Origin of the sequence: Pseudomonas sp. MUP55 (assembly GCF_034043515.1) — a bacterium.
In the GTDB taxonomy this organism is placed as follows: Bacteria; Pseudomonadota; Gammaproteobacteria; order Pseudomonadales; family Pseudomonadaceae; genus Aquipseudomonas.
Genome location: NZ_CP138214.1, coordinates 5,140,515 through 5,197,564 on the forward strand (window position 1 = coordinate 5,140,515; position 57,050 = coordinate 5,197,564).

The following is a 57,050-nucleotide window of genomic DNA, read 5'->3' on the forward strand; positions in this document are numbered from 1 at the left end:
TTCTTGAAGGAAAAGAAAAGGGGTGACCCGTCGGCCACCCCTTGAGAATTTCGTCCTGGCTCAACGCTTTTGACGTTGGCTCACCTCACGCCGTCTTCTGGACAGTGTGCAGCCTGGAGGCCGGCTCAACCCTGCTGGGGTGGCGGCCGCAGCGGGCCGGATTGGGCCCGCTGCAGTGGACTGTTGTCCAGGCGGTGATTCTGTTGATAAAGATACCCGTCTGCGCCCGATGGATGATTGCGAAGATTGCGTCAATAAACAGTGCTTGCGCAATTTTTAACCCTTCATGGATAATTCACCGCAATAGTTACGACAAAGGCTAACCCAATGAGCAAGCTTGACCGATACGACCTGAGTATTTTGGCGGAATTGCAGCGTGACGCACGGATCTCCAACCAGGAGCTGGCCGAGCGTATCGGCCTGTCGCCTTCGCCCTGCTCGCGCCGGGTCAAGCAATTGGAGGACGACGGCTACATCGCCCGCCAGGTCGCGTTGCTCGACCGCAAGATGCTCGGCCTGAGCCTGACCGCCTACGTATTGATCGGCATGGACCGGCACACCCCGGAACGTTTCGAGAATTTCGAAGCGGCCATCCGCACCCTGCCCCAGGTGCTGGAATGCAGCCTGGTGACCGGGATGGATGCCGACTATCAGTTGAAGGTGGTGGTGCCCGACATGGACCACTACCAGAAACTGCTGCTGGGCCACCTGACCCGGATTGAAGGCGTGACCAGCGTGCGTTCAAGCTTCGTGCTCAACCAAGTCTTGAACAGTACCGAACTGCCCCTGACTCACCTGCGCACCTGAGAACACTTAGGCTCAAATGTGGGAGGGGGCTTGCCCCCGATTGCGGTGGGTCAGTTGATAAATGTACCGACTGACACTCCGCTATCGGGGGCAAGCCCCCTCCCACATTTGAAGCACACTTCGATCCAGGTCAATGTAGCGTCTGTGGACACTGCCTTATACTTGCCGCCTGCCCTCGTCGGAAAAGCCCATGAACAACATCGATCCCGCCCTGTTCGAAGAATGGATGATGACCGGCCTGGTCACGATCCTGATTATCTTCATGGGCTTTATCGTCTGGGACCTGGCGAAAAAATCCAAGGCCGGGCGCTTTGGCTCGTTCATTCTGTTTTTCGTGCTGGGCCTGGGCGTGGCCGCGTTCATCATCAAGAGCGTGGTAATCGGCCTGATCGAGTCCGGCGCCTTATAAGCGCGCCGGTACGGCCTTCCACTGGCCCTGGTCGAGGCCTTCGATAGACCAGTCGCCAATGCGCACGCGCACCAGGCGCAATGTCGGCAGGCCCACCGCCGCGGTCATGCGCCGAACCTGACGGTTTCGCCCTTCGCGAATCACCAGTTCCAGCCAATGGGTAGGCACGCTTTTGCGAAAGCGCACGGGCGGGTTGCGTGGCCATAAATCCGGTTCCGCCAACGGCCGGGCCTCGGCGGGCAAGGTCATGCCGTCGTTAAGCTCCACCCCATCGCGCAGGCGTTGCAGCTGTTCTTCGGTGGGTTCGCCTTCGACCTGCACCCAGTAGGTTTTCGCCAGCTTGTGCCGGGGGTCGGCAATGCGTGCCTGCAACTGACCGTCGTTGGTCAGCAGCAACAGGCCTTCGCTGTCACGGTCCAGGCGGCCCGCCGGGTAGATGCCGGGGATGTCGATAAAATCCTTGAGGGTCGCGCGCCCGCCTTCGTCACTGAACTGGGTCAGCACATCGAAAGGCTTGTTGAACAGGATCAGCTTGGGCTCGGCCGGCGGCGCCTTGGCGACACGACGCGGGCCTGCATGCGGGGGTTTCACGCCAGGGCGGCGCGAATCGGGACGGGGTGGACGGGACATGGCGAAAAGAACATCTAACGGTCAGGACCGACAATGCTAGTGGCCTGACCGCTAAATGACCATCCCAACCGCTTAACGGAACGGTGGCTCGTCGAAGCTGCGCAGTTTGCGCGAGTGCAGCGAGTTGAGTTCGGTGCGCAACAGGTCGACGGCTTCGATGCCGATCTTCAAGTGCTGGCTGACCGCACGCTCATAGAACGCGTTGGCTGAACCGGGCAACTTGATCTCGCTGTGCAGCGGTTTATCCGACACACACAACAAGGTCCCGTACGGCACGCGCAAACGGTAGCCCTGGGCGGCGATGGTGCCGCTTTCCATGTCTACCGCCACGGCGCGCGACAGGTTGATCAGCGGCCGTTCCTGGGCCCAGCGCAGCTCCCAGTTGCGGTCGTCGTAGGTCAGCACGGTGCCGGTGCGCAGGCGTTTTTTCAGCTCTTCGCCTTTTTCGCCGGTGACTTTCGCCGCCGCCTGCTGCAGCGCAAGCTGCACCTCGGCCAGGGCCGGGATCGGGATGTTCGGCGGCACCACACGGTCCAGGATCCCATCGCGACGCATGTAGGCGTGAGCCAGCACGTAGTCGCCGATGGTCTGGGATTGGCGCAGGCCGCCGCAGTGCCCGATCATCAGCCAGCAATGCGGGCGCAGCACAGCGAGGTGGTCGGTGATGTTCTTGGCGTTGGACGGGCCCACGCCGATGTTCACCAGGGTCACGCCGTGGCCGTCACTGGCCTGCAGGTGATAGGCCGGCATCTGGTAGCGGTGCCACACCACGCCCGCGGCAATCGCCGACGCTTCGCCGTGGTCCATGCCTTTATCGATCACCACGTTGCCCGGCAGCACCATGCGGATAAACCGTGGGTCGCTGCGCAGTTGCTCCAGGCCATGCAGGATGAACTGGTCAACGTAGCGATGGTAATTGGTCAGCAGGATCCACGGCTGCACGTGGCGCCAGTCGCTGCCGGTGTAGTGCACCAGGCGGCGCAGGGAAAAGTCCACACGGGCCGCGTCGAACAGGGCCAGGGGCAGCGGGTCGGTGTTTTCCCAGTCATACAGGCCGTCGGCGATGCCGTCGGTGGCGGCGGACAAGTCGGTGCTGGGGAACACGCGGGCCAGGGTGGCAGCCGTCACGCCGGAGCCGGCCAGTTCGTCGCCCTGCTCCACCACGTAGGGGTAAGGAATGTTCTGCTGGCTGACGCCCACTTCCACCGTCACGGTGAAGTCGTGCATCAGCGGCACCAGTTGCTCCAGCAGGTATTTACGGAAGGCCGCCGGATGGGTGACGGTGACGCTGTAGGTACCCGGCAGCTGCACCTTGGCATACGCCCGGGTGGTCTGTGGGACTTCGCCGTGGCAGTGGTAAGTCAGGCGCAGTTCCGGGTAGCGAAACAGCGCACGTTGTTCGGCGTCGGGTTCGACGCGATCCTTGAGGTATTGCTTGAGGGCTTGATTGAGCGCGCCAGTCGCACGCTCATGCAGAGCGGCCAGCCGGTCCACGGCCTCTTCAGCGGTTTGAACGACAACAAAAGCTTCGGTCACGGTAAGCATCCTGTGTTCTGGACTTGCAGGCCTTTATCTTGCCTGTATCCAGGCTGCACTGAAACAGTCGGATTGGAATGCTCTTAATAATGTGGGAGGGGGCTTGCTCCCGATAGCGGAGTATCAGCCACCAGATGTATTGGCTGACACACCGCTATCGGGGGCAAGCCCCCTCCCACATGGGTTCGTGTTCAGGCAGGAGTTGAGCGGGCGACAAGGGCTTGTACATCCACGCCACGCGGCAAGGCGCCATACACTCGACCGTGCGACTCGCCCAGGCGACTGGCAATAAACCCATCACTGACCGCCGCATTCCCAGCCTCCAGCAACAGCTTGGCCTGCAGCGCCAGGGCAATATCCTCGGTCAGCTGGCGGGCGCGGTATTGAATATCCTGGGTGTCCATGAACGCCGACTTCAACCGCTCGATGTGCCGCGCCAGTCGCGGGTCGCCCTGCCCGTCGCCGAGTTCGACAAACAACGCCTCCAGCACGCCCGGCTCTTTCGACAAGGCCCGCAGCACATCCAGGCATTGCACGTTGCCGGAGCCTTCCCACGTCGAATTCACCGGCGCCTCACGGTACAGACGCGGCAGGATGCTGTCCTCCACATAACCGGCGCCGCCCATGCATTCGGCGGCTTCGTTGATCATGGCCGGCGCCCGCTTGCAGATCCAGTACTTGCCCACCGCCGTCACCAGCCGGGCGAACTTGGCTTCCTGTTCATTGCCCAGATGATCCAGCGCCCGTCCCATGCGCAGGCTCAAGGCCAGGGCCGCTTCGCTTTCCAGGGCCAGGTCGGCCAGCACGTTCTGCATCAGCGGCTGTTCGCTGAGCACGCGGCCGCCCACCGAGCGATGGGCGCAGTGATGGCTCGCCTGGGTCAACGCCTGGCGCATCAGTGCGCTGGAGCCAACCATGCAATCGAAGCGGGTCATGGCGACCATCTCGATGATGGTCGGCACGCCGCGCCCCTCTTCGCCGACCATCCAGGCCAGGGCGCCACGGAACTCCACTTCGCTGGAGGCGTTGGAGCAGTTGCCCAGCTTGTTCTTCAAACGCTGGATGTAGAACTCGTTGCGCGTGTCATCCGGGCGATGCCGGGGCAGCAGGAAACAGGTCAGGCCCTTGTCGGTCTGGGCCAGGGTGAGGAAGCCGTCGCACATCGGCGCCGAGCAGAACCATTTGTGGCCCACCAGTTCGTAGGCCTGCCCCGGACCGCCCGCGCCCACCGCGTAAGCTCGGGTAGTGTTGGCGCGCACGTCGGTGCCGCCCTGCTTTTCGGTCATGGCCATGCCGATGGTGGCACCGGCCTTGTGGGCGATGCCGACGTTGCGCGGGTCGTATTGGGTATTGAGAATTTTCGGCAGCCAGAGGTCCGCCAGGTCGGGCTGCAGCCGCAGGGCCGGGACGCAGGCGAAGGTCATAGTCAGCGGGCAACCGCTGCCCGCTTCGGCCTGGCTGTGCAGGTAGGTCATCGCGGCCCGCGCCACGTGGGCGCCGGATTGCGGGTGGGTCCACGGCAACGACGGCAGGCCATGCTCGACGGCGGTGCGCATCAGCTCATGGTAGGCCGGATGAAACTCCACCAGATCGATCCGATGGCCGTAACGGTCATGGCTGTTGAACACCGGCTTGTGCTGATTGGCCAGAAACCCGGCCGCCATCAACGGCCCGCCGGCCAGCGCACCATAGGCATCGATACGCGACTCGGCCCAGCCGGCGCCAAAGCGACGCGCCCACTCTTGCAGGGGCAGGTCGATGCGGTACAGGTTGGTACCGTCAAGGGACGGCGGCTGGTTGGTGACGTCGTGGGTTTCGGCAAACCGGTGCAGGTTCATGACGGGCCTCCTGGAAAAAAGGCCACGTGACACCGAGGCCCTGATTTCAGTTAAGCACCCTCAAACGCCTTAAAAAAGTGGCATACGCGCCGAATGCTCGGCGCTTTCGCCTTGCTGCGGACACAGTACGAGACGCTCCAGTGTCGCCTGCAAAGCCTCGAAACGCACCGGCTTGGCCAAGTGCTCGCTCATGCCGATGCCATGGCAGCGCTCACGATCGGTCACATTAAGCGCGGTGCTCAGGCCGATCACCGGCAACTCACCGCAGCCCGGCAAGGCACGAATCTGGCAGCACAACGAGAAGCCGCCCTCAGGCACATCCAGCACCACCGCGTCGAACCTGCTCTCCTGCAAAGCAGCCAGCGCCGCCGGGCCACCGTCCACCGCTTTGACCCGATAACCCAGCTTGAGCAGCATGCCACGCACCGCCAGTTGCGCCACGCTGTTGTCATCCACCAACAACACCGTGCACGCCTGCGGCGATCGTTGTGCAGGCTGCACCTGCGCGGCCGTCTTTGGTTCGGGCGGGATCGTCTTGACGTCCATTTCCAGCTGGAAGCGACTGCCCTTGCGGGGCTCTGAATGATGAGTGAGACGTCCGCCCACCAGCTCGATCAACTGCCGGCAAATCGCCAGGCCAATGCCCAGGCCGCCGTATTCGCGGGTCATCGAGCCATCGAGCTGGAAGAAGCGCTGGTACAGCGTGGCCTCGTCCAGAAAGGCGAAGCCGATACCGGTGTCGGTCACGATAAAGCTCAAGCGCCATTCGCCATCTGCCTGGGGAACCCCCACCACGCGCAAACGCACCGCGCCGTGGTGGGTGAATTTGAAGGCGTTGTCCAACAGGCAATCCAGGCACTGGGTCAGCTTGTCGGCGTCACCGATCACCCGGTCCGGCACGGTATCGGCAACGTCCACGGAAAATTCCAGGCCCTTGGCCTGGGCGCTGGCGGTGAACTGCTGACGCAAGGTATCCAGCACAGCGCGCAAGCCGAACACCTGCGGTCGGGCAGCCAGGCGGCCGGCCTGCAACTCGGTCAGGGTGAGAATGCCGTTGACCATGCGCATCATGTCCCGCGCCGAACCTGCGGCAGTTTGCTGGTACTGCGCCAGCTCATCGTCCAGAGACTCGGTTTGCATCAGTTCAAGGGAGCCGATCACGCCGTTCATCGGCGTGCGCAATTCGTGGGTCAAGGTGGCGAGGAATTCATCCTTGAGCCGATTGCTGCGCGCCAGTTGCTGGTTGAGCACTTCGAGCTTCTGACTGGCGTCGAACAGGATCTGCGCCTGCTGCTCGCGCATGCCGTTGATGCGGTCGGCCAGGGCCAGGGACAGCAGCGCGACTTCGATGGCCGAGCCGATCTGGCTGGCATACATGGTGAGGAATACGTTGGGCAGATAGCCCAGCACCATCAGCGTATTGACCACCCCGCCGAGCAAGAACGCCGACCAGGCGATGATGAAATAGCGCGCCATGCGCTGGCCGCAATACCAGGCCTTGATCGCCGCCACGAAGATGGTCACGGTGAACACCAGCGCCAACGCAGTGGCCAGGCGCAGCGCCACCGCGTAGCTGGTCACCAGCGCCAGCACCATGACCAGCCCGCCACAGGACGCCAGCGCCAGCAGGGTGCGGTTGAGCCAGCGGCTGTGTTGCGCAGTGTGCAGGAAGCTGCGCGCGAACAGGCTGCCAAACAACGCCGCCGAGCCAATCAGGAATGGCACCGCCGCGTTCGCCCACCACGGGTTGTTCGGCCAGAAGTACTCCACGGCCACGCCGTTGACCGACAACTGATACAGGCCGAACGAGGCGATATACAGGATGTAATAGAGGTAGCTGGTGTCGCGCACACTTAAATAGATGAACAGGTTGTAGACCAGCATGCCCAGCAACACGCCGTAGATAGCGCCCAGCACATACAGGCGCAGCGGCTGCTCTTCCATATAGGCAGTGCCTGCCCAGAGGGTCAACGGCGCCTGGATCGAGCCTTGGCTCTGGAGGCGCAGGTAGACCGTCTGCCGCTGGTCGGGTACGAAGTTGAGCTTGAACAGGTAATTGCTCTGGCGCACTTCGCGGCTGGAAAACGGCAACGCGCTGCCGGTGCGGGTGGTCAGCCGATAGTTGCCGGTGCCGTCGTTCTGGTACAGGTCCAGGCGATTGAGCGGCGGGTAAGCCAGTTCCAGAAACCACGTACGCGGGGAGCGGGGGTCAACGGCGGTGTAGTGCAGGTTGACCTTGAGCCAGAACACCGAGCGCGAATAACCGGCATTGAGGGTGGGCTTGTCGTGAGTCTTGAATTGGGTGGCGTAGGCAGGGGAACTGACGTCGGCGATGGTGAGGGTGCCGGTTGGGTCTTCGAGCACTTGCATAACCCGGCCCAGTGGCAGGCTTGGGGTGCTCTGATTGAACTCGACGGCACCGGCCAGCAGCGGCAGCCCGCACAATAATAAAATCAGCAAATAGCGCATAGAGCCCCAGCGTGGCCTGTCCGGTTATGTCAAAAAGCCCCCCATCCTTTTGAGAAGACGTATACCGGCGATACAGTAAGTTGTTTGGATCCACTCTAGCATAGCCGCTAAAGGCCATTGGACACCATTGGAACTATTTTTCGGATGGCTCTGGGACGCGGTTTTCAGGGACATTCATTCGTTTTTCCGTGATTACAAAGGCGCTGCGCAACGCAACATTCCCTTATCGCCGGACAGCCACGCAAAAAGCGTTTGGTGGTAAGCTCGCGCACCATGAATATCTACAGCTCTCGCCCTGTTGTTCTCTGTCTCTCCGGCCACGATCCCAGTGGTGGCGCCGGCTTGCAGGCAGATATCGAAGCCCTGCTCGCCCAGGGTTGCCACGCGGCGCCTGCCGTCACCGCGCTGACCGTGCAGAACACCGTCAACGTCAGCGACTTCCGCGTGCTCGACCGCGAGTGGGTGCTGGCCCAGGCCAATGCCGTGCTCGGCGATTCGCAAGTCGCAGCGGTGAAGCTGGGCATGCTGGGGTCTACCGCGATGGTCGACACGGTGGTCGAACTGCTGCAGGCGCATCCGCACCTGCCGGTGGTCTGCGACCCGGTGCTGCGCGCCGGCGGTGGCGGCAGCCTGGGCAAGGATGAAGTGGGCTATGCGATGCGCGAGCGGCTGTTGCCCCTGGCACTGATCGCCACGCCCAACCTGCCCGAAGCGCGCATCCTTGCCGAATTGCCTGACGGCAGCGCCGATGAATGCGCCGAGAAGCTGCTCCCGTTCATCAAGCACCTGCTGATCACCGGCGGCCACGGCGACGAGCACGAAGTGCACAACCGCCTGTACAGCCGCGACGGCAGCCGCCACACCTACACCTGCCAACGTCTGCCCGGCAGCTATCACGGCTCCGGTTGCACGCTGGCCAGCGCATTGGCGGGGCGACTTGCGCAGGGCGAAGGCCTGGCCAGCGCCGTACAGTCGGCGCTGAACTACACCTGGCGCACCTTGCGTGACGCCGAACAACTCGGCCAGGGCCAGTTCGTACCGCGTCGGTTGCCACTGGATTTCTGCTCGTAGCTCACCGTTCACCACCACTTACCGCTCGTCACAGCAAGGGGCTTGCCCGATGAAACTACGTGGCCTTTACGCCATTACCGACAGCCAACTGTTGGCCGGCAAGTTCCTCGCCTACGTCGAAGCGGCGCTGGAAGGCGGCGTGACACTGTTGCAGTACCGCGACAAAAGCAGCGACGACGCGCGCCGCCTGCGTGAAGCCGAGAAACTGCGTGAGCTGTGCGCGCGCTACAAGACTCAATTGATCATCAACGACGACGCCGAACTGGCCGCACGCCTGGGCGTGGGCGTGCACCTGGGCCAGACCGACGGCCCGCTGACCCCGGCCCGTTCGCTGCTCGGCTCCAGGGCGATCATCGGTGCCACGTGCCACAGCCAGATCGAACTGGCCGAACAGGCTGCCAGGGAGGGCGCCAGCTATGTCGCCTTTGGCCGTTTCTTCAATTCCACCACCAAGCCCGGCGCCCCTGCCGCCAGCCTTGAAATGCTGGCCGAGGCGCGCAAGCGCCTGAACCTGCCGATCTGCGTGATCGGCGGCGTCACCCTGGAAAACGCCGAACCGCTGGTGGCCCACGGGGCCGACCTGCTCGCCGTGGTGCACGGCCTGTTCGGCGCCGACAGCACCCAGGAAGTCACGCGCCGCGCCCGTGCATTCAACGACCTTCTTAAATCTTCAGTTTAGAGAGCCCGATCATGTCCCGTTCCGAAACCCTGTTTGCCAACGCCCAGAAACACATCCCCGGTGGTGTGAACTCCCCCGTGCGTGCGTTCAAGAGCGTGGGCGGCACGCCGTTGTTCTTCAAGCACGCAGAAGGCGCCTATGTCACCGACGAAGATGACAAGCGCTACGTCGACTACGTCGGCTCCTGGGGCCCGATGATCCTCGGTCACAGCCATCCGGACGTGCTGGACGCCGTACGCCAGCAGCTGCAGCACGGTTTGTCCTACGGTGCTCCGACCGCGATGGAAACCGAGATGGCCGACCTGGTCTGCTCGATCGTGCCGTCGATGGAAATGGTGCGCATGGTCAGCTCCGGCACCGAAGCCACCATGAGCGCCATCCGCCTGGCCCGTGGTTTCACCGGTCGCGACAGCATCATCAAGTTCGAAGGCTGCTACCACGGCCATTCCGACAGCCTGCTGGTGAAAGCCGGCTCCGGCGCGCTGACCCAGGGCGTTCCGAGTTCGGCCGGCGTGCCGGCCGCGTTTGCCAAACACACCCTGACCCTGCCATTCAACGACATCGCCGCCGTGGAGCAGATGCTCAGTGAAGTCGGCCAGGACGTGGCCTGCATCATCGTCGAGCCGGTCGCCGGCAACATGAACTGCGTACCGCCGGCCCCGGGCTTCCTCGAAGGCTTGCGCGAGCAGTGCGACAAGCACGGCGTGGTGTTGATCTTTGACGAAGTGATGACCGGTTTCCGTGTCGCCCTCGGCGGTGCCCAGGCTCACTATGGCGTCACACCGGACCTGAGCACCTTCGGCAAAATCATCGGCGGCGGCATGCCCGTGGGCTGCTTCGGCGGCAAGCGCGAGATCATGCAGCACATCGCTCCCCTGGGCCCGGTCTACCAGGCCGGCACGCTGTCCGGTAACCCGCTGGCAATGGCCGCCGGCCTGACCACCCTGCGCTTGATCAGCCGCCCGGGCTTTCACGCCGAGCTGACCGACTACACCACCCGCCTGCTGGACGGCCTGCAAGTGCGCGCCGACGCCGCCGGCATCCCGTTTGTGACCACCCAGGCCGGCGGCATGTTTGGCCTGTATTTCAGCGGCGCCGACGACATCGTCACCTTTGATGACGTCATGGGCAGCGACGCTGACTTGTTCAAGCGCTTCTTCCACCTGATGCTCGAAGGCGGTGTGTACCTGGCACCAAGCGCCTTTGAAGCCGGCTTCACCTCGATCGCCCATGGCGATGCCGAGCTCAAGCTGACCCTGGATGCTGCCGAGCGCGCCTTCGCGGCCCTGAAATAAGTGACGGCACTGCGCTGACGTTGCCTGTGGCAGCGTCAGATTTGCTACTTTGCTTACAGAGATTTCCTGGTTTTTTCGAGAATTGCCCTGCAATCCGGCAGATAACTTGCCCAAGCAGCAGAAAAACGAGTAAAGACTTTGTAAGCAGAGGCCTGCTTATTTCATAATGCGCGCTTATTGGACTCCTTGAGGGTCCGCGCGCCCCGTCAGAGGTAAGTCGATTCCCATGAAACGCACCGGCCGCACCCTGGTTCTGGGCTGCCTGTTGCTCCTTCAGCCGCTGCTGGCGCATGCACAAGCAGGCGGCAACTCGTTGTTAATCCCAGCGATGGGTCGCTGCACCCTCAATACCCAGCCCGACACCCAGGCCGAAGCCCTGAGCGCGTGCCAGAAACAGGCCGATGAGGGGGATGCGCAAGCGCAGTACGAGTTGGGCGAGTACTACCACGACAGCAAGAACCCGGCCGTCGACCTCAACAAAGCGTTGAGCTACTTCGAAAAGGCCTCGCTCCAGGGCCACGCCCAGGCGCAATTCCAGTTGGGCAATATGTTCTTTCGCGGCGAAGGCGTACCGGCCAATAACGTCCAGGCCTACATCGTGCTGAAAATGGCTGCGGTCAACGGCGCCGAAGACGCGCTGGACACCGCCGACGAAGTCGCCGAGCACATGCAGCGCGATGAACTGGAAGTGGCAACCCAGGTGCTGGGGCAAATCTTCCGCAATTACCTGCAGGAACTGCAGAGTGCCGACGGGCGTTCGCCCTTCTCACCCCTGCCCTGATCGGCCCTACTTCTCAGGCATCGGCATCGGAAACGGCATGACATTGCTCACGCCGCGCGCTTCGCTGATCTTGGGCGTGCCCAGGCGCTCGACTTCATCGATGCGCACAATCGAATGCATCGGCACAAAACTGCGCACCACGCCTTCAAACTGAGCCTTGAGCTTTTCTTCGCCCGGGTCGACGACCAACTGGGTGCGCTCGCCAAAGACGAACTCTTCCACCTCCAGAAAACCCCACAGATCACTTTGATAGATCTGCTTGGCGTACATTTCGAACACCTGGCCCTGGTTGAGGAAAATCACCTTGTAGATTGGAGCTTCACGTTTGGTCATGGTGGGCGAGCAACACATCGGGGATATAAAAGAGGGCGCGAACTATAGCATGGCACCCGATGCACAGCGCTAGGAACCAATGGGCATGCCCCCTATAATGCGCGGTTCTTTACCACCAGTTGACGATTCCCATGGCCAAGAAGCTTTACATCGAAACCCACGGTTGCCAGATGAACGAGTACGACAGCTCGCGCATGGTCGATCTGCTGGGCGAACACCAGGCCCTGGAAGTCACCGCCCGCGCCGAAGATGCCGACGTAATCCTGCTCAATACCTGCTCGATCCGCGAACGGGCCCAGGACCGTGTGTACTCGCAGCTGGGCCGCTGGCGCGAATTGAAGCTGGCCAACCCGGACATGGTGATCGCCGTCGGCGGTTGCGTGGCCAGCCAGGAAGGCGCCGCGATCCGCGACCGCGCGCCCTATGTCGATGTGGTCTTCGGCCCGCAGACGCTGCACCGTCTGCCGGAAATGATCGACGCCGCGCGCGTCACCAAGTTGCCGCAAGTAGACGTATCGTTCCCCGAAATCGAAAAATTCGACCATTTGCCCGAGCCGCGCATCGATGGGCCAAGCGCCTACGTGTCGGTGATGGAAGGCTGCAGCAAATACTGCACCTTCTGTGTAGTGCCCTACACCCGTGGCGAAGAAGTCAGCCGGCCGTTCGACGATGTGCTGGCGGAAATCATCCACCTGGCCGAAAACGGCGTGCGTGAAGTGACCCTGCTGGGCCAGAACGTCAACGGTTACCGTGGCCTGACCGACGATGGCCGCCTGGCCGACCTGGCGGAGCTGATCCGTGTGGTCGCCGCCGTCGACGGCATCGAGCGCATCCGCTACACCACGTCGCACCCGCTGGAGTTCTCCGACAGCCTGATCCAGGCCCACGCCGAAGTGCCGGAGCTGGTCAAGCACCTGCATCTGCCGGTGCAGTCGGGCTCGGACCGCATCCTGTCGGCGATGAAACGCAACCATACGGCCCTGGAGTACAAATCCAAGCTGCGCAAATTGCGCGCCGCCGTGCCAGGCATCTGCATCAGCTCCGACTTCATCGTTGGCTTTCCTGGCGAGACCGAGAAAGATTTCCAGCAGACCATGAAGCTGATCGAGGACGTGGGTTTCGACTTCTCCTACTCGTTTGTCTACAGCCAACGCCCGGGCACCCCAGCGGCCGACCTGCTGGACGAAACCCCGGAAGCGCTGAAAAAGGAACGTTTGAATGCGCTGCAACATCGCCTGAATCAGCAGGGTTTCGAGATCAGCCGACAAATGGTCGGTTCGATCCAGCGCATCCTGGTGACCGATTATTCGAAAAAGGACCCTGGCGAATTGCAGGGCCGCACCGAGAACAATCGCATCGTCAACTTCCGCTGCGATAACCCGACCCTGATCGGCCAGTTTGCCGACGTGCACATCGACGCGGCCCAGCCGCACTCGTTGCGCGGGTCTCTGGTCCAGTAACACCGATCCAATGTGGGAGGGGGCTTGCCCCCGATGGCGGTGTGTCAGCCAGTACATGCGGTGACTGGCACTGCGCTATCGGGGGCAAGCCCCCTCCCACACTGGGACCGTGCAGCATTCCGATAACGTAAGTGCTTTCGCACACCGACGCCTGGCGTTATTCTCTCTTTCACCTCAACAGCCAAAGGGCGGCTAAAAGCGACCTTGAACGCACCTACAGTAGAACCCCATCGTTTTCTCCTCGAGCCCTTTGAGGCTCGCCGTTTCGCCAACCTGTGCGGACAGTTCGACGAGCACCTGCGCCTGATCGAACAACGCCTGAGCATCGAGATCCGCAACCGCGGCAATCAGTTCGAGCTCATTGGTGAACCCCACCACACCACGTCTGCGGAAAACCTGCTGCGTCGTCTCTACCGCGAAACCAAGGGCAGTGAGCTGTCGCCGGAAACGGTGCACCTGTACCTGCAGGAATCCGCCGTGGAAGACCTGGCCAGCAACCCCGTGGCCGAAGCCAGCGTGGCCCTGCGTACCAAGAAAGGCATGATTCGCCCACGCGGCTTGAATCAGCAGAAGTACGTCAAGGAAATCCTCGGCAACGACATCAACTTCGGCATCGGCCCGGCCGGTACCGGCAAGACGTATCTAGCCGTGGCCTGTGCAGTCGATGCCCTGGAGCGCGAACAGGTGCGTCGCATCCTGCTGGTGCGCCCCGCCGTCGAAGCGGGCGAAAAGCTCGGTTTCCTGCCCGGCGACCTGGCCCAGAAGATCGACCCGTACCTGCGTCCGCTCTACGACGCACTCTACGAGATGCTGGGCTTTGAATACGTCGCCAAGCTGATCGAACGCCAGGTGATCGAAATTGCTCCGCTGGCGTACATGCGTGGTCGTACCTTGAACAACAGCTTCATCATTCTCGACGAAAGCCAGAACACCACCGTCGAACAGATGAAGATGTTCCTCACCCGTATCGGTTTCGGCTCCACGGCCGTAATCACCGGCGACATCACCCAGGTCGACCTGCCCAAGGGCACCAAGTCGGGCCTGGGCCAGGTGATCGAAGTGCTCAAGGACGTGCCAGGCATCAGCTTTACGCATTTCATGCCCAAGGACGTGGTGCGCCACCCGCTGGTGCAACGCATTGTCGAGGCCTATGAGCGTTTCGAACACCGCGACGACGGCCTGTCCAAGGACGTACGCCGCGATGCTTGAGCTTGACCTGCAACTGGCCACCGAAGCGGCCGCGCCCAGCGAAGCCCAGTTCCGTCAGTGGTGCGAACTGGCCTTGCGCCAGCGCACCGCCGATTCGGAGCTGACCATTCGTCTGGTGGACGAGCCCGAAGGCCGTGAGCTGAATCACACCTGGCGTCAGAAAGACTACGCGACCAACGTGCTGTCATTCCCCGCCGACGTGCCCGACGAGTTCCTGGATATCCCGCTGCTGGGCGACCTGGTGATCTGTGTCGCGGTAGTGGAACGTGAGGCGCAGGAGCAAGAAAAGGAACTCGAGGCCCACTGGGCCCATCTAGTCATTCATGGCTGCTTGCATCTCTTGGGTTACGACCATATAGACGATGACGAAGCCGAGGAAATGGAAGCACTGGAACGAACGTTGCTTGCAGAACTGGGCCATCGAGACCCGTATGCAGACGACGAAAACCAATCGACACTCAACTGAAACAATCAAGGATTTAGAGTAATCGCTATGAGCGAAGACCGATCGAGCAACGGGCAAAAGTCATGGCTGGGTAAATTGACCCAGGCTTTTGCCCACGAGCCGAAAAACCGCCAGGAGCTGCTGGAGCTACTGCGCGAGGCCCATCAGAACAAGTTGCTGGACAGCGAAGCGCTGGCCATCGTCGAAGGCGCCATCCAGGTCGCTGACCTGCAAGTACGCGACATCATGGTGCCGCGTTCGCAGATGATCAGCATCAAGGCGACCCAGACCCCGCGGGAATTCCTCCCGGCCGTGATCGACTCGGCGCACTCGCGCTACCCGGTGATCGGCGAAAGCCATGACGACGTCATGGGTGTCCTGTTGGCCAAGGACCTGTTGCCGCTGATCCTCAAGGAGAACGGCGACAGCTTCAACATCAAGGACCTGCTGCGCCCGGCCACCTTCGTGCCCGAGTCCAAGCGCCTGAATGTGCTGCTGCGCGAATTTCGCGCCAACCACAACCACATGGCCATCGTGATCGACGAATACGGTGGCGTGGCGGGGCTGGTGACCATCGAAGACGTGCTGGAACAGATCGTCGGCGACATCGAAGACGAGCACGACGTCGAAGAAGACAGCTACATCAAGCCACTGCCCAGCGGTGACTTCCTGATCAAGGCATTGACGCCTATCGAGAACTTCAACGAGTTCTTCGACAGCGAATTTTCCGACGATGAATTCGACACCGTCGGCGGCCTGGTGATGAGTGCGTTCGGGCATCTGCCCAAGCGTAACGAAACCACCGAGATCGGCGCGTATCGTTTCCGCATCCTGAATGCCGACAGCCGTCGCATCCATCTGATCCGCCTGACTCCGATTGCCCGCTAAGGACTGACATGCGCCGTATGATTGCACCCGGCTGGCCCGGTAACTTGCTGGCCGTGGTGGCCGGCGCCATTACCACCCTGGCGCTGGCGCCGTTCGACATCTGGCCGCTGGCGCTGGTGGCGGTGGGTGTGTTCTATATCGGCCTGCGTGAGCTGACACCGCGCCAGGCCCTGGGCCGCGGCTGGTGTTTCGGCTTCGGCCTGTTTGGCGCGGGCACCAGCTGGATCTACTACAGCATCCACCACTTCGGCGGCGCTTCGGTGCTGCTGGCGGGCTTCTTGATGCTGCTGTTCACCGCCGCCATCGCCTGGTTCTTCGCCCTGCCCGCCTGGCTGTGGGCGCGCTGGCTGCGCCGCAATGAAGCGCCGCTGGCCGATGCGCTGACGTTCGCCGCGTTGTGGGTCGGCCAGGAAGCCTTTCGTGGCTGGTTCCTTACCGGTTTTCCGTGGTTGTACTCCGGCTACAGTCAACTCGACGGCCCGCTCAGCGGTCTGGCGCCCCTGGGCGGGATGTGGCTGATTTCCTTCGCCCTGGCGCTGACGGCTGCTGTGCTGTGTAATCTGCCGCGCCTGCTGGCAAGCAAGCGCAACAGCTTCATCGCCGCAGGCCTGGTGCTGCTCGTTGCGCCGTGGGCCATCGGCCTTGCGCTCAAGCATCATGCCTGGACCTCGCCTTCCGGCCCGCCATTGAGCGTGGCCGCCATTCAAGGCAACGTCGAACAGAGCATGAAGTGGGACCCGGATCAGCTCAATGCGCAGTTGGCGCTGTACCGCGACATGAGCTTGAGCTCCAAGCGCGTCGACCTGCTGGTGTGGCCGGAAACCGCCGTACCGGTGCTCAAGGAGTCGGTCGAAGGTTATCTGGGCATGATGGGCAAGTTCGCCGCCAGCCGTAATACCGCGCTGATCACCGGGGTACCGATTCGCCAGGAGGTGCGCCATGAAAAGCGTTACTTCAATGGCATCACCGTGGTCGGCGAAGGCGACGGCACCTACCTCAAGCAAAAGCTGGTGCCCTTCGGTGAATACGTGCCCCTGCAGGATATGTTGCGCGGCTTGATCGCCTTCTTCGACCTGCCGATGTCGGATTTTGCCCGCGGCCCTTCCGACCAGCCGATGCTGCAGGCCAAGGGTTATCAGATTGCGCCGTTCATCTGCTATGAAGTGGTGTACCCGGAGTTCGCCGCCGGCCTGTCGGCCCAGAGCGACTTGCTGCTGACGATCAGCAACGATACGTGGTTCGGCCGCTCCATCGGCCCGCTGCAACATCTGCAGATGGCGCAGATGCGTGCGCTTGAAGCCGGACGCTGGATGATCCGCGCCACCAACAACGGCGTGACCGGCCTGATCAACCCGTTTGGGCAGATCACCGCGCAGATCCCGCAATTCGAGCGCGGCATTCTCTACGGCGACGTGGTGCCGATGCACAACCTCACGCCCTACCTGCAATGGCGGTCGTGGCCGTTGATCATCGTGTGCGTGCTGTTGTTCGGCTGGGCGCTGCTGGCGGCCCGGATGGCCAAAACGGTCTAACAGATCAACCACAAAACCATTGTGGGAGGGGGCTTGCCCCCGATTGCGGTGTATCAGTAACAAATGTGCTGACTGACACTCCTCTATCGGGCGCAAGCCCCCTCCCACATTTTAATCTGCATTTCAATCAGCAGGGTTAGCGGTAGAACAACCGATACCCCACCTGCCCCACCGCCTCGTTGATCAATTGCCCGCTCTGCCACACCGACTTGACCTCCGGCATCCAGCCGCCCAGCGGACGCGCATTGTCCACGCCCAGGAAGCCCACGGGCGCCGGCACCACGGTAAAGCCGGCCTTCTCGAAGCTCCACACCGAACGCGGCATGTGCCAGGCCTGGGTCACTACCACCACGCGCTTGATGCCCTGCGGCAATAGAATCTCGGCGCTCATCTGTGCATTTTCCCAGGTGGTGCGGCTGCGCTCTTCCTTCCAGCGCACGCTCACGCCGAAATCATCCTGCATCGACACGGCCATCAGCTCTGCTTCGCTGGGCGGCGTGCCATAGTGCAAGCCACCGGTGGTCAATACCGGCAACCCGGACGCCTTGGCCAGACGCGCGGCAAAACGCTGACGCTCCAAGCCGATGCCGGTGGGCTGATCGCTGCCCCACGCCACGTCCCCGCGTTCACGGCCGGAGCCGAGCACCACAATCGCATCGGCGCGCTGGGCCAGCGCCGCCCAGTCATCACGGGCCAGGGGCGGCACGGTCTCCAGGGCATTCGCGCCCCACTGCACCATCACCGGCAGGCTGATCAACCACATCCCGCCCAACCCCAAGGCAAAGCAACACCCCGCCAAGCGCGGACGACTGCGGCGAAACCACCAGGCAAGCGCCAGCAACAGCAAAAAAATACCGGGCGGCAACAACAGTTGTTTAATGAAATAACGAAAAGGCATCGGGCATCTCCAAAGATGCCCGAAGCCTAGATGCAACGGGGTTCAGCAACAATCCTTACCAGCACATTTTGCAAAAGTAGCGGATAACGCGGGGTCACTTGCACCGTGTGGACCGGAACTTGTCCGGGCCGCGACCGGCCGCCAGGTCCTTCAGCCACACGACATTGGCCGTACCAGAACACGCCTGGACTGGCGGGGAGGCCTGCCCATGAGAGGCGCGTGAGCGATGAAACGCCAGGTAGTTCTTGATCAGTTCAAGCTCCGCCTGGCTCAAGCCTCGCAACTCCAGCTCCAGAGGCCGTTCATCACGCAATCGGCCCGCGGTTCTTGCGGCATCCAATGCCCGACCCAAACGGTCGATCAGTCCTTCATATAACTGCGGTTTCGTTAAAGTTCGCTGCGATTCAGCCATCCCCTCACCTCATTGAAGAAATACGTGCTCCCCAATAAACAGCGTAGCCCCCGTGGCTGCGCCTGCCCGATGCCGCGACAGACGGCCCTGCCTGCGCAATCAGGGTTTCCCTCGATAGAGTGGGGTCATGTATGCTACGGCGCTTCCTGTAACTCCACTTCCCGCAGGGTTTGGGCACGCACGCGCCGCTTTCTGGTGTCGAACAACCCGGACAATGCACCGAAGAGGAATAGGCCACCCTTATTCAGTTCAAAAGTAGCCATGCACGAACAATATCAGCCCCGTGAAATAGAAAATGCCGCACAAACCTTCTGGGACGAGCAGAAGTCCTTTGAAGTCAGCGAACAGCCAGGCAAGGAGACTTACTATTGCCTATCGATGTTCCCTTACCCCAGCGGCAAGCTACACATGGGGCACGTGCGTAACTACACCATCGGCGACGTGATCTCTCGCTACCAGCGCATGCTCGGCAAGAACGTTCTGCAACCCATGGGTTGGGACGCTTTCGGCATGCCGGCGGAAAACGCCGCGATGAAAAACAACGTGGCCCCCGCCAAGTGGACCTACGAAAACATCGCCTACATGAAGACCCAGCTGCGCAGCCTGGGTCTGGCGGTGGACTGGTCCCGCGAAGTGACCACCTGCAAGCCGGACTACTACCGCTGGGAACAATGGCTGTTCACTCGCCTGTTCGAAAAAGGCGTGATCTACAAGAAAAGCGGCACCGTGAACTGGGACCCGGTCGACCAGACCGTACTGGCCAACGAACAGGTGATCGACGGTCGCGGCTGGCGCTCCGGCGCGCTGATCGAAAAGCGCGAAATCCCGATGTATTACTTCAAGATCACCGCCTATGCGGATGAACTCTTGTCGAGCCTCGACGACTTGCCGGGCTGGCCTGAGCAGGTCAAGACCATGCAGCGCAACTGGATTGGCAAATCCAAAGGCATGGAAGTGCAGTTCCCCTACAACGTCGACTCGATCGGCGAAGCGGGCGCACTCAAGGTGTTCACCACCCGCCCCGACACCCTGATGGGCGCCACTTACGTCGCCGTGGCCGCCGAACACCCGCTGGCCACCCAGGCCGCACAGAACAACCCCGAGTTGCAGGCGTTCATCGCTGAATGCAAAGGCGGCAGCGTGGCTGAAGCCGACGTCGCGACCCAGGAGAAAAAAGGCCTGCCGACCGGCCTGTTCGTCGAGCACCCGTTGACTGGCGAGAAGCTGCCGGTCTGGGTCGCCAACTACGTGCTCATGCACTACGGCGACGGCGCGGTGATGGCCGTACCGGCCCACGACGAACGCGATTTCGAATTCGCCACTAAATACAGCCTGCCGATCAAGTCCGTGGTGCGCACCAGCTCGGGCGAAACCAACCCGGCCCCATGGCAGGACGCCTACGGCGAACACGGCACCCTGATCAACTCCGGCGAGTTCGACGGCCTGGACTTCCAGGGCGCGTTCGACGCCATCGAAGTCGCGCTGGTCAAGAAAAACCTCGGTGCCTCGCGCACCCAGTTCCGCCTGCGCGACTGGGGCATCAGCCGCCAGCGCTACTGGGGCTGCCCGATCCCGATCATCCACTGCCAAAGCTGTGGCGACGTGCCGGTGCCGGAAGACCAGTTGCCGGTGGTGTTGCCCGAAGACGTGGTGCCGGACGGCGCCGGCTCGCCATTGGCGCGCATGCCCGAGTTCTACGAGTGCAGCTGCCCGAAATGCGGCCAGCCTGCCAAGCGTGAAACCGACACCATGGACACCTTCGTCGAGTCCTCGTGGTATTACGCCCGTTACGCGTCGCCGCACTATGAAGGTGGCCTGGTCGAGAAATCCGCAGCCGACCACTGGTTGCCGGTGGATCAATACATCGGTGGCATCGAGCACGCCATCCTGCACCTGCTGTATGCGCGCTTCTTCCACAAGCTGATGCGTGACGAAGGCCTGGTCAGCTCCGACGAACCGTTCAAGAACCTGCTGACCCAAGGCATGGTGATCGCCGATACCTACTATCGCCGCGAAGCCAATGGCGCCTACACCTGGTTCAACCCGGCGGACGTCGAGCTTGAGCGCGACAGCAAAGCCAAGGTCATCAGCGCCAAGCTCAAATCCGACGGCCTGCCGGTGGAAATCGGCGGCACCGAGAAGATGGCCAAGTCCAAGAACAACGGCGTCGACCCGCAATCGATGATCGATCAGTTCGGCGCCGACACCTGCCGCCTGTTCATGATGTTCGCCTCGCCGCCCGACATGAGCGCCGAATGGTCCGACTCCGGCGTCGAAGGCTCGCACCGCTTCCTCAAGCGCGTCTGGCGCCTGGCCCATGCCCACGTCAGCCAGGGCCTGCCGGGCAAGCTGGACGTGGCAGCCTTGAATGATGAGCAAAAGGCAGTTCGTCGCAGCATCCACCTGGCTATCCGCCAGGCCAGCCAGGACGTAGGGCAGAACCACAAGTTCAACACCGCCATCGCCCAGGTGATGACGCTGATGAACGTGCTGGAGAAAGCCGCGCAGGCCACCGAACAGGATCGCGCATTAATTCAGGAAGGCCTGGAAACGGTTACCCTGCTGCTGGCGCCGATCACGCCGCACATCAGCCACGAATTGTGGGCTCGCCTGGGCCACAGCGGTGCCGTCATCGATGCCCGCTGGCCGGTGCAGGATGACAGCGCGCTGGTACAGGACACGCTGCAACTGGTGATTCAGGTCAATGGCAAGTTGCGCGGTCAGATCGACATGCCGGCCAGCGCCAGCCGTGAAGAAGTCGAAGCGGCCGCACGCTGCAACGAAAACGTGCTGCGCTTTACCGAAGGCCTGACGATCCGCAAAGTGATCGTAGTGCCCGGAAAACTGGTCAATATCGTCGCCAGCTAAATTGGATCGGGCGCAGGGCTTGAGCCCTGCGCCGAACTAAACCTTCAGGGCCTCGATAAGGCCCGCCTGGTTTCAAGGGGAGCAACAACATGATCAAACGCAATCTGCTGGTAATGGGCCTGGCCGTTCTGTTGAGCGCTTGCGGCTTCCAGCTGCGCGGCACCGGCACCAACGAACTGTCGCTCAAGGAACTCGACGTCAGCGCACGCAACGCCTACGGCGAAACCGTCACGCAACTGCGCCAGACCCTGGAAAACAGCGGTGTGCGCGTCTATACCGGCGCCACCTACAAACTGGACCTGGTCGATGAGCGCGAAACCCAGCGCAACATCAGCTACGCCAGTGCCGGCCGTGCCTCGGACGTCGAGTTGACCACCACCGTCAACTTCGAAGTACAGGGCCGCGACCACCTGCCGCTGATGGGCGACAAGATCCAGGTCCAGAAAGTCGTGAGCCACGACGGCAACAACCTGGTGGGTTCAGACTCCGAAACCATTCAGGTGCGCAAGGAAATGCGTCGTGAGCTGGTCCAGCGCATGATGACCCGCCTGCAAACGCTGACCCCGGAAAAACTGGCCGAGCTGCAGCAGGTTGCCGACAACAAGGCCAAGGCTGACGCCGATGCCCTGAAGGCCGCGCAAGAGTACGAAGACAACACGCCGAAACAGTCGCCTGTTGAAGTGCCTGTCGAGTAAGCCATACGGGGCGCCCAAGGCGCCCCGTTCGCCCTGCCTATGAAACTCGCTCCCGCCCAACTCGCCAAACACCTGCAAGGTGGCCTCGCGCCTGTCTACATTGTCAGCGGCGATGACCCGTTGCTGTGCCAGGAAGCCGCCGATGCCATTCGCGCGGCGGCGCGCCAGCAAGGTTTCGACGAGCGCCAGGTATTCAGCGCCGACGCCAGTTTCGACTGGGGAACGTTGCTGCAAGCCGGCGCGAGCATGTCGCTGTTCGCCGAAAAGCGCCTGCTGGAACTGCGCCTGCCCTCGGGCAAGCCGGGCGACAAAGGCGCGGCAGCGTTGATGGAATACTGCTCGCGCCCGGCTGAAGACACGGTGCTGCTGATCAGCCTGCCCAAGCTCGACGGCAGCGCGCAGAAGACCAAATGGGGCAAGGCGCTGGTGGAAGGCCCACAGACCCAGTTCATTCAGATCTGGCCGGTGGACAGCAGCCAATTGCCGCAGTGGATTCGCCAGCGCCTGTCACAGTCTGGATTGTCGGCTACGCAAGATGCCGTCGAGCTGATCGCCGCCAGGGTCGAGGGCAACCTGCTTGCCGCCGCCCAGGAGATCGAAAAGCTCAAGCTGATGGCCGAAGACGGGCAGATCACCGTCGAAACCGTGCAAGGCGCCGTGGCCGACAGTGCGCGTTTTGATGTGTTCGGGTTGGTGGACGCCATCCTCAACGGCGAACCCGCCCATGCCCTGCGCATGCTCGAAGGGCTGCGCGGCGAGGGCGTGGAACCGCCGGTAATTCTCTGGGCCCTGGCCCGGGAACTGCGGGTGCTGGCTAACATTGCGCTGCAATACAGCCAGGGCACGCCGCTGGACAAATGCTTCAGCCAGGCCCGGCCACCGGTGTGGGACAAGCGCAAACCCCTGATGAGCAAGGCCCTGCAACGGCACTCGGCGCAACGCTGGGCGCAGCTGTTGCTGGAAGCGCAGCGCATCGACGCACAGATCAAAGGCCAGGCGGCGGGCTCGCCGTGGATGAGCCTGAGCCGCTTATCCTTGCTGATGGCCGGCCAGCGGCTGACGTTACCTGCCGAATAACCCCTCTTTCAGCAACACTGCGGAACAATGTGGGAGGGGGCTTGCCCCCGATGGCAATGTGTCAGTCACCTGATTTATTGACTGTTACACCGCTATCGGGAGCAAGCCCCCTCCCACATTTTGATTGTGTTTACAATTCTCGGGCTTTACAGCGCCGCTATATAGGCAGATTATTTTCGCCGCTCCACCCACCCAACGAGAGAACCAACCATGAGCAAAAAGCCATCCAAGCATGGCCCGAACAAGGCCAAATCCATCATCGCCCAGCCACTGTTCCGCAGCCGTCAGGAACGCGCCGGCAAGGGCAAAGGCAGCTACCGCCGCGAAGCCTTCCAGTCTAATAGCTGGGAGGCTTCTTACTTTCTGGCTGCCTGAAGGCAAGCGCCCCTCTGGCGTGATAAGGTCTGTACTTGATTTGTAACCCCCTGGACCTGTGCATGCCCTCTCGTCTTTCCCGTCATTGGCACCTTCGCCAATTGATCGCTGCCTCCAGCCTCATTCTGCTTGTCGCCTGCGCGGAAAAACCCACCGCCGCGGACGCTCAACCCCTGCCCACACTCAAGACTGCACCGGCCGTTGCGCCTGCCGTCGTTGCGCCGCTGGCGGTGGACAACCTGAACATCCAGCCAACCCAGACCTTCGCCGAATGGCAGGCGGGTTTCCGTGCGCAAGCCCTGCAAGCCGGGATCACGGCTGACGTCTTCGATAACGCCTTCGCCGGCGTTACCCCGGACATGGCGGTAATTCGCGCCGACCGCAGCCAGCCGGAGTTTTCCCGCCCGGTGTGGGAATACCTCGATGGCGCGCTGTCGCCGCTGCGCGTACGTAATGGTCAGGCGTTGCTGGTCAAGTACGCCGACATCCTGCAGCGTATCGAAGAGCGTTATGGCGTTGATCGCCAGGCACTCGTCTCGGTGTGGGGCATGGAGAGCAACTTCGGCCAGTTCCAGGGCAATAACTCGGTGATCCGCTCCCTCGCGACCCTGGCCTATGAAGGCCGCCGCCCGGCCTTCGCGCAGGCACAGCTGCTGGCGGCGCTGCAGATCATCCAGCATGGCGATATCCAGGCAGACCAGATGAAAGGCTCCTGGGCTGGCGCAATGGGCCAGACCCAGTTCATCCCTACTACCTACAACACCCACGCCGTGGATTTTGACGGCGACGGTCGCCGCGATATCTGGAACAGCCCGGCTGACGCCCTCGCCTCCACCGCCCATTACCTGCAAAGTTCCGGCTGGCAGAAAGGCCAGCCGTGGGGCGTTGAGGTGCAGCAATTGCCTTCAGGCTTCGACTATTCACTGGCCGACGGCGGCATCCGCAAGACCGTCGCCGAATGGCTGAAACTGGGCATCCAGTTGCCGCCTGGCGCCAGCCTGCCTGCCAATGTCGAGCAACTGTCCGCCGCCCTGCTGTTGCCGGCCGGCTACCGCGGCCCGGCGTTCCTGGTTCTGGATAACTTCCGTGCGATCCTGAAGTACAACAACTCGTCGTCCTATGCGCTGGCCGTTGGCCTGCTGTCGGAGCGGTTCGGTGGCGGTGGTGTGATTCGCGGAAGCTGGCCGAAGGACGAGCTGCCGCTGAGCCGCTCGCAACGTATCGACCTGCAGACGGCGCTCAGCGCCAAGGGCTACGACGCCGGCAACGCTGACGGGATCATCGGAGCCAACACGCGCAAGGCGATTCGCGCGGCGCAGCAAGCGCTGGGCTGGCCGGCGGATGGGTATCCGACGGTGAAGTTGTTGGAGTCGTTGCAGAACTGATAGATCGCTGTATGGCGGCTACCGCTATCGGGGGCAAGCCCCCTCCCACAGTTGATTGCATTCCAAATGTGGGAGGGGGCTTGCCCCCGATGCGGTTGAGCAGCCGCTAAAGAATCAGCGGTTGAACACCACATCCTGCTCCAACACCACCTGCTGCTCCCCCGCATCCAGACGCACCAACGCGCCCATCGGCAGCGTCAGGTTCGGATCGCAATGCCCACTGCGCCAACCGGACAGCACCGGAATGCACAGCGGCTCGAAGGTCTGCTTCAACAGCCGTTCGAGCCCCGCCTGATCCACGCCTGCGACATCCCCCACCAATACCCCCGCAACCTGGTCGAGCTTGCCTGCCAGACGCAGGTGCATCAGCAAGCGGTCGATGCGATAGAGCGGCTCGTTGACGTCCTCGATGAACAGAATGATGCCTTCAGCGTCGATTTCGTAAGCAGTTCCCATCACCGCTGCGATCATCGACAGGTTGCCGCCCAGCAGGCGCCCGCAGGCGATGCCTGGCTCAATGGTAGTCAATGGGTAGGCCACCGGATGCGTCAGCAGGCTGCCGGCGCCAAGCTGGCCGCGTAGCAGGCTGAACAGCGAGGATTCGGTAGGTTGTTGCTTGCCACCGAGCAAATCAGCATTGAGCATCGGCCCGTGGAAGGTGATGAAGCCCGCATAGCGGTTGATCGCCAGGTGCAAGGCGGTGATGTCGCTGTAGCCCACAAAGGGCTTGGGGTGCGCGCGCAACAGGTCGAAATCCAGTGCATCGAGCAGACGTGGCGTACCGTAGCCGCCGCGCAGGCAGAAAATCGCGTCGATCTCAGGGTCGGCGAAAGCGGCGTGGAGGTCATCGAGGCGCACTTGATCGCTGCCGGCCAGGTAGCCGTCACTCTCATGCACGCCGGGGAAAATTCGCAGGTCGTAGCCGCGGGCGCGCATCCACTGCCCGGCTTTTTCGACGTCCAACGCGGCAGGGCCGGCGGGGGCGATCAGGCCGATGGTGCCTTCGGGACGTAATGCGGGTACGGAAGCAGTCATGCACAATTCTCCCTGTAGATGACGCTCAACAAAATGTGGGAGGGGGCTTACTCCCGATGGCGGTGTGACAGTCAATACAGGATCGACTGAAAGACCGCGATCGGGGGCAAGCCCCCTCCCACATTGGATCTGTGTTACGAAACCAGGCTTGCCTTGACCAGCTTGGCCTGTTCATCAGCATGGTACGAAGAGCGCACCAACGGGCCGGAAGCCACGTTCTTGAAGCCCATCTTGTAACCTTCCTCGGCGAACCAGGCGAAGGTGTCCGGGTGCACGAAACGCTGCACCGGCAAGTGGCTACGGGACGGTTGCAGGTACTGGCCCAGGGTCAGCATATCGATGTCGTGTTCGCGCATGCGCTTCATGACTTCGATGACTTCTTCGTCGGTTTCGCCCAGGCCCAGCATCAAGCCGGATTTGGTCGGAATGTGCGGCATCATCTGCTTGAACTTCTGCAGCAGGGTCAGCGACCACTGGTAATCGGAACCCGGACGCGCGGCCTTGTACAGGCGCGGCACGGTTTCCAGGTTGTGGTTGAACACATCCGGCGGCTCGGCGGCGGTGATTTCCAGCGCCACATCCATGCGGCCACGGTAGTCGGGCACCAGGGTTTCGAGCATCACGTTCGGCGACAGCTTGCGGATTTCGCGGATGCAGTCGGCAAAGTGCTGGGCACCGCCGTCACGCAAGTCGTCACGGTCCACCGAAGTGATTACCACGTACTTGAGCTTCAGGTCGGCGATGGCGATGGCCAGGCTTTCTGGCTCATTGACGTCCAGCGGCTTCGGACGGCCGTGGCCCACGTCGCAGAACGGGCAGCGACGGGTGCAAATGTCGCCCATGATCATGAAGGTGGCGGTGCCGCCGGAGAAGCACTCGCCCAGGTTCGGGCAGGATGCCTCTTCGCACACGCTGTGCAACTTGTGTTTGCGCAGCAGGGCCTTGATACGGTCGACTTCCGGCGAGACCGGGATGCGCACGCGAATCCAGTCAGGCTTTTTCGGCAGTTCGGTGGTCGGGATGATCTTCACCGGGATGCGTGCAACCTTCTCGGCGCCGCGCAGCTTGACGCCGGCTTCCACCTTGGCACGCGGGGCCGGGGCTGGACGCTCGGTAACGTCCAGCGTCGGGATCATGGTTTGCACAACATCAGTAGTCATATCAATCGATTCCGCCCGTCAGGGTCGTCTGCTCAGCATAGTCGAGGTGTTTGACGAGCTGCGCGCGCAGCCGGGCACTTACCTCGGCAAATTCTATGGGTGTTGCATGATCGCTCAACTGGGTCATCGCAAGCCCCGCATAGCCACACGGGTTGATCCGCCGAAACGGTGCCAGGTCCATGTCCACATTCAGGGCCAGGCCATGAAAGGAACAACCGTGACGAATGCGCAGCCCCAGGGAGGCGATTTTCGCGCCATCCACGTACACACCCGGTGCATCGGGCTTGGCCGCAGCGGTCACGCCGTAGCTGGCCAGCAGCTCGATCAGGCAAGCTTCCATGCGGCTTACCAGGTCACGCACGCCAAACCCCAGCTTGCGCACATCCAGCAACAGGTAAGCCACCAGTTGGCCAGGCCCATGGTAAGTCACTTGACCCCCTCGGTCGACCTGCACCACCGGAATATCACCCGGGAGTAGCAGATGCTCAGCCTTGCCGGCCTGACCTTGGGTGAATACCGGAGGGTGTTCGACTAGCCAGATTTCATCCGGTGCCGAGCTGCCGCGCTCGTTGGTAAAGCGCTGCATGGCGTGCCAGACCGGCTCGTAAGCCATCCGGCCGAGCTCGCGAAAGCCCAGGACCTGTGACATCACAACACCATGTGCACGAAGCCGGTGGCCCGCAGTTCGCTGTTGATGTCGTAGAGCTGATCCTGACCGGTTGCAACGATGTGCAACTGGATCGTGGTGTATTTACCGTTGGTGCTCGAACGCTCGTCCACCCGGTTGTCGTTGATCGTCGCGTGTTTACGCACGATTTCAAGAATTCTGTCTTTGTTGCCTGCGCCGGTATCGCTGATCACCTTGACGGGATAATCCGTCACCGGGAATTCGATCTTTGGCGCCTTCACTTCTACGTCTTTATCGGTCATGGCAGAACAGCCTCGTAAGCGCTAAGCCGTGGCGACGGGCAAAGCCCCGCGTTGGATCAACGCGGGGCTTTGCAGGTGCACACAATCAGTTGAACAAGCCGTAGAAGAATAGACGGATGCTATCCCACACGCGGCGGAAGATACCACCTTCGTCGACGGCGTCCAGTGCGATCAGGTCAGCGCTGTGCACGACTTTGTCGTCCAGCTTCACTTCAACCTTGCCGATCACATCGCCCTTGGCGATTGGCGCAACCAATTGCGGGTTCAGGGTCATGCTGGCAGCGAGCTTTTTCAGCTGGCCTTTAGGCATGGTCAGGGTCAGGTCGTCAGCCAGGCCGGCCTTGACCTGCGAGGTCGCGCCCTTCCAGACCGGCGCGGTCGCCAGCTCCGCACCCTTCTGGTAGAAGGTCTGGGTTTCGAAGAAGCGAAAGCCATAGGTCAGCAGTTTTTGCGTCTCGGCCGCACGGGCCTGCTCGCTGTTGGTGCCGAAGACCACGGCGATCAGGCGCTGGCCGTCACGTACGGCGGACGACACCATGCAATAGCCGGCTTCGTCGGTGTGGCCGGTTTTCAGGCCATCGACGGTCTTGTCGCGCCACAGCAACAGGTTGCGGTTAGGCTGCTTGATGTTGTTCCAGAAGAATTCCTTCTGGGAGTAGATGGCGTAGTGCACCGGGTCGACGCGGATGATTGCGCGGGCCAGGATCGCCATGTCGTGAGCCGACGAGTAGTGCTCCGGGTTCGGCAGGCCGGTCGGGTTCATGAAGTGGCTGTTGGTCATGCCCAGATCGCCAGCCGTCTTGTTCATCATGTCGGCGAACGCGTCTTCGCTGCCGGCGATGTGCTCGGCCAGGGCCACGCTGGCGTCGTTACCGGACTGGATGATGATGCCGTGCAGCAGGTCACTGACGGTGACTTGGGAGCCGACCTTGATGAACATCCGCGAACCGCCGGTACGCCAGGCGTTTTCGCTGACGGTGACCGGATCGTTTTCACCGATCTGGCCGCGACGGATTTCCAGGGTCGCGATGTAGGCAGTCATCAGCTTGGTCAGGCTGGCTGGCGGCAGACGCACGTCACCGCCGTTCTCCACCAGCACGTTGCCACTGGCGGCATCCATGAGGACCCAGGCCTTGGCGGCCAGTTGCGGGGAAGCCGGCACCATCTCAACCGCCCAGGCGGCCGGAGTGATGATCAGCGAGATAAGCAGGCACGTACGTTTGGCTAAGGTGGTGATGTTCATCCGTCTCTCGAAATTGCTTATGGAAACTTGCCCTCGCGGGCAAAACTATTCAGACAGCCCGCTTCCAGACTGTCACGTGTTCGGTTGCCCGCTCACCCCTTGCCCCTGGGTTTTTATTGTTCAACGAGCCAACAACCAGGGCCCCGGCACGCGCACGTGCCTGAACCTTCAATTCTTTATTGCTTATTCCGCAGTGACTACGCTGGGCGACCCCAGGTTGGCCAGGCGCACGCTGTTCTGCACTTGCGCAACTTCGCCCGGCGAACCGATCGGCCCCATGCGCACACGGTGCAGGGTCTGCTGGTTACGCACGATGGAGCTGATAAACACTGGCGCGCTGACCATGCCGCTGAGTTTGGACCTTAACAGTTCTGCCGCATCCGGGTTGGCGAAAGCGCCCACTTGCAGGTACTGCCCGCCCACGGTGGAGGCACCAGGCGCGGCATGGGGCACGACGACCGTGTCCGGCGCATGCTGCGCGGGCGGCGGCGTCCATTGTTCGATCTTGCCGGTCGACGCTGTCACTTGCGGTTGCGGTGTGGCGGGCTCGTTGAGCATCAACGGCGCCGGCTTGCCACGCTGGGCCCAGTACTGCGCCGGGTCGATGCCTTCGACCTTGACCCGTGCGGTACCGATTTCGGCGTAACCGAGTTTCTTGGCGGCGGCATAGGACAAGTCGATGATCCGGTCCGAATAGAACGGCCCACGGTCATTGACCCGCAGGATCACCGTGCGGTTGTTGTCCAGGTTGGTCACGCGAACATAGCTGGGCAGCGGCAGGGTCTTGTGGGCCGCGCTCATGCCGTACAGGTCATACACTTCGCCGTTGGCGGTGTTCTGGCCGTGGAACTTGGTGCCGTACCAGGACGCCGTGCCCGACTGCACGTAGGTCTTGGATTCCTGCAGCGGGAAGTAATTCTTGCCCAGCACGGTATAGGGGTTGGCCTTGTAGGGGCCGGTGTGCAAGGTTGGCGTGGCGTCGGGAATCTTCGACACATCCACATCCCACCACGGCGCGCCGTCTTTGTGCGCACGGTTGATATCCAGGCCCGGCTGGGCGCGAACCACGGCACCGCCGGCTTTCTTGGCCGGCGCACGGTTGGGCGTGGTGGAGCAACTGGCGATCAACAAGGACAACGCGGTGAACGCCACCAACTTGAGCGGTTTTTTGAACGGCGATACCCGCATTACTTGTTGCCCCGTGCTTGAACCAGCTCGTCTGACAGTTGATGCACGGCCATGGCGTACATCACACTGCGGTTATAACGCGTGATTGCGTAGAAATTCTTCAGGCCCATCCAGTATTCAGGGCCATTTTCGCCTTCGAGACGGAACGCCGTCACCGGCATATCATCGCGTGGCGCATTCTGACTCGACCAGCCCAGCGCTCGCAACTCCCCGACGGTCTTCACCGGGTCGATACCCTGGGTCAGGCCTTCGTCGGCGCGCTCGCCCGTCACATCGGCGCGAACCACCACCGGTTCACCGGCAACCCAGCCGTGGCGCTTGAAGTAGCTGGCCACGCTGCCGATGGCGTCGTCCGGGTTACTCCAGATGTTGATATGCCCGTCGCCGTCGAAATCCACGGCGTAGGCGCGAAAGCTGCTCGGCATGAACTGCGGCAAGCCCATCGCACCGGCGTAGGAGCCTTTGAGGGTCAGCGGGTCGACCTGCTCTTCGCGGGCCAGCAACAGGAATTCGCGCAGCTCCTTGCGGAAGAACTCGGCGCGCGGCGGGTAATCGAAGCCCAGGGTCGACAAGGCGTCGATCACCCGGTAGCTGCCGGTGTTGCGCCCGTAGAAGGTTTCGATACCGATGATCGCGACAATCACCTGGGCCGGCACGCCGTATTCCTGTTCGGCGCGGGCCAGGACCGCTTCATGCTGGCGCCAGAAGTCCACGCCCCGGGCCACGCGGGCGTCGGAGAGGAACATCGGGCGATATTCCTTCCACTGCTTCACGCGTTCGGCGGGGCGCGAGATGGCGTCGAGGATGGCCTGCTTTTTCTGGGCTTCGCGAAACACGCCCATCAGTTGCTCACCGGCGAAACCGTAGTCGCGGGTCATCTCACCGACAAATTCGGCAACCTGAGGTGAACCATCGTAGTCACCGGCCTGCACCTCCTGCGTTGCGCCCAGCAGCCCGATCAGGCCCATCCAGGACGCATGCCGAGTTGCCCAGCCGCGCATTACTTGCATTGACATCTTCACCTTATTCAAACCTGTGCGATCCATTTGCGATGCGTATGAATCGACATCAAAACCCCAAACGCTGACAGCAATGTCACCAGCGAAGTTCCGCCGTAGCTAATGAATGGCAACGGCACGCCCACCACCGGCAGCAGGCCACTGACCATACCGATGTTGACGAAAACATAAACAAAAAAAGTCATGGTCAGACTGCCGGCCAGCAGCTTGCCGAACAGCGTCTGCGCCTGCGCGGTAATCACCAGCCCGCGCCCGATCAACAGCAGATAGATCAGCAGCAGCGCGCAAATACCTACCAGGCCGAACTCTTCGCCCATCACCGCAATAATGAAGTCGGTGTGGCTTTCCGGCAAAAAGTCCAGGTGCGATTGGGTGCCCAGCAGCCAGCCCTTGCCGAACACGCCGCCGGAACCGATCGCCGCCTTCGACTGGATGATGTTCCAGCCAGTGCCCAACGGGTCGCTCTCCGGGTCGAGGAACGTCAAGATCCGTTGTTTTTGATAGTCGTGCATAAAGAAGAACCACATGGCCACGGCCACCGGCACGGCAGCGGCCAGCACGCTGAGAATCCAGCGCCAGCGCAAGCCCCCCATGAACAGCACGAACGCGCCGCCCGCCAGGATCAGCAACGACGTGCCGAGGTCGGGCTGGCGCACGATAAGAATGAACGGCACGCCGATCAGCAACAGGCTGATGGCCACGTGCTTGAGCTGGGGCGGCAACGTGCGCTTGGACAGGTACCAGGCGATGGTAGCCGGCATGAGGATCTTCATGAATTCCGACGGCTGGAAGCGAATCACCCCGGGGATGTTGATCCAGCGGGTCGCGCCCATGGCGTTGTGGCCCATCACGTCCACCACCACCAGCAGCAAGACCCCGGCGACATAACCGAGCGGCACCCAGCGTGCCATGAAGCGCGGCTCGAGCTGGGCGATCACCACCATCGACAACAGGCCCAGGCCGAATGACGACGCTTGCTTGATCAGCAGGTCCCAGTTCTTGCCGCTGGCCGAATACAGCACGAACAGACTGCCGGCCGCCAATATCAGCAGCAGCACCAGCAGCGGGCCGTCAATGTGCATGCGTTGCAGCAACGTCGCACGGCGACGCATCACGTCCTCACTGGAGAGGATGCGGTCAAAATTACTCTTCACGGGCCGTAACCTCGGGGCTTGAAGGGGGGCCGCCATACTCGGGCTTGAGCCTGCCATCGGCGGCCAGCAGCCAGGCGTCCATCACTTGGCGCACCACCGGGGCCGCGACGCCGGAGCCGGACTCACCGTTCTCCACCATCACCGCCACCACGATTTTCGGGTCATCGGCGGGGGCAAAACCGACGAACAAGGCGTGGTCGCGGTGGCGCTCCTGAACCTTGGAGCGGTCGTATTTTTCACCCTGCTTGATCGCGACCACCTGGGCGGTACCGCTTTTGCCGGCGATGCGGTACTGCGCACCGATCGCCGCCTTGCGTGCGGTGCCACGGGCGCCGTGCATCACCTGCTGCATACCGTGATTGACCTTGGCCCAGTCGGATGAGTCACGCAGGACGATGTCGGGAATCGGGTTCTCATCCACCGGTTTCTCGCCTTCGATGGTCCTGGCCAGGTGCGGGCGGTTCCACACACCCTTGTTCGCCACCAGCGCAGTGGCCTGGGCCAGTTGCAACGGGGTGGCCTGCATATAACCCTGGCCAATGCCGAGGATCAGGGTTTCGCCGGGGAACCACGCCTGGCGGCGCGTCGCCCGCTTCCACTCCCGTGACGGCATCAGGCCGGGGGATTCTTCGAACATGTCCAGGGAGACTTTCTGGCCGAGGCCGAACTTGCCCATGTAGGCCGACAGGCGATCGATCCCCAGCTTGTGGGCCAGGTCATAAAAATAGGTGTCGTTGGAGCGCATGATTGCGGTGTCCAGGTCGACATAGCCGTCACCGGTGCGGTTCCAGTTACGGTATTTGTGATCGTAGTTGGGCAGCATGTAGTAGCCGGGGTCATAGACCCGGCTCGACGCGGTGACCACACCCGAATCCAGGCCGGCAATCGCCACCGCCGGCTTGATGGTCGAACCCGGCGGATACAGACCGCGCAATACGCGGTTGAACAGCGGCCGGTCGATGGAATCGCGCAACTCGGCGTAGGCCTTGAAGCTGATGCCCGTCACGAACAGGTTGGGGTCGAAACTCGGCTGGCTGACCATGGCCAGCACTTCGCCCGTCTTCGGGTCCAGCGCCACCACCGCACCGCGACGACCGCCCAGGGCCATTTCGGCGGCTTCCTGCAACTTGATGTCCAGGCTCAGCACAATGTCCTTGCCCGGCAAAGGATCGGTACGCTTGAGCACGCGCAATACGCGGCCACGGGCGTTGGTCTCGACCTCTTCGTAACCCACCTGACCATGCAGTTCGGGCTCGTAGAAGCGCTCGATGCCGGTTTTGCCAATGTGGTGAGTGCCGCTGTAATTGACCGGATCGAGGGTTTTGAGCTCTTTCTCGTTGATGCGCCCCATATAGCCGACCGAGTGGGCAAAGTGCGCACCCTGCGGGTAGTGCCGCACCAACTGCGCCACCACCTCCACGCCCGGCAGGCGGAACTGGTTCACCGCGATCCGGGCGATCTGTTCTTCGTTCAGCTCGAACAGGATCGGCACCGGCTCGAAAGGCCGGCGCCCCTGCTTCATGCGCTTCTCGAAAATCACCCGGTCTTCCGGCGTGAGCTGCAGCACCTCGACAATCACATCGAGGACCTGCTGCCAGTCGCCGGAACGCTCGCGGGTCATGCTCAGGCTGAAGCTGGGCCGGTTATCCGCCACCACCACGCCATTACGGTCGAAAATCAGCCCACGGGTCGGCGGGATCGGCTGCACATGCACCCGATTGTTTTCCGACAAGGTGGAGTGATACTCGTACTGGATCACCTGCAAGTAATACAGGCGCGCGATCAGCACCCCGATCAGCGCTACCACCATGATCGCGCCAAACACCACGCGCGCCCGTACAAGACGTGCGTCTTTCTCGTGGTCCTTGATGCGGATCGGCTGGGTCATCGGGAATGGCGCAGATTATTTGTGGTAAGGGTGCCCGGACAGAACTGTCCAGGCGCGATACAGCTGTTCACCGATCAGAATCCTTACCAACGGGTGCGGTAGCGTGAGTGCCGACAGCGACCAGCGCTGATCGGCCCGCGCACAGACTTCCGGCGCCAGCCCCTCGGGGCCGCCGACCATGAAGTTGACGGTGCGCGAATCCAGGCGCCAGCGGTCCAGTTCCACCGCCAACTGCTCGGTGCTCCAGGGCTTGCCGTGCACTTCGAGGGTGACGATGCGCTCGTTGGGGCCGACCTTGGCCAACATGGCTTCGCCTTCCTGACGGATAAAGCGCGCCACGTCGGCATTCTTGCCCCGGGTATTGAGCGGTATTTCCACCAGCTCAAGCGACAGCTCAGCGGGCAGACGCTTGGCATACTCGTGCCAGCCTTCTTCCACCCACTTGGGCATGCGTGAACCGACAGCGATCAGACGCAGGCGCACAGCCGTTCCTTATTCCTGGTCTTTGTTGAGCTTGTCGAAGTGCGCGTGGCCCACTTCCGGGCTGTGGTGCTTGCCATCGGCGGCACGGCTCTGCTCGGCGCCCTTCCACAGGCGTTCCAGGTCATAGAACTGGCGGGCGTTGGAGGTCATCATGTGAACGATCACGTCGTCCATGTCCAGCAACACCCAGTCGCTGTCGCCCTTGCCTTCTTCACCCAGCGGCTTCACGCCCTGGGCTTTGACCGCTTCGCGAACCTTGTCCAGCATCGCGCCGATCTGGCGGTTGGAGGTACCGGTGGCGATGATCATGTAGTCGGTGATGCTCTGCTTGTCGCGCACGTCCAGCACCTGGATGTCCTGGGCTTTCACGTCTTCCAGGGCAGCTACGGCGACTTTTACCAGCTCTTCGCCAGCCAGTTCCGGGCCAACGTGGGCTTCTACCGGCAGCGGCGCGCTTTTGAAGGTGCCTTTGCGCTTAACTTTGCTTACGTCTTTGTTCGTCATATAAAACTCGTTTTGCTCGTATGTTCGGGCGCTCGCTGCACGACGGTGCGTAGCGACAAGCGCGCCTTTTCAGTTCGACGCACGGTAAAGCCCGTGCGCATCGATGTAGGCCAGGACCGCGTCAGGCACCAGGAAACGTACCGACTTACCGCTGGCCAGCAGTTGACGGATCTGGGTGGCGGACACCGCAAGCGGGGTCTGCCAGACGAATGCAATATTCCCGTTTGGCCCGGTCAGGGCCAAGGGGTCACTTACCGACCGCGCGGCCAGCAGGTTGCGCAAGGCATCCGGCGGTTCGCTGTCGGCATCCGGGCGTTGCAAAACCAGGATGTGGCAATGCTGGAGGAGTTCCTCCCAGCGGTGCCAAGAGGGCAGGCCGCAAAAAGCGTCCCAGCCCAAAAGCAGAAACAATTGGTCATCGGCGGCCAACTCGGCGCGCATCAGTTCCAGGGTGTCGACAGTGTAGGACGGTTTATCGCGCTTGAGTTCGCGATCGTCCACCACCAGCGGTGCGATCCCTTCCACGGCAACGCGCACCATTTCCAGGCGCTGCTGCGCTGAAACCTGCGGCGTATCGCGATGGGGCGGCCGGAAATTGGGCATCAGGCGCAACTCGTCCAACGCCAGGGCATCCGCGACTTCCAGGGCGCTGCGCAAATGGCCGATGTGCACGGGGTCGAAAGTACCGCCGAGCAGCCCGATGCGTTTACCCATCAAGTGCGCACATGACCGTCGCCGAACACCACGTACTTCTCGCTGGTCAGGCCTTCCAGGCCAACCGGGCCGCGTGCATGGAGCTTGTCGGTGGAGATGCCGATTTCCGCCCCCAGGCCGTACTCGAAGCCATCGGCAAAGCGTGTCGAGGCGTTGATCATGACCGAAGCGGAATCCACTTCAGTGAGGAAACGCCGGGCATCGCTGAAATGCTCGGAGACAATGGCGTCGGTGTGCTTGGAGCCGTATTTATTGATGTGTTCGATGGCCTGATCCAGGTCGTCGACCATGCGGATCGACAGGATCGGCGCCGTGTACTCGGTGTACCAGTCCTCTTCGGTCGCCTCGATCACGTCCGCGCCCAGCAACGCACGGGTACGCTCGCAGCCGCGCAGCTCCACGCCCTTGTCGCGGTAGATGGCAGCCAGCGGCGGCAGCACGCGCTCGGCGATGCCGGCGTGCACCAACAGGGTTTCCATGGTGTTGCACGGCGCGTAGCGGTGGGTCTTGGCGTTGTCGGCGATGCGGATCGCCTTGTCGAGGTCGGCGGCAATGTCGATGTAGACATGGCACACGCCATCAAGGTGCTTGATCACCGGCACCTTGGCGTCGCGGCTGACACGCTCGATCAGGCTCTTGCCACCGCGCGGTACGATCACGTCGACGAATTCAGGCATGGTAATCAACGCGCCAACGGCCGCACGGTCAGTGGTTTGCACCACTTGCACCACCTCGGCCGGCAACTCGGCCACGGCCAGGCCCTGCTGAATGCAGGCGGCGATGGCACGGTTGGAATTGATCGCCTCGGAACCGCCGCGCAGGATGGTGGCATTGCCCGACTTGATGCACAGGCTCGCGGCGTCGATGGTCACGTTCGGGCGCGACTCATAGATGATGCCGATCACGCCCAGGGGCACGCGCATCTTGCCGACCTGGATGCCGGACGGCAGGTAACGCATATCGCGGATTTCACCGATGGGGTCAGGCAGCTTGGCCACCTGACGCAGGCCTTCGATCATGTCGTCGATACGCGCCGGGGTCAGCGCCAGACGGTCCAGCAAAGCTGGCTCAAGGCCATTGGCAAGGCCGTTGGCCAGGTCCTGTTCGTTGGCGGCGGCAAGCCCTGCGCGCGAAGCATCCAGAGCATCGGCGGCGGCCAACAGCGCGCGATTCTTCTGCGCAGTGCTCGCACGGGCGATCAACCGCGAGGCCTGACGGGCAGCGCGACCCAGGCGGGCCATGTAGTCAAGAACGGACTCAGTCATGATCAGGGAGTCTTGGCAAAGAGGAAAGCGGCAGATTATAGCCGTGACGCCGCCCGACTGACAGCGGTGAGGGGCGGATGGTCGAAATGAACTGTAAAAACCCGGGGTTCAGCGGTAATTAAGGTGGGAGTTGTTATGATTCCGTCACATTTAGCCGTAATAACCTGAACGCTATGTCCAGAATGACCCCTGAACTCCCCGCCAGCGCCCTCCCCGACAGCTTCTTCGACCGCGACGCACAACTGCTTGCGCAAGAACTGCTTGGAAAAGTCATTCGCCATCGTGTCGGCGAAACCTGGCTTTCGGCGCGGATTATTGAAACCGAAGCCTATTACGTGGCCGAAAAAGGCAGCCACGCCTCGCTCGGCTACACAGAAAAGCGTAAGGCTTTGTTTCTGGATGGCGGGCACATCTACATGTACTACGCCCGAGGCGGTGATTCGCTCAACTTCAGCGCCCATGGCCCGGGCAATGCCGTGCTGATCAAATCGGCCTATCCCTGGGTCGATGAAGTGTCCGGGCCGGCGAGCCTGGCGCAGATGCTTTTGAACAACCCGAACCCGGATGGCAGCCCGCGCGCCTCGCAGAAACTCTGCGCGGGCCAGACGTTGCTGTGCAAGGCGCTGGGCCTGAAAGTACCGATGTGGGATGCCAAGCGTTTCGACCAGGAACTGCTCTATGTGGAAGACGTGGGCCAGGTGCCGACGCAGATCATCCAGACCACCCGGCTGGGCATCCCCAGCGGGCGCGATGAGCATTTGATGTACCGCTTCGTCGATGCTGGCTATGCGCCTTATTGCACACGGAACCCGCTGCGCAGAGGCCAGGTCGAAGGCCGCGATTATTTTTTGATTTGAATGACGCCCCCTCAACACAGTGAACCTTATGTGGGAGGGGGCTTGCTCCCGATAGCGGTGGGTCAGCTAAACAGTGACTGCCTGTTATGCCGCCGTCGGGAGCAAGCCCCCTCCCACAGAATATGTATTGCATACATGGAGTGGATTGTATGGGCCAATGGCTCGATAGCATCACCGGCTGGCTGACCCTCAACCCACAATGGCTGGCGGCGGCGGTGTTTATCGTCGCGTGCGTGGAGTGCCTGGCCATCGCCGGGCTGATCGTGCCCGGCACTGTGTTGCTGTTTGCGATTGCCGCGCTGGCCGGCAGCGGCGCGTTGTCGCTGAGTGAAACCCTGCTGCTGGGGTTCCTCGGCGGTCTATTGGGCGACGGGGTTTCCTACTACCTGGGCCGACATTTCCACCAGAACATTCGGCGCCTGCCCGGCCTTCGCCAGCATCCGGAATGGATGAATGGCGCGGAAACCTACTTCCATAAGTACGGCATCGCCAGCCTGCTGGTCGGGCGCTTCATCGGCCCGCTGCGCCCCATGCTGCCGATGGTCGCCGGCATGTGCGACATGCCGTTCCCGCGCTTCGCGGCCGTGAGCGTGATCGCCGCAGCGGGTTGGACCGTGGCTTATCTGCTGCCCGGCTGGGCCGCCGGCGCTGCATTCCGCCTGCCATTGCCCGAAGGTTTCTGGCCGGAAGCGGCGGTTGTCGCGGCCTGCCTGGCGGTACTGCTGGGGCTGAGCCTGAACAGCAGCCTGCGCGGCCATCGTCGTGCCACCCTGTGGGTGGGCTGCGCCAGCCTGGTTCTGCTGCTCGCGCTGTTTATCGGCTACCCGCACCTCAACGATTTTGACCAGGGCCTGAGCGCACTGGTGCAGGAACACCGCAGCCCATGGCTCGATCACGTGATGGTGCAACTCACCCAGCTGGGCGAATTCAAGAAGATGTTCGTAGCCAGTGCGGTGTTCACCGGCCTGTTGTTACTGGCGCGACAGTGGCGTCACGCCGTATTCGTCGGCGCCACGCTGGCCGGCGCCGCCGTGATCAATACCGGCACCAAGCTGTTCTTCGCCCGTGGCCGCCCGGAAATCCTGATCGACCCGCTCACCAGTTTCAGCATGCCCAGCGGCCATGCCTCGGGCTCGTTTGCGTTCTTTCTGGCCCTGGCGGTACTGGCCGGTCGAGGCCAACCCACGCGGTTACGTCTGACCTGGCTGCTGCTGGGCTGCATACCCGCCGCGTTCATTGCCTTGTCACGGGTGTACCTGGGCGCTCACTGGCCCACGGACATCCTGGCCGGCACACTGTTGGCAATGAGCGTGTGTGCGTTCAGCCTCACCGTCATTCAATACCGCAGCCCGTTACCACCGATGACGCAAAAAGCCTGGTGGCTGGTATTGCCTGCCGTGGTGGCCGTGCTCGCGTTCATCGCCTTTACCGGCACTTCGCACGCGTTGCTCAGGTACGCCTATTGAACGTCGGCCGGGATTTCAGGTGAACAACTCACCTTGCAACTCATCCAGCAGCATCTGGATCGCATCCAGCCGCTGCTGCGGATCGTCCAGTTGCAGCAGGTCGATCTTGTCGGCCTCGTCGAACGGCAACAGATACGCCAACTGATTAGCCAGGGCCTGCTGGCCCTCGGCGTGGGCGTCCATGTCCAGCGACGCGACCATCGGGTGCTCCGCCAATGCCTGCAGCAAGGCAAGTAGATCGGCATCCTCTTCTTCCAGCGGCTGGTCCGGCAGCTCTTGCAACCACTGCACCTCGGCGATCAGCAACTGGTCCTTCTGGACACCGGCATCCCGTACGCGGAAACGCCGCCCGCCTTCGACACGAATGCCCAGCAGGCCGTTGTCCTGTTGCTTGAAGTCGCGGATCAGCGCTTCACAGCCGATCAGTGCGTAGCCGTCCGGGGCCAGGCCGACTTCCTTGCCGTCAAGGATGCATACCACGCCGAAACTTTCGCCCTTTTTCATGCAGCGACTGATCATGTCCAGGTAGCGCGCCTCGAACAGTTGCAAATCGAGCGTGCAGCCAGGGAACAGCACGGTGTTGAGCGGAAACAGCGCCAGACTCATAAAGGTTTCCTTAAACCCGGTTTAAACAATCACAGACACGGCCAGCGGCAGGAAGACCGCCGTGGCCACGCCCATCAAACTCATTGCCAGCGCCGCGAAGGCGCCGCACTCATCGCTTTCCTGCAGGGCCACCGAGGTGCCGACGGCGTGAGCCGTCATGCCCAACGCCATGCCGCGTGCTTCGGGGCTGAAGACGCCCAGTCGCGACAGCAGCGCCGGGCCGATCATCGCGCCGACCACGCCGGTGATCAACACGAACACCGCCGCCAATGCCGCCACGCCACCGATCTGTTCGGCCACCAGCATGGCAATCGGCGACGTCACCGACTTGGGCGCCATGGTCATCAGCACGCGGTGTTCGGCACCGAACCACCAGCCCAACAACACGCACAGGCCGGTTGCCAGCACCCCACCTATCACCAGCGTAGTAAAAATCGGCCAGAACAATTGGCGAATCCGCCGCAGGTTCAAATAAAGCGGCACCGCCAGCGCGACCGTCGCAGGCCCCAGCAGAATCCCCATGATCTCGGTGCTCTTGCGGTATTCGGCGTAGCTCAGGCCGCAGCCGAGCAACACACCAATCACCAGCAACATGGAGACCAGCACCGGCTGCAGGAAGATCCAGCGGGTTTTCTCGAACGCCGCCAGCACCAGTTGATAAGCGCCCAGGGTGATGCCGATGCCGAATAACGGGTGATGAATGACGGCCGTCCAGGCGCCCTGCCAGTCGAACATCATTGGTCCTTCTCCTTGCGCTTGACCATCTGCTGCATCAGCACGCCGACAACGCCCATGGCGATGACCAGCGACAGCACCAGCGCGCCGACGATGGCCCAGAAGTCTGCAACGATGTCTTTGGCATACACCATCACGCCCACCGCCGGCGGCACCAGCAGCAACGGCAGATAGCGCAACAGACTGCTGGCGGCCAGGCTCAGCGGCTCGCTGACTTCGCCGCGCCAGATCAAAAAGCCAAGCATCAGCAACAGGCCGATGATCGGCCCCGGCAATACCGGCAACAGCAAATGGTTGATCGCGGTGCCAATCAATTGAAACAGCACCAACCAGGTCAGGCCACGTAACAGCATCCTCTTTGTCCCCTCAAAGCTCATCCGCATTATAAGCACGCCGGCCCTATGCTTCGGCATTCGCCAAAAGCATGTCGTTGACCGAGCCGATTGCCCGTGATGATCTACATTGGTTCTCTGTATCCCATAAAAACCCCTCATCCGCGGGGGATAAGAATGATGAGCCCAGGAGAGACGCAATGCCCTATGTACCCGTAGCGCAGCTCAAAGATTATGTCGGCAAGGAACTCGGACGTTCCGACTGGCTCACCATCGACCAGGCGCGCATCAACCTGTTCGCGGAGGCCACCGGCGATCATCAGTTCATCCACGTCGATCCGGTCAAGGCAGCGCAAACCCCGTTCGGCAGCACCATCGCCCATGGGTTCCTGTCGCTGTCGCTGATGCCCAAGCTGATGGAAGACATTCTGATCATGCCCGAAGGCCTGAAGATGGCGGTCAATTACGGCCTGGACAGCGTACGTTTCATCCAGCCGGTGAAGGTCGGTTCCAAGGTGCGTCTGAACGTCACCCTCACCGACGTCAACGAGAAAAAACCTGGCCAGTGGCTGTTCAAGGCCACCGCCACCCTGGAAATCGAAGGCCAGGAGAAACCGGCCTACATCGCCGAATCGCTGTCACTCTGCTTCGTGTAGGGCGTTGCCTGTGGCGAGGCAATAAACCTTGCCACAGTGTATGTAAATTTATGTATGAAACGCGCAGCTGCGGCATACTCGGCGCTTAATTATCCGGATCCCGCTATGCGCCCACTCGCTCCCCTTGCCCTTGCCCTGTTGCTCACCGCTTGCGGAGACGGCGAATCGCTGTTGCCGCCCGATGCGCGCCTGCCCGACGGCGGCCGCTACCGGGGCGATGTGGTCAATGGCTTGCTGCAAGGCCAGGGCCGCGTCGACTACCCCAACGGCAGCTGGTACGCCGGCGAGTTCGATAAAGGCCAGTGGCACGGCCAGGGCGAATGGCACGGCAGCAACGGCGAGGTCTACAAGGGCGAGTTCAAGCAAGGCCTGTTTGACGGCCAGGGCAGCCTGACCACCGCGGGCAGCAGCTACGTGGGCGGGTTCAAGAACGGTCGACGCAACGGCGAAGGCACCCTCAAAGAGGGGCAGATGACCTATCGCGGCGAATTCAAGGACGACCAGTATTCCGGCCTCGGCCGCCTGGAGCTGGCCGACGGCAGCCAATACCAGGGCCAATTCGCCCACGGCAAACCCAATGGCGAAGGCCAGCGCAACGACGACAGCGGCAATCAGTTCAGCGGCCACTTTGTCGATGGCCAGCTGGAAGGCAACGGCACCTTCAACAGCGCCGACGGCGATATCTACGTCGGCCAGTTCAAACAGAACCAGCTCAACGGCAAGGGGCGCTATGAAAATGCCGACGGCGACGTCTGGATCGGCCAGTTCAAGGAAGGCGCCCTGAGCGGCAAAGGCGAATTGATCGGCGTTGATGGCAGCCACTACGTAGGCCAATTCAGTGACTGGCGCTTCAGCGGCGAAGGTCGCTTGAACCTTACCGACGGCAGCTTCTATGTCGGCGGCTTCGACAGCGACAGCTACCAGGGCCGCGGCACGCTGGTCCTCACCGACGGCACCGTGCAGGCCGGTACCTGGGTCAACGGCATGCGCGTGCGCGATGCCGACGGCAAGCTGCTGCCGGACCCACTGGAAACCGGCGTATTGGCCCAGGGCCGCCTGCTGGCTGACGCCCTCGCCGCCGTGCCGCCCTCCACGCCTGCCGTCGAGCTGTACACCCTGGCCCTGGCCGGCGACGGCAAGCAAAGCGTGTTCCTGCGCGAAGCCGATTACGTCAGCAACATGCTCGCCACCCGCTTCGGTGCGCGTGGGCAGATTCGTCTGGTCAACCACCGCGACCACATCGCCGACCGCCCCATGGCCACCCGCGAAAACCTGCGCCGGGCCGTGCAAACCCTGGCCGAGCGCAGCGGGCCGGAAGACCTGGTGTTCATCTACATGACCAGCCACGGCACCCATGAACACGAACTGGTGCTGGACCAGCCGCGCATGGAACTGGCCGACCTGCCGGCCGATGAGCTGGCCGCCGTGCTCGCGCCGCTGAAAAACCGCGACAAGATCATCGTGATTTCCGCCTGTTACTCCGGCGGCTTCATCCCGGCATTGAAGGACGAGCACACGCTGATCATGACCGCCTCGCGCGCTGATCGCGTGTCGTTCGGCTGCTCGGAAGAGGCAGACTTCACCTACTTCGGCGATGCCCTTTTCGCACAAGCCTTCAGCCAAACGGACGATTTGCAACACGCGTTCAAACTGGCACAACTGCACGTGGCCGAGCGCGAACAGGCGGACAATTTCGAAGCCTCCGAACCGCAGATCTGGGCCCCCAAGGGCGTGATCGCCCATTGGCAACTATTACGTAAACAGCAGGCACGAAAGGCGCTCGAAAGCGTCTCAATGAATAGCAAGGAAGCCAAAGGCAACTAAGCTGTAACGTGTAACAAGGGGGAAACACCATGTACCTGACACCGCAGCATATCCTGCTGGCCGGCGCGTCCGGCCTCACCGGCGAACACTTGCTGGACCGCCTGCTCAACGAACCTACCGTGACCCGCGTGCTGGCACCCAGCCGTAAACCACTGGCTGAACACCCTCGCCTGGAAAACCCGGTGGGCGACCCGGCCGTATTCCTGCCACAACTGAGCGGCCAGGTGGATATTGCCTTCTGCTGCCTGGGCACCACGATCAAGAAGGCCGGCTCCGAAGCGGCGTTCCGTGCCGTTGACCTGGATATGGTGGTGGCCTTTGCCAAGCGCGCACGGGAAATGGGCGCGCGGCACCTGATCGTGATCAGTGCAATTGGCGCCGATCCGAAATCTTCGGTGTTCTACAACCGCGTCAAAGGGGAAATGGAGCAGGCGCTCAGAGCACAGGACTGGCCGCAACTGACCATCGTGCGGCCCTCGTTGCTGCTGGGCGAACGACTGGAACCGCGCCTGGCTGAAAAACTGGCGGGGCCGCTGTCACGCCTGATTCCCGGCAAGTACCACGGCATCGAAGTGTGCGAACTGGCACGCGCCATGTGGCGCCTGGCGCTGGAAGAGCAGGATGGCATACGGGTTGTGGAGTCGGATGAGTTGCGCAAGCTGGGTAAATAAGGCTGGTGCAAACCTAAATGTGGGAGAGGAAAGCTGACGCCAGCACGAAGAATAACGGCAGTGCAATAAGTGCAGTGCGCAGTAACGTACTTTTGCTGGCGGAGCGGCTTTCTCGATCGCGGCTTCAAGCGAGCAGACGCTTTCTCGAGGCAAACCCTCCCATTGCGTTCCACCGATTCAGAACAACCTTGCATTACGCGCTCAACAGGCGAGCAACAACAACGCGCTAAGAGGTTACAGCATCTAAAACTCCGAACTGAGCCGCCTGCACACCAAAGGGCGTCTTGGTAATAACATTATAGGCGTACCACCCTCCTTTCTTGAATATGGCGACAGTCGGGCGCCACACGCCATCCTCTACCGAGCGCATAAAACCTTTGACAATATCACCATCTTTATAAACCTTATTAACACTGTAGGTAGCGTAATTCCCCCTCAATCTGGACAGCAGTTCTTCTGCACCACTGGCCAGCTGTTTGATATCTTTATATCCCGCCCTCGCGCCACTGTTTAAGTTCTTGGTAATATCCACCACGTCGGTATACCCCACAGAGGCTCCAACCCCCGCATAAACCCCACTCTTGATGACATTAATCGGCCCCTTACCCGCCTTATACGCTTTTTTGCCAGCAGAGAACCCCGGCAAGAAAAAACCCAAGAGATCGAACCCAATGTTAAAAGCCGCCCCCCCCACGTCCCCGTTGATTGCATCTTGGATTCCATTGTAAAAAGGGATAAGGCTTAGGAAAAAACCTTTTAACTTTTCATCGTAAGCCTGCCCCTTCTCTAACTCTGTAATCCCCGCAGCGTCGTATTTAACGGCATCATAATCACCCATAAAAAATTCCGAAACCGTGGAAGCAAGCACGGCACTCTTATAGGAAAAAAACGTACCACTTATTCTGACATCCGCATCAGGCGAGTTCAAATCACCCTGCGTTATCCCGTACTGTTTATAGATATTAAATGCGCCTGCCACCCGTCCTTTGGAGCTTCCACCAAAATAGGCACTGTCATCGAAATGCGTCTGTTCGTCCGGGACGCTCTGTTCCCTGATCATTTTCCCCTGAGCCGGAAAATAACTATAGGCCCGGACCTCTCCATCAGGCCCTTGTGCTTTCATGAGCAGACCCTGCCTCCCCTTACGATCCTCAAGCTCTTGGGGAGTCGGCGTTCGAATTCGGCGGCCGGGGTACCAGTATGATCCTGCCGGGTTGAGTTCGGTCTCAAGAAACGGTCGAGACACCTCGAAGAAGCTGATTTTAGAGTGCTTTATATGCTCCCGCTCAGCCTTGGGCAGCAACGAAAGCTGATACCGAAACTGAACCTCCCACGCCGTTTTTTGTGTTTTCGTATACGCTTCGAATTTACTCGAAAACACCTGCCTTATATCGGGTTCCAGACGGGAGAATCGAGACTTCAGGGTATCGTATGGGAGTTTTTCTTCATCCAGCGACATCCATTTATCCGAGTCGATTGGCCCACTCATATAAATATCAAGTAGCGACACGGGCGTATGCTTCACCGTCCTGCTTTGCAGCACCTCCAGTGTCGGATCTATACCTGGAAACACGCGCTTGAGTTCCGCCAGCGCCAAAGATCTTCTCGACTCCGGAGGGGTCAGCAGAGTGTTTCGTGCTTCTGAAAGTTCACGATGCTGCTCATTCAATGCATCTTGTGAGCGTTTAAGTTCGGCATCAGTGTACTCGCCATCAGGGCGCTGTTTTAGTATATCGTTCGCCACCCCCCAACTAATAATCGGAGCGCGCGCAGCCAGATTCAGCTCTTGCTCACCCTCAACGGAAATAGGGGGTGTATCACCGAAGGCCATGACTTGACTAAACGTCATATTGGGTGAAGCACCTGGACTCTGCTGTTCTATACGCGAGACCTCGATGGAAAAATTCGTCCAAGCATGAGAGCCAAACACAAGGTTAGGCGGCATGTCTTTTACCAGAAATTCCGGGGCGGCTACCGACAATAACAAACGCGCCGCAAGAGGCGCTGCCTCAGCGCCGATCGTCTTCTCAAGGTGAGCGATAAAACGCTTTACAATTTCGGCAGCCGGGGCGCCTGCGTTATCTTCGCTATACAGATTATAGCCCGCTAAATTGAATGGTGACTTGCCCAATCCTGGGTCAAGTTCTTGCACAAGTGCGGCGCTCACACTTTCAGTTGCGCTGGTGGCCGTCTGGAGCAACTTGATTTTTTCTTGTATGTCTTCACCCAGCGTCTGCGCCTCGGGCAAGCGGATAAGCTTATCCAGTGCCAACGCAGGGTCCTGCGAAATATCCTTCCTTATTGCCTCAGGAAGCAGGCTGATCAACTGGTGTAATAAACTGGGTGCTGCTGTTCCATTCCCTGCCTGTGGGGCTGAAGCCTGGGGGACTCGCTGCTGTTTCCAGGTATTGACCTGTGTCTGCATCTTGCGCATTGAGGTGGAGCCCAACACTCTCGTCAGAGGCTTTACCCCACCAGAGCGCTCCCCTGGCGCCCGATGCGCAAGGTCAAAGGATAGCGCCGATGCAACGCCGTCAGCTTGCTCGCTATTGCTCGGCACATTGTTTCCATCCTGCCTGAGAAACTGCGCCACACTTATTTCACGGCGCTGCTCGGTGGCAAACCGGCGTGAGCGAGGATCAATACGAACCATGGCTTTTTCCAGATCGATATTGCCATTGGCATCATCTACCTTGGATTTAAGCGCAGTGATAAGTGCCTGACGATTAGCATCATCGCCCAGCGCTTGTTCATAGTCAGCCAGCGCGCCTGTAGAGCGCTGCTGTGCATGAGTTACCGGCGGGAATTCAAACGGCGCGCCTGCAATCAACTTTTTACGGTGCTCGGCAGCTTGTGCGGGCGTAAGGTCTATCGGGACATTGTAAAATCGCCCCACCGTGTACATCGGTACCTCGCCGTCAGGCCAAGGGTAATCAAACGCTTGCCCCGGCGCGGGCGCAATGGCGCTGGCGACCGACAACAGTGTTCGAGAGACATCCGACCAGCCTGAATCGTCCCGCAGCGAAAAGGTGTGGGTCTTACCGTCCACAGTGCCGGTGATCTCGCTTTTATAGGGGTCCAGTTTCAAGCGCCTGACATCAAGCCCCTGCTCTTTCGCCCATGCCACGAATCCAGGACTTTTAAATGCACTGTCCAGCAGAGTGCGCCAACGCCCGAGTGTGGACTGCGCAGGCACCTGAACCGTGGGCTGCGTCGCAGCAATTTGAAAAGAGCGCAACGCCAATGCCTTTGCGAACGCCGGTGCCACAGACGCATCACCGGCTGCACGAGCCTCGGCAGTATCAGGCAATGTGGCACCATCGTTGTGGGGATCTGCAATCTTCGCGGCAGGTGCTGCGTGTGCTCCAGCCTGGCCAGGCAAACCGTAAGAAATAATTGGGTTTGAATTAACGCTGGATACCTTCATCGCTCAATCACTCTTTACGGACGCCGCCGGAATTAGCCGCCTGCGTATTAAGTGGCAACACGAGCACAGAACCGCCCATAGCGCTCTCGAAATATAGTTGTGCAAATATTTCAGTCGCTAATTATTTCCGTGCTCTCATTGAGTTTCGTGTTGCTGATGAGAGGTGCCTTACAGCCCGCCGGTGGCGTTGAAGCCGACGCCCAGCACGGTCAATAACGACAATGGCAGCAGCAAGGTATCGAGCAACGCACTGGCCGGCAGGTCGACATGAGGATAGCTCGGTGCCTCGGCGCCAAAGCGGTCCTTGGCACAACAGCCGCCGTTGATCGCATACAAATCCAGGCGCGTGCCGGCGTACACCACTGGCGCGCCAGGTTGTGCGGCATCCAGCGTGCGAGCGGTGGCGCAGCCGGTCAGTTGCAGCGCCAGCACGAGCAGCAACGCCTTATTCATCGCTGCTCAAATGATGCTCGCCCCAGCGCGGCAGCATGTCTTGCGGGATATTGAGCAGATTGAGGATGCGCGCCACCACAAAATCCACCAGGTCGTCGATGGTCTGCGGCTGGTGATAGAAGCCCGGCGATGCCGGCAGAATGGTCACGCCCATGTTCGACAACTTGAGCATGTGCTCCAGGTGGATGCTCGAATACGGCGCTTCACGGGGCACCAGAATCAACTGACGGCGCTCCTTCAGGGTCACGTCCGCCGCACGCTCGATCAAATTGTTACAGGCGCCCGTGGCAATCGCCGACAGGGTGCCGGTGGAACATGGCACCACCACCATCGCCGCCGGTGCACCGGAGCCGGAAGCGACCGGCGACATCCAGTCTTCTTTGCCATAGACCTTGATCTGCCCCGCCGCCGCACCGGTGTATTCGGTGAGGAAGGCCTGCATCATCTGCACCTTGGCCGGTAATGCCACATCAGTCTCCGTCGCCAGCACCAACTGCGCCGCCTTGGAGATCAGGAAATGCACCTCACGGTCTTCACGCACCAGGCAATCTAGCAAGCGCAGGCCGTACGGCGCGCCGGATGCGCCGGTCATCGCCAGGGTGACGCGTTCCGGGCCGCTCATTTGAGCGCCTCGGCCAGCTTGCCATGCAGGCCGCCGAAGCCGCCATTGCTCATGATCACGACGTGGGTTCCCGGCTTGGCCAGGTGCTTGACGTGCTCGATGATGCCCTCCAGGGAGTCGCACACGGTCGAAGGAACAGTGCACTGCGCGACAATCGCCGGCAGGTCCCAGCCAAGGTTGGCCGGTGCATACCAGACCGCCTGGTCGGCGTCATTGACGCTTTCCGGCAAGCCATCACGGTGTGCACCCAACTTCATGGAATTGGAGCGCGGCTCGACGACCGCAATGATCTGCGCGTCACCGACACGCTTGCGCAGGCCGTCCAGGGTGGTGGCGATAGCCGTGGGATGGTGGGCAAAATCGTCGTAGATGGTAATCCCATTCACGTCGGCCACCTTTTCCATGCGGCGCTTGACGCTTTTAAACGCGCTCAAAGCTGCGATGCCAATGGACGGCACTACGCCCACATGCCGCGCAGCCGCCAGGGTGACCAAGGCATTGGCGACGTTATGCTGGCCGGTCATGTCCCACTCGACGATGCCCTGGGCCTCGCCTTCGAACAGCACTTCAAACCGGGAGCCGTCGTCACGCAGCAACCTGACCTGCCACTGCCCGCCCGCGCCGGTGGTTTGCACCGGGGTCCAGCAGCCCATGTCGATCACCCGCTGCAGCGCAGGTTCGGTGGTCGGGTGGATCACCAGGCCTTCACTCGGGATGGTGCGCACCAAGTGATGGAATTGCCGTTCGATGGCCGGCAGATCCGGGAAGATGTCGGCGTGATCGAACTCAAGGTTATTCAGAATCGCGGTACGCGGACGGTAGTGGACGAACTTGGAGCGCTTGTCGAAGAACGCGCTGTCGTATTCGTCGGCCTCGATCACGAAGAACGGCGTATCGCCCAGGCGCGCCGATACCGAAAAGTTTTGCGGCACGCCGCCGATCAAAAAGCCGGGGCTCATGCCCGCATGCTCCAGCACCCAGGCCAACATGCTGCTGGTGGTGGTTTTGCCGTGGGTGCCGGCAACCGCGAGCACCCAGCGCCCTTGCAGCACGTGGTCGGCCAGCCACTGCGGGCCGGAGACATAGGGCAAGCCTTTATTGAGGACATACTCGACCGCAGGGTTACCTCGGGACATGGCATTGCCAATCACCACCAGGTCCGGCACCGGGTCGAATTGCGCCGGGTCGTAGCCTTGCGTCAGCTCGATGCCCTGAGCTTGAAGCTGGGTACTCATGGGCGGATACACATTGGCATCGGAGCCAGTAACGTGATGGCCCAGCTCTTTGGCAAGCACCGCCATCGAGCCCATGAACGTGCCGCAGATACCAAGAATATGAATGTGCATAGTTGACCTCGTAAAACATCGAGGCAGGTTAGCGCAGGGAAAGGAAAATCGCACCCTTTTAGCGATTATGGCTGGGACATTTGTGCAGTGATCACCGTTAATACAATCAACATTTATTGTAGTTTCCTGAACTTGCGAAGCGACTCATCAAACCCGGCCTCTGCCCTCCTACACGACCGGGTTTGATAAGACGATCCAGCGAAATAGAAAACCGACCACAAAATGACCAAAGTAAATCAGTAAGTTTATTAAACTACCTGTTCTTTTCCTTCAGTCTCCAGCGACCGAATAGCAAGCATCCTCGCAATACCCTCATTGATTTTCGCGTTCCTTTTTTCTATAGCAGACAATCGCTCAGCATCACTGTGCGCGGACGCTGAATCAGGTACATACGCTTTGAAGATAAATTCGTTTTGCTCAGCAAAGGTCGCCAGGTTTTTTTCTGCTGCACCGTACAACTTTTCCAGATTATCCAGGCGCTCTTTAGTCCCGGTGGGCCAGTTCGAATGTTTTGCAAGCCCGTTGGCGTCTCCCCCCTCAACCATTGTCAAAATCGTGTTCGCCGCCAATAAAAACGTCAACTCGGCCTTGTCTAAACGCATCGTGACCGTCGCAGCATGTTGCGCTTCGACACCGCCCGTTGCTGCCGCGCCATTAGCTTGCTGGTTCAGAGCAGGCAGGTGAGCGGCGGGAAGTACTGGGGTATTGGCGCTAAAGTTGCCTTTGATGGTTTCGCCCGTCCAAACCGAGCCAGCGTACGTACCCACACTTAACGGTGTACTGACAAGCCCGTTGACGGACGCATTGACAAACGCATCACGCGCGACGGTTTTCAAGGGCGTATCCGTTTTGAATACACCCGCCTTGACCAAACGATCCGCCACAACCAGGTTCTTCGCCACGTCGCCAAAAGTCTGGGGCCGAGCAACAACAGCCTTGGTCGGCCCACTGAATGATGAATGTGGGTACTGTGCATTGAACACCAAATTCCTGAAGTTCGTTATTCCAGCGGTGTTCGGAGCACCACCGGAGGAACCGCTAACCGGGTTCACTGTGGGCTTATACTTACCTGGCAGCCCGGTAGACGGAAGCCTTGGCGGCTTTGGCTTGGGCCTGAAAAAATTGAAGTGTCTTTTAAAGCGCTCACCGCCTTCATGTGAATGTTCGCCAAGGCTATTGGCGTCGTCGGGCTTTTGGGCAACCACGCTGTCCGCTGGATAACGCTGCACCGAGGTGCTTTGCGTGTTAACTGTCGCCTGCTGTCCAGGCTCAACAGCGATCGGGCTTTTCAATTGCGGAGGAAAAAAAACAGGGGAACCTATAGTACTCATGCCATCACCACTTATAATTAAACATAACAATATCTACCATCCTGTAGAAGAGGCTCCAAACCTCCCCTTATAGGTATTCAAAACTCACAAAGCAGTTCCACCCGACAACAAATTAAAAACAAGCCGTCCTTCGGTTGGCAAAATAACAACTATTTACCGCCACCCTTAAGAAATCAAAAAAACTTGAAACCCCTAGGGTATTTGCGCGCCCCTCAACCCCCTCGCTATACAACGAAGGGCGTCAGGGGAGTTATTGGAGAGATGAAAAAAGTGCGCTAGGCGTTTTGATGCGACTCAGACCGCTGAACGCAACGCGATTCCGTGCTTGCGTAACTTGCGGTAAAGGGTGTTGCGGCTGACACCCAGCTGTTCTGCGGTGAGGGTCATATGCCAACGCTGCTGCTCCAACGTGGCAAGCAATGCCAAACGCTCGGCATCCTCCAAGGGCTGCGTACCCCCTTGCGAGGAAATGGGCGGCTGGCCAGCCTGGCGAATCATCGCGGGTAAATCGATCAATCCTATCCGTCCCCCCTCACACAGAGCCGCCAAGGTGCGCAGCACCGTACGCATTTGTCGGACGTTACCTGGCCAGGAAAAACCCAGCAGCGCCTGGCGCGCATCAAGATCAAGCGTTATCGGCGGCCCTTGTGTTTCCTGTGCCAGCAGAAAATCCAGCAGTTGAGATTTGTCAGTACGCTCACGCAACGCCGGCAGTGCAATCTCTAAGCCGCCTAGGCGATAGTACAAATCCTCGCGAAAAGAGCCGCTGGCAACGCGTGCCGACAAATCACGATGGGTTGCGCTGATGATGCGCACGTTCACGGCCTGCGGTTCGCCACCGATGGGCACCACCATCCGGTCGTCCAGAACCCTTAGCAGGCGAGTCTGCAACGTTAGGGGCATGTCGCCGATTTCATCTAGAAACAAGGTGCCGCCGTCGGCCTGCTGCAGCTTGCCGCGCATGCCTTCCTTGAGGGCCCCGGTGAAACTGCCACCGCGATAACCAAACAGCTCGCTTTCGATCAGGTTTTCCGGAATGGCCGCACAGTTGAGCGCGACGAAGGCCTTGCCGGAACGCTGACTGGCCTGATGCACAGCCTTGGCGAACGCCTCTTTGCCGCAGCCGGTTTCACCGTTGATCAGCAGTGGCACATCGCGCTCGAACACCCGCAGCGCCTTGCGCAGGTCGTCCTGCAGCGCCGGGTCGCCCAGGCAGATACTTGAAAGCTGTGGCTTTTCGGGCTTGGTGATCGGGGTGGGCGCACGCCGCGGCTGGCCTCGCAAGGCGGCAAACAGACTCCGCCCGCTACGGGTACGCAATGGCCAACTGGCGGTCGCATTGGCGCTGGCGCGGCTCAACAGTTGGTCCAGCGAGCAATCGAAAAAGGCTTCCACCGGCTGCCCCAGCAAACCGCTACGCGCCTGCCCAAGCAGGTTCAGCGCGCTCTGATTGGCCGCGCAGATGCGCCCTTCCCCGTCGAACGCCAGCAGGCCTTCGCTGAACAGCCCCACCGACTCGGCCTGCAGGTGAAAGCGCAACAGCCAGTGGTGTTCAAAGTGGCGCAGGAAATAGCAGCTTTCAATCATCTTGGCCGACAGATTGACCAGCGCCATGGTGTGGAACTGGCTCTGGCGCGACACGGCTTCGCGAGCCGACGACACGTCCAGCACCGCCAGCAGTTCGCCATGGGGGTCGAACACCGGGCTCGCCGAACAGGTCAGTCCGGTGTGCCGGCCGCGAAAATGTTCGTCGCGGTGAATCGTCACGGACTGACGCTCCACCAGGCAAGTACCGATGCCGTTGGTGCCTTCGCGGGCCTCGCTCCAATCGGCGCCCAGCCACAACCCGGCGCGCTCGAAAATCTTGCGCTCGGACGGCGCGGTGACGCAGTTGAGGATCACCCCGCGCGCATCGGTGAGCAGCACCGCATGGCCAGCCCCCGAGAGCTGCTGATGCAGGCTGTTCATCTCGCTGCCGGCGATGTGCAGCACGTGCTGCAGGCGTTCGCGGCTTTCCAGCAGGCGACCCTGTTCAAGCACGGTAGGAGCGATGGTCTGCGCGGGGTCGAGGTGGTAGTCCTCCAGGCAGCGCAGCCAGGAGCGGGCAATCGACGGATCGCTGGCGGGGCCTTGAGCAAGGTCATGCCCACGGGTGACGGTCAAGACCTGCTGGGCATGGCGACTGAACTGATCGTTATGCATGTTCTTATTATTCTCCCTGCGTGAGAACGCCCAGCATCCTCCAGGCTCCCAGCCATTGCAATCCTGTCCCGACCCGCCGGTCACGGGCTGTACCGCTTATGGCACAAAGTGTCACCGAGCGTGTACCAAGGGGGTGACAGCAACGCCCAGTAACAAACCCCAACCCATTGAATCACCTGGCCTGCAACGCATTGGCCCAACCTTTGCTCTACGCTTTATCACGCGCTTGCCGCGCTGTACTCCAATAAACATAAAAGCAGGAGATGCCCACCATGCGTTATGCACACCCCGGTACTGAAGGCGCTGTCGTTTCGTTCAAGGCCAAGTACGGCAACTACATCGGTGGCGAATTCGTTGCGCCGGTCGATGGCAATTACTTCACCAATACCTCGCCGGTCAACGGCAAGCCCATCGCCGAATTTCCGCGCTCCACCGCCAAAGACATCGAAAAGGCGCTGGACGCCGCCCACGCCGCCGCTGACGCCTGGGGCAAGACCTCAGCCCAGGACCGCTCGCTGGTATTGCTGAAAATCGCCGACCGCATCGAACAGAACCTCGAACTGCTGGCCATCACCGAGACCTGGGACAACGGCAAGGCCGTGCGTGAAACCCTCAACGCCGACATCCCGCTGGCCGCCGACCACTTCCGCTACTTCGCTGGCTGCATCCGCGCCCAGGAAGGCAGCAGCGCCGAAATCAACGAACACACCGCCGCCTATCACTTCCACGAACCGCTGGGCGTGGTCGGCCAGATCATCCCGTGGAACTTCCCCCTGCTGATGGCGGCGTGGAAACTCGCCCCGGCCCTGGCCGCCGGTAACTGCGTGGTGCTCAAGCCGGCCGAGCAAACGCCGCTGGGGATCAACGTGCTGATGGAACTGATCGGCGACCTGCTGCCGCCCGGCGTGCTCAACGTGGTGCACGGCTTCGGCAAGGAAGCCGGCGAAGCCCTGGCCACCAGCAAGCGCATCGCCAAGATCGCCTTCACCGGCTCGACCCCAGTGGGCTCGCACATCATGCATGCGGCGGCCGAGAACATCATTCCGTCCACCGTTGAGCTGGGGGGTAAGTCGCCGAACATCTTCTTCGCCGACATCATGAAAGCCGAACCGCAATTCATCGAAAAAGCCGCCGAAGGCCTGGTGCTGGCGTTCTTCAACCAGGGCGAGGTGTGCACCTGCCCATCGCGCGCGCTGGTGGAAGAGTCGATCTACGACGACTTCATGAAAGTGGTGATGAAGAAGATCGAGTCGATCAAACGTGGCGACCCGCTGGACACCGACACCATGGTCGGCGCCCAGGCGTCGGAGCAGCAGTTCGACAAGATCCTCTCCTACCTGGAAATCGCCAAGGGCGAAGGGGCGCAGTTGCTCACCGGCGGCAAGGTGGAGAAGCTCAGCGGCGACCTGGCCACCGGCTATTACATCCAGCCGACCCTGCTCAAGGGCACCAACGACATGCGCGTGTTCCAGGAAGAAATCTTCGGCCCGGTGGTGAGCATCACCACCTTCAAGGACGAAGCCGAAGCCCTGGCGATTGCCAACGACACCGAGTTCGGCCTGGGCGCCGGCCTGTGGACCCGTGACATCAACCGCGCCTACCGCATGGGCCGTGCAATCAAGGCGGGCCGCGTGTGGACCAACTGCTACCACCTGTACCCGGCGCATGCCGCGTTTGGCGGTTATAAAAAATCCGGTGTAGGCCGTGAGACGCACAAGATGATGTTGGACCACTACCAGCAAACCAAGAACTTGCTGGTGAGCTACGACATTAATCCATTGGGCTTCTTCTAACTAACCAGGCACCCTCTCCCACACTCAGGAATGCAATAAAAAGTGTGGGAGGGGGCTTGCCCCCGATAGCAATGGACCAGCCAACAATCAAGTAACTGATATACCGCCATCGGGGGCAAGCCCCCTCCCACACTTGGTTCTTTATAAGTACTTGCGAACTGCATTCGGTCCACAGAGGCCGAGTTAAAACAATAACAACGAAAGGTACTTCCCCATGCCTAGCGAACCCACTGGATCTTCCGTCGACTTCGAAAAAGTCGGCACCGATTACTTTCAACAACGCGAACTTAAAAAAGGCGCTGCCGGCTGGGTGCTGTTAGTCGGCCTCGGTGTCGCTTACGTGATTTCCGGCGACTATGCCGGCTGGAACTTCGGCCTGGCCCAGGGCGGCTGGGGCGGGATGTTTCTCGCCACACTACTGATGGCCACCATGTACCTGTGCATGTGCTTTTCACTGGCCGAACTGTCTTCGATGATTCCCACCGCGGGCGGCGGCTATGGCTTTGCCCGCAGCGCGTTCGGCCCCTGGGGCGGTTTTCTCACGGGCACGGCGATCCTGATCGAATACGCCATCGCGCCCGCCGCCATCGCGGTGTTTATCGGCGCGTACTGCGAGTCGCTGTTCGGCATTGGCGGCTGGATGATCTACCTGGCGTTCTACATCATCTTTATCGGCATCCACATCTTCGGGGTGGGTGAAGCGTTGAAGCTGATGTTCGTGATTACTGCCATCGCAGCCATCGCGCTGGGTGTGTTTCTGGTGTCGATGGTGCCGCACTTCAACGTCGCCAACCTGCTGGACATCCCGGTGAGCGAAGCCAAGGGCGCCAGCAGCTTCCTGCCGTTCGGCTACGTCGGTGTGTGGGCGGCGATCCCCTATGCGATCTGGTTTTTCCTCGCGGTAGAAGGCGTGCCCCTGGCCGCTGAAGAAACCAAGAACCCCAAGCGCGACCTGCCGCGCGGCCTGATCGGCGCGATTGTGGTGCTGACCAGTTTCGCCCTGCTGATCCTGGTGATTGCACCGGGCGGCGCGGGCACTTACGCGCTGGTCAAA

The 57,050-nt window shown here is 61.1% G+C and carries 52 protein-coding genes (1 of these 52 only partly in view); 23 read left to right on the forward strand and 29 right to left on the reverse strand.

The features are described from left to right. Nucleotides 1-327 precede the first annotated feature (327 nt). Together SC318_RS23140 and SC318_RS23145 are read left to right on the forward strand one after the other, a co-directional pair. On the forward strand, nt 328-807 hold the full coding sequence (locus SC318_RS23140) for an Lrp/AsnC family transcriptional regulator (RefSeq protein WP_003194418.1): 480 nt from the start codon (nt 328-330) through the stop codon (nt 805-807). Nucleotides 808-1,006: 199 nt separating this feature from the next. Then, nucleotides 1,007-1,216 (forward strand): DUF2788 domain-containing protein, encoded by a 210-nt coding sequence (locus SC318_RS23145; RefSeq protein WP_025999909.1) that lies wholly within the window; start codon nt 1,007-1,009, stop codon nt 1,214-1,216. Here SC318_RS23145 and SC318_RS23150 read toward each other — a convergent pair. From SC318_RS23150 to SC318_RS23165, 4 genes are all read right to left on the reverse strand, one after another. Then, nucleotides 1,211-1,846 carry a pseudouridine synthase gene (locus SC318_RS23150; RefSeq protein WP_320428598.1) on the reverse strand — a complete coding sequence of 212 codons (636 nt, stop codon included), beginning with the start codon at nt 1,844-1,846 and terminating at the stop codon, nt 1,211-1,213. The genes SC318_RS23145 and SC318_RS23150 overlap by 6 nt on opposite strands. A 72-nt stretch (nt 1,847-1,918) precedes the next feature. Then, nucleotides 1,919-3,391: an AMP nucleosidase gene (gene amn / locus SC318_RS23155; RefSeq protein ID WP_320428599.1), complete on the reverse strand. Its 1,473-nt coding sequence runs from the start codon at nt 3,389-3,391 to the stop codon at nt 1,919-1,921. A gap of 182 nt (nt 3,392-3,573) precedes the next feature. Next, entirely contained in the window at nt 3,574-5,220 is a 1,647-nt protein-coding gene (locus SC318_RS23160; RefSeq protein WP_320428600.1) for an acyl-CoA dehydrogenase family protein, read from the reverse strand. Nucleotides 5,221-5,289: 69 nt separating this feature from the next. Next, nucleotides 5,290-7,689, reverse strand: a complete 2,400-nt coding sequence (locus SC318_RS23165) for a hybrid sensor histidine kinase/response regulator (RefSeq protein WP_320428601.1) — start codon at nt 7,687-7,689, stop codon at nt 5,290-5,292. Between the two features lie 273 nt (nt 7,690-7,962). On the opposite strand from SC318_RS23165, the gene SC318_RS23170 reads away from it, so the two are divergent. From SC318_RS23170 to SC318_RS23185, 4 genes are all read left to right on the forward strand, one after another. Then, on the forward strand, nt 7,963-8,760 hold the full coding sequence (locus SC318_RS23170; protein WP_320428602.1) for a hydroxymethylpyrimidine/phosphomethylpyrimidine kinase: 798 nt from the start codon (nt 7,963-7,965) through the stop codon (nt 8,758-8,760). A 49-nt stretch (nt 8,761-8,809) separates the two neighbouring features. Next, nucleotides 8,810-9,439 carry a thiamine phosphate synthase gene (gene thiE / locus SC318_RS23175; RefSeq protein WP_320428603.1) on the forward strand — a complete coding sequence of 210 codons (630 nt, stop codon included), beginning with the start codon at nt 8,810-8,812 and terminating at the stop codon, nt 9,437-9,439. An 11-nt stretch (nt 9,440-9,450) separates the two neighbouring features. After that, entirely contained in the window at nt 9,451-10,734 is a 1,284-nt protein-coding gene (gene hemL, locus SC318_RS23180) for a glutamate-1-semialdehyde 2,1-aminomutase (RefSeq protein WP_306494750.1), read from the forward strand. A gap of 226 nt (nt 10,735-10,960) precedes the next feature. Further along, on the forward strand, nt 10,961-11,515 hold the full coding sequence (locus SC318_RS23185; protein WP_057724919.1) for a tetratricopeptide repeat protein: 555 nt from the start codon (nt 10,961-10,963) through the stop codon (nt 11,513-11,515). Nucleotides 11,516-11,521: 6 nt separating this feature from the next. Here the strand turns inward: SC318_RS23185 and SC318_RS23190 are convergent, their stop codons facing one another. Next, complete coding sequence (locus tag SC318_RS23190; protein ID WP_003236992.1) at nt 11,522-11,848, reverse strand: DUF1820 family protein; 327 nt, start codon at nt 11,846-11,848, stop codon at nt 11,522-11,524. Nucleotides 11,849-11,979: 131 nt separating this feature from the next. On the opposite strand from SC318_RS23190, the gene miaB reads away from it, so the two are divergent. The 5 genes from miaB (at nt 11,980) to lnt (ending at nt 17,382) form a co-directional block, all read left to right on the forward strand. Then, nucleotides 11,980-13,308, forward strand: a complete 1,329-nt coding sequence (gene miaB / locus SC318_RS23195; protein WP_320428604.1) for a tRNA (N6-isopentenyl adenosine(37)-C2)-methylthiotransferase MiaB — start codon at nt 11,980-11,982, stop codon at nt 13,306-13,308. A 204-nt stretch (nt 13,309-13,512) separates the two neighbouring features. After that, nucleotides 13,513-14,517 (forward strand): PhoH family protein, encoded by a 1,005-nt coding sequence (locus SC318_RS23200; protein WP_320428605.1) that lies wholly within the window; start codon nt 13,513-13,515, stop codon nt 14,515-14,517. Beyond that, nucleotides 14,510-14,983 carry an rRNA maturation RNase YbeY gene (gene ybeY, locus SC318_RS23205; RefSeq protein ID WP_320428606.1) on the forward strand — a complete coding sequence of 158 codons (474 nt, stop codon included), beginning with the start codon at nt 14,510-14,512 and terminating at the stop codon, nt 14,981-14,983. Before SC318_RS23200 ends, ybeY begins: the two co-directional genes overlap by 8 nt. A gap of 27 nt (nt 14,984-15,010) precedes the next feature. After that, on the forward strand, nt 15,011-15,850 hold the full coding sequence (locus tag SC318_RS23210) for a CorC family transporter (protein WP_010206772.1): 840 nt from the start codon (nt 15,011-15,013) through the stop codon (nt 15,848-15,850). Between the two features lie 8 nt (nt 15,851-15,858). Then, on the forward strand, nt 15,859-17,382 hold the full coding sequence (lnt, locus tag SC318_RS23215; protein WP_320428607.1) for an apolipoprotein N-acyltransferase: 1,524 nt from the start codon (nt 15,859-15,861) through the stop codon (nt 17,380-17,382). 136 nt (nt 17,383-17,518) lie between these two features. Here lnt and SC318_RS23220 read toward each other — a convergent pair whose 3' ends face one another. Continuing rightward, complete coding sequence (locus SC318_RS23220) at nt 17,519-18,280, reverse strand: YdcF family protein (RefSeq protein ID WP_320428608.1); 762 nt, start codon at nt 18,278-18,280, stop codon at nt 17,519-17,521. 94 nt (nt 18,281-18,374) lie between these two features. After that, nucleotides 18,375-18,692: a hypothetical protein gene (locus SC318_RS23225; protein ID WP_320428609.1), complete on the reverse strand. Its 318-nt coding sequence runs from the start codon at nt 18,690-18,692 to the stop codon at nt 18,375-18,377. 261 nt (nt 18,693-18,953) lie between these two features. On the opposite strand from SC318_RS23225, the gene leuS reads away from it, so the two are divergent. From leuS to SC318_RS23250, 5 genes are all read left to right on the forward strand, one after another. Beyond that, nucleotides 18,954-21,560 (forward strand): leucine--tRNA ligase, encoded by a 2,607-nt coding sequence (leuS, locus tag SC318_RS23230; RefSeq protein ID WP_320428610.1) that lies wholly within the window; start codon nt 18,954-18,956, stop codon nt 21,558-21,560. 89 nt (nt 21,561-21,649) lie between these two features. Beyond that, complete coding sequence (gene lptE / locus SC318_RS23235) at nt 21,650-22,255, forward strand: LPS-assembly lipoprotein LptE (RefSeq protein ID WP_320428611.1); 606 nt, start codon at nt 21,650-21,652, stop codon at nt 22,253-22,255. A 39-nt stretch (nt 22,256-22,294) separates the two neighbouring features. Beyond that, on the forward strand, nt 22,295-23,332 hold the full coding sequence (holA, locus tag SC318_RS23240; RefSeq protein ID WP_320428612.1) for a DNA polymerase III subunit delta: 1,038 nt from the start codon (nt 22,295-22,297) through the stop codon (nt 23,330-23,332). A 210-nt stretch (nt 23,333-23,542) separates the two neighbouring features. Beyond that, complete coding sequence (gene arfA / locus SC318_RS23245) at nt 23,543-23,707, forward strand: alternative ribosome rescue factor ArfA (protein ID WP_003176285.1); 165 nt, start codon at nt 23,543-23,545, stop codon at nt 23,705-23,707. Nucleotides 23,708-23,769: 62 nt separating this feature from the next. Continuing rightward, entirely contained in the window at nt 23,770-25,092 is a 1,323-nt protein-coding gene (locus SC318_RS23250) for a lytic murein transglycosylase (RefSeq protein ID WP_320428613.1), read from the forward strand. A 114-nt stretch (nt 25,093-25,206) separates the two neighbouring features. Here SC318_RS23250 and SC318_RS23255 read toward each other — a convergent pair whose 3' ends face one another. The 13 genes from SC318_RS23255 to SC318_RS23315 form a co-directional block, all read right to left on the reverse strand. Beyond that, nucleotides 25,207-26,127, reverse strand: a complete 921-nt coding sequence (locus tag SC318_RS23255; RefSeq protein ID WP_320428614.1) for a S66 peptidase family protein — start codon at nt 26,125-26,127, stop codon at nt 25,207-25,209. Between the two features lie 134 nt (nt 26,128-26,261). Next, nucleotides 26,262-27,263: a lipoyl synthase gene (gene lipA / locus SC318_RS23260; RefSeq protein ID WP_162163623.1), complete on the reverse strand. Its 1,002-nt coding sequence runs from the start codon at nt 27,261-27,263 to the stop codon at nt 26,262-26,264. A gap of 25 nt (nt 27,264-27,288) precedes the next feature. Next, the gene (gene lipB, locus SC318_RS23265) at nt 27,289-27,936 is read right to left on the reverse strand and encodes a lipoyl(octanoyl) transferase LipB (protein WP_124388343.1); all 648 of its coding nucleotides are present in this window, start codon (nt 27,934-27,936) and stop codon (nt 27,289-27,291) included. Then, on the reverse strand, nt 27,936-28,217 hold the full coding sequence (locus SC318_RS23270; protein WP_320428615.1) for a DUF493 domain-containing protein: 282 nt from the start codon (nt 28,215-28,217) through the stop codon (nt 27,936-27,938). The genes lipB and SC318_RS23270 overlap by 1 nt, the downstream gene beginning before the upstream one ends. An 85-nt stretch (nt 28,218-28,302) precedes the next feature. Next, the gene (locus tag SC318_RS23275; protein ID WP_124388345.1) at nt 28,303-29,460 is read right to left on the reverse strand and encodes a D-alanyl-D-alanine carboxypeptidase family protein; all 1,158 of its coding nucleotides are present in this window, start codon (nt 29,458-29,460) and stop codon (nt 28,303-28,305) included. 183 nt (nt 29,461-29,643) lie between these two features. Continuing rightward, nucleotides 29,644-30,648: a septal ring lytic transglycosylase RlpA family protein gene (locus SC318_RS23280; RefSeq protein WP_306494762.1), complete on the reverse strand. Its 1,005-nt coding sequence runs from the start codon at nt 30,646-30,648 to the stop codon at nt 29,644-29,646. Beyond that, nucleotides 30,648-31,658 carry a lytic murein transglycosylase B gene (mltB, locus tag SC318_RS23285; RefSeq protein WP_320428616.1) on the reverse strand — a complete coding sequence of 337 codons (1,011 nt, stop codon included), beginning with the start codon at nt 31,656-31,658 and terminating at the stop codon, nt 30,648-30,650. The genes SC318_RS23280 and mltB overlap by 1 nt, the downstream gene beginning before the upstream one ends. Nucleotides 31,659-31,675: 17 nt before the next feature. Then, nucleotides 31,676-32,779, reverse strand: a complete 1,104-nt coding sequence (gene rodA, locus SC318_RS23290) for a rod shape-determining protein RodA (protein WP_164485628.1) — start codon at nt 32,777-32,779, stop codon at nt 31,676-31,678. A 31-nt stretch (nt 32,780-32,810) separates the two neighbouring features. Then, nucleotides 32,811-34,709 carry a penicillin-binding protein 2 gene (gene mrdA, locus SC318_RS23295; RefSeq protein ID WP_320428617.1) on the reverse strand — a complete coding sequence of 633 codons (1,899 nt, stop codon included), beginning with the start codon at nt 34,707-34,709 and terminating at the stop codon, nt 32,811-32,813. A gap of 15 nt (nt 34,710-34,724) precedes the next feature. Next, on the reverse strand, nt 34,725-35,192 hold the full coding sequence (rlmH, locus tag SC318_RS23300) for a 23S rRNA (pseudouridine(1915)-N(3))-methyltransferase RlmH (protein WP_003176297.1): 468 nt from the start codon (nt 35,190-35,192) through the stop codon (nt 34,725-34,727). Nucleotides 35,193-35,201: 9 nt separating this feature from the next. Next, complete coding sequence (gene rsfS / locus SC318_RS23305; protein ID WP_003237041.1) at nt 35,202-35,696, reverse strand: ribosome silencing factor; 495 nt, start codon at nt 35,694-35,696, stop codon at nt 35,202-35,204. Between the two features lie 69 nt (nt 35,697-35,765). Continuing rightward, entirely contained in the window at nt 35,766-36,410 is a 645-nt protein-coding gene (gene nadD, locus SC318_RS23310) for a nicotinate-nucleotide adenylyltransferase (protein WP_124388349.1), read from the reverse strand. Continuing rightward, the gene (locus SC318_RS23315; RefSeq protein WP_320428618.1) at nt 36,410-37,675 is read right to left on the reverse strand and encodes a glutamate-5-semialdehyde dehydrogenase; all 1,266 of its coding nucleotides are present in this window, start codon (nt 37,673-37,675) and stop codon (nt 36,410-36,412) included. Before SC318_RS23315 ends, nadD begins: the two co-directional genes overlap by 1 nt. 182 nt (nt 37,676-37,857) lie before the next feature. On the opposite strand from SC318_RS23315, the gene SC318_RS23320 reads away from it, so the two are divergent. Together SC318_RS23320 and SC318_RS23325 are read left to right on the forward strand one after the other, a co-directional pair. After that, nucleotides 37,858-38,532 carry a DNA-3-methyladenine glycosylase gene (locus SC318_RS23320; protein ID WP_413817571.1) on the forward strand — a complete coding sequence of 225 codons (675 nt, stop codon included), beginning with the start codon at nt 37,858-37,860 and terminating at the stop codon, nt 38,530-38,532. Nucleotides 38,533-38,681: 149 nt separating this feature from the next. Continuing rightward, entirely contained in the window at nt 38,682-39,998 is a 1,317-nt protein-coding gene (locus SC318_RS23325) for a bifunctional DedA family/phosphatase PAP2 family protein (RefSeq protein WP_320428619.1), read from the forward strand. Between the two features lie 15 nt (nt 39,999-40,013). On the opposite strand, the gene SC318_RS23330 is transcribed toward SC318_RS23325, so the two are convergent. From SC318_RS23330 to SC318_RS23340, 3 genes are read right to left on the reverse strand one after another with little or no spacing between them, the layout of a single operon-like run. Beyond that, complete coding sequence (locus tag SC318_RS23330; RefSeq protein ID WP_320428620.1) at nt 40,014-40,604, reverse strand: LON peptidase substrate-binding domain-containing protein; 591 nt, start codon at nt 40,602-40,604, stop codon at nt 40,014-40,016. 21 nt (nt 40,605-40,625) lie between these two features. Next, a complete protein-coding gene (locus SC318_RS23335) occupies nt 40,626-41,342 on the reverse strand; it encodes an LrgB family protein (RefSeq protein WP_320428621.1) in 717 nt (238 codons plus the stop codon). After that, nucleotides 41,339-41,692: a CidA/LrgA family protein gene (locus SC318_RS23340; RefSeq protein ID WP_306494769.1), complete on the reverse strand. Its 354-nt coding sequence runs from the start codon at nt 41,690-41,692 to the stop codon at nt 41,339-41,341. Before SC318_RS23340 ends, SC318_RS23335 begins: the two co-directional genes overlap by 4 nt. Nucleotides 41,693-41,871: 179 nt before the next feature. On the opposite strand from SC318_RS23340, the gene SC318_RS23345 reads away from it, so the two are divergent. The 3 genes from SC318_RS23345 to SC318_RS23355 all read left to right on the forward strand — a co-directional run bounded on the left by SC318_RS23345 (nt 41,872) and on the right by SC318_RS23355 (nt 44,822). Then, nucleotides 41,872-42,327 (forward strand): MaoC family dehydratase, encoded by a 456-nt coding sequence (locus SC318_RS23345; protein ID WP_320428622.1) that lies wholly within the window; start codon nt 41,872-41,874, stop codon nt 42,325-42,327. Nucleotides 42,328-42,432: 105 nt separating this feature from the next. Further along, nucleotides 42,433-44,151, forward strand: a complete 1,719-nt coding sequence (locus tag SC318_RS23350) for a C13 family peptidase (protein ID WP_320428623.1) — start codon at nt 42,433-42,435, stop codon at nt 44,149-44,151. A gap of 29 nt (nt 44,152-44,180) precedes the next feature. After that, nucleotides 44,181-44,822, forward strand: a complete 642-nt coding sequence (locus SC318_RS23355; RefSeq protein WP_320428624.1) for an oxidoreductase — start codon at nt 44,181-44,183, stop codon at nt 44,820-44,822. A 226-nt stretch (nt 44,823-45,048) separates the two neighbouring features. Here SC318_RS23355 and SC318_RS23360 read toward each other — a convergent pair whose 3' ends face one another. The 6 genes from SC318_RS23360 to SC318_RS23385 all read right to left on the reverse strand — a co-directional run bounded on the left by SC318_RS23360 (nt 45,049) and on the right by SC318_RS23385 (nt 54,203). After that, on the reverse strand, nt 45,049-48,249 hold the full coding sequence (locus tag SC318_RS23360) for a hypothetical protein (RefSeq protein ID WP_320428625.1): 3,201 nt from the start codon (nt 48,247-48,249) through the stop codon (nt 45,049-45,051). A 168-nt stretch (nt 48,250-48,417) separates the two neighbouring features. Then, nucleotides 48,418-48,702, reverse strand: a complete 285-nt coding sequence (locus SC318_RS23365) for a YceK/YidQ family lipoprotein (RefSeq protein WP_320428626.1) — start codon at nt 48,700-48,702, stop codon at nt 48,418-48,420. Continuing rightward, nucleotides 48,695-49,324: a flavin prenyltransferase UbiX gene (gene ubiX, locus SC318_RS23370; protein WP_065910043.1), complete on the reverse strand. Its 630-nt coding sequence runs from the start codon at nt 49,322-49,324 to the stop codon at nt 48,695-48,697. The genes SC318_RS23365 and ubiX overlap by 8 nt, the downstream gene beginning before the upstream one ends. Next, nucleotides 49,321-50,670 carry a UDP-N-acetylmuramate:L-alanyl-gamma-D-glutamyl-meso-diaminopimelate ligase gene (gene mpl / locus SC318_RS23375; protein ID WP_320428627.1) on the reverse strand — a complete coding sequence of 450 codons (1,350 nt, stop codon included), beginning with the start codon at nt 50,668-50,670 and terminating at the stop codon, nt 49,321-49,323. Before mpl ends, ubiX begins: the two co-directional genes overlap by 4 nt. A gap of 248 nt (nt 50,671-50,918) precedes the next feature. Then, on the reverse strand, nt 50,919-52,001 hold the full coding sequence (locus SC318_RS23380; protein ID WP_320428628.1) for a hypothetical protein: 1,083 nt from the start codon (nt 51,999-52,001) through the stop codon (nt 50,919-50,921). A gap of 294 nt (nt 52,002-52,295) precedes the next feature. Next, on the reverse strand, nt 52,296-54,203 hold the full coding sequence (locus SC318_RS23385) for a sigma-54-dependent Fis family transcriptional regulator (RefSeq protein WP_320428629.1): 1,908 nt from the start codon (nt 54,201-54,203) through the stop codon (nt 52,296-52,298). 272 nt (nt 54,204-54,475) lie between these two features. Here SC318_RS23385 and SC318_RS23390 point away from each other — a divergent pair, with 272 nt between their 5' ends. Further along, nucleotides 54,476-55,996, forward strand: a complete 1,521-nt coding sequence (locus tag SC318_RS23390) for an acetaldehyde dehydrogenase ExaC (RefSeq protein ID WP_320428630.1) — start codon at nt 54,476-54,478, stop codon at nt 55,994-55,996. 214 nt (nt 55,997-56,210) lie between these two features. Continuing rightward, nucleotides 56,211-57,050: the 5' portion of an ethanolamine permease gene (gene eat / locus SC318_RS23395; RefSeq protein WP_320428631.1), read on the forward strand. The gene runs 594 nt beyond the window's last position; the window shows 840 of its 1,434 coding nt (coding positions 1-840); it begins with the start codon at nt 56,211-56,213; its stop codon lies beyond the right edge, outside the window.

Bases quoted from the DNA above. Each gene is read 5' to 3' on its own strand.
- SC318_RS23140 (WP_003194418.1), top strand. From the start codon at position 328: ATGAGCAAGCTTGACCGATACGACCTGAGTATTTTGGCGGAATTGCAG.
- SC318_RS23150 (WP_320428598.1), bottom strand. From the start codon at position 1,846: ATGTCCCGTCCACCCCGTCCCGATTCGCGCCGCCCTGGCGTGAAACCC.
- amn (WP_320428599.1), bottom strand. From the start codon at position 3,391: ATGCTTACCGTGACCGAAGCTTTTGTTGTCGTTCAAACCGCTGAAGAG.
- SC318_RS23160 (WP_320428600.1), bottom strand. From the start codon at position 5,220: ATGAACCTGCACCGGTTTGCCGAAACCCACGACGTCACCAACCAGCCG.
- SC318_RS23165 (WP_320428601.1), bottom strand. From the start codon at position 7,689: ATGCGCTATTTGCTGATTTTATTATTGTGCGGGCTGCCGCTGCTGGCC.
- SC318_RS23170 (WP_320428602.1), top strand. From the start codon at position 7,963: ATGAATATCTACAGCTCTCGCCCTGTTGTTCTCTGTCTCTCCGGCCAC.
- thiE (WP_320428603.1), top strand. From the start codon at position 8,810: ATGAAACTACGTGGCCTTTACGCCATTACCGACAGCCAACTGTTGGCC.
- hemL (WP_306494750.1), top strand. From the start codon at position 9,451: ATGTCCCGTTCCGAAACCCTGTTTGCCAACGCCCAGAAACACATCCCC.
- SC318_RS23185 (WP_057724919.1), top strand. From the start codon at position 10,961: ATGAAACGCACCGGCCGCACCCTGGTTCTGGGCTGCCTGTTGCTCCTT.
- SC318_RS23190 (WP_003236992.1), bottom strand. From the start codon at position 11,848: ATGACCAAACGTGAAGCTCCAATCTACAAGGTGATTTTCCTCAACCAG.
- miaB (WP_320428604.1), top strand. From the start codon at position 11,980: ATGGCCAAGAAGCTTTACATCGAAACCCACGGTTGCCAGATGAACGAG.
- ybeY (WP_320428606.1), top strand. From the start codon at position 14,510: ATGCTTGAGCTTGACCTGCAACTGGCCACCGAAGCGGCCGCGCCCAGC.
- SC318_RS23210 (WP_010206772.1), top strand. From the start codon at position 15,011: ATGAGCGAAGACCGATCGAGCAACGGGCAAAAGTCATGGCTGGGTAAA.
- lnt (WP_320428607.1), top strand. From the start codon at position 15,859: ATGCGCCGTATGATTGCACCCGGCTGGCCCGGTAACTTGCTGGCCGTG.
- SC318_RS23220 (WP_320428608.1), bottom strand. From the start codon at position 18,280: ATGCCTTTTCGTTATTTCATTAAACAACTGTTGTTGCCGCCCGGTATT.
- SC318_RS23225 (WP_320428609.1), bottom strand. From the start codon at position 18,692: ATGGCTGAATCGCAGCGAACTTTAACGAAACCGCAGTTATATGAAGGA.
- leuS (WP_320428610.1), top strand. From the start codon at position 18,954: ATGCACGAACAATATCAGCCCCGTGAAATAGAAAATGCCGCACAAACC.
- lptE (WP_320428611.1), top strand. From the start codon at position 21,650: ATGATCAAACGCAATCTGCTGGTAATGGGCCTGGCCGTTCTGTTGAGC.
- holA (WP_320428612.1), top strand. From the start codon at position 22,295: ATGAAACTCGCTCCCGCCCAACTCGCCAAACACCTGCAAGGTGGCCTC.
- arfA (WP_003176285.1), top strand. From the start codon at position 23,543: ATGAGCAAAAAGCCATCCAAGCATGGCCCGAACAAGGCCAAATCCATC.
- SC318_RS23250 (WP_320428613.1), top strand. From the start codon at position 23,770: ATGCCCTCTCGTCTTTCCCGTCATTGGCACCTTCGCCAATTGATCGCT.
- SC318_RS23255 (WP_320428614.1), bottom strand. From the start codon at position 26,127: ATGACTGCTTCCGTACCCGCATTACGTCCCGAAGGCACCATCGGCCTG.
- lipA (WP_162163623.1), bottom strand. From the start codon at position 27,263: ATGATCCCGACGCTGGACGTTACCGAGCGTCCAGCCCCGGCCCCGCGT.
- lipB (WP_124388343.1), bottom strand. From the start codon at position 27,936: ATGTCACAGGTCCTGGGCTTTCGCGAGCTCGGCCGGATGGCTTACGAG.
- SC318_RS23270 (WP_320428615.1), bottom strand. From the start codon at position 28,217: ATGACCGATAAAGACGTAGAAGTGAAGGCGCCAAAGATCGAATTCCCG.
- SC318_RS23275 (WP_124388345.1), bottom strand. From the start codon at position 29,460: ATGAACATCACCACCTTAGCCAAACGTACGTGCCTGCTTATCTCGCTG.
- SC318_RS23280 (WP_306494762.1), bottom strand. From the start codon at position 30,648: ATGCGGGTATCGCCGTTCAAAAAACCGCTCAAGTTGGTGGCGTTCACC.
- mltB (WP_320428616.1), bottom strand. From the start codon at position 31,658: ATGCAAGTAATGCGCGGCTGGGCAACTCGGCATGCGTCCTGGATGGGC.
- rodA (WP_164485628.1), bottom strand. From the start codon at position 32,779: ATGCGTCGCCGTGCGACGTTGCTGCAACGCATGCACATTGACGGCCCG.
- mrdA (WP_320428617.1), bottom strand. From the start codon at position 34,709: ATGACCCAGCCGATCCGCATCAAGGACCACGAGAAAGACGCACGTCTT.
- rsfS (WP_003237041.1), bottom strand. From the start codon at position 35,696: ATGACGAACAAAGACGTAAGCAAAGTTAAGCGCAAAGGCACCTTCAAA.
- nadD (WP_124388349.1), bottom strand. From the start codon at position 36,410: ATGGGTAAACGCATCGGGCTGCTCGGCGGTACTTTCGACCCCGTGCAC.
- SC318_RS23315 (WP_320428618.1), bottom strand. From the start codon at position 37,675: ATGACTGAGTCCGTTCTTGACTACATGGCCCGCCTGGGTCGCGCTGCC.
- SC318_RS23320 (WP_413817571.1), top strand. From the start codon at position 37,858: ATGACCCCTGAACTCCCCGCCAGCGCCCTCCCCGACAGCTTCTTCGAC.
- SC318_RS23325 (WP_320428619.1), top strand. From the start codon at position 38,682: ATGGGCCAATGGCTCGATAGCATCACCGGCTGGCTGACCCTCAACCCA.
- SC318_RS23330 (WP_320428620.1), bottom strand. From the start codon at position 40,604: ATGAGTCTGGCGCTGTTTCCGCTCAACACCGTGCTGTTCCCTGGCTGC.
- SC318_RS23335 (WP_320428621.1), bottom strand. From the start codon at position 41,342: ATGATGTTCGACTGGCAGGGCGCCTGGACGGCCGTCATTCATCACCCG.
- SC318_RS23340 (WP_306494769.1), bottom strand. From the start codon at position 41,692: ATGCTGTTACGTGGCCTGACCTGGTTGGTGCTGTTTCAATTGATTGGC.
- SC318_RS23345 (WP_320428622.1), top strand. From the start codon at position 41,872: ATGCCCTATGTACCCGTAGCGCAGCTCAAAGATTATGTCGGCAAGGAA.
- SC318_RS23350 (WP_320428623.1), top strand. From the start codon at position 42,433: ATGCGCCCACTCGCTCCCCTTGCCCTTGCCCTGTTGCTCACCGCTTGC.
- SC318_RS23355 (WP_320428624.1), top strand. From the start codon at position 44,181: ATGTACCTGACACCGCAGCATATCCTGCTGGCCGGCGCGTCCGGCCTC.
- SC318_RS23360 (WP_320428625.1), bottom strand. From the start codon at position 48,249: ATGAAGGTATCCAGCGTTAATTCAAACCCAATTATTTCTTACGGTTTG.
- SC318_RS23365 (WP_320428626.1), bottom strand. From the start codon at position 48,702: ATGAATAAGGCGTTGCTGCTCGTGCTGGCGCTGCAACTGACCGGCTGC.
- ubiX (WP_065910043.1), bottom strand. From the start codon at position 49,324: ATGAGCGGCCCGGAACGCGTCACCCTGGCGATGACCGGCGCATCCGGC.
- mpl (WP_320428627.1), bottom strand. From the start codon at position 50,670: ATGCACATTCATATTCTTGGTATCTGCGGCACGTTCATGGGCTCGATG.
- SC318_RS23380 (WP_320428628.1), bottom strand. From the start codon at position 52,001: ATGAGTACTATAGGTTCCCCTGTTTTTTTTCCTCCGCAATTGAAAAGC.
- SC318_RS23385 (WP_320428629.1), bottom strand. From the start codon at position 54,203: ATGCATAACGATCAGTTCAGTCGCCATGCCCAGCAGGTCTTGACCGTC.
- SC318_RS23390 (WP_320428630.1), top strand. From the start codon at position 54,476: ATGCGTTATGCACACCCCGGTACTGAAGGCGCTGTCGTTTCGTTCAAG.